This window comes from Enterococcus plantarum, assembly GCF_001730295.1.
GTDB classification, from domain to species: Bacteria; Bacillota; Bacilli; order Lactobacillales; family Enterococcaceae; genus Enterococcus_L; species Enterococcus_L plantarum.
Map to the genome: position 1 here is coordinate 1 of NZ_MIKA01000008.1, position 57,671 is coordinate 57,671.

Consider the following 57,671-nt stretch of genomic DNA (forward strand, 5'->3'; position numbering starts at 1 on the left):
TCATAGATTTTTTGCATAAAGATAGAGGCCTATCCGTGCTGCTTACTTTCTTTGCTTCAATACTAGCTTTTGGGTCAATGGAGTAAAAGCTAACTGTCTTTTAACAAGTGAGTATTTAAGGAGATAGCATATGAAAATAGAGTTTCGATTGTTTGATAAAACTACGAGTAGTTTCAAAATAGTCTACTTTCAAGAATGGAAAATAGATAAAAGACAACCTCTATTTACAAGTAATCCCAAAAAAGCTAGAAACTATTGGCATGATCGTTTGGCTGAAGAGGATGTCAACTTGTTAAAAAGAGCAGACTCATGTACAGCTGTTAAGTTATCAATAAAATTGGTAACTTAACTTAATAAAAAAATGATCTGCTTGCAGAAGTATTGCACTAGGCATGGGAAATAAAAGAAGCTTTTGGATATCAAGAATTTTAATGATAATCAACTAAATATTGCTTTAGATGAGTTGTGGAAATTAAAGATTATACAGCTTAGTCGAAAAAATAGTCAAAGTATATCAATACAGACATATTGAAAAGGAGAGATCAATAATGCCAAAGAAAAAATTGAGTAGTTTTGAATCAAGTATTCATGTGTATCGGGCAATGAGGCGTATGACTCAACAAGAACTTGCTGACAAAGTAGGGGTATCACGACAAACCATTATACAGTTAGAAAGAAATCGATACAATCCGTCATTATTATTAGCCCACGATATAGCGGACGTTTTTGAAGTACCGATTGAACAAATATTTACGTTTAGAAAAATTGAGGAGGAACCAGAAGATGAAATTGTACAGAGTTGAATGTCACAGAGATTCGGATGTAACGGTAACGGATTGACAACAGACCTAACTACCGCAAAAAAAGAGTATAAGGATTTGAAAGATACTTGGCATGATAATGAACAAGCTTATGAAGATGATCAAATTAATTTAGTAGAAATTGATGTTCCAGAGGAAGTATTTGAAGAATTTGAAGACGATTCAACCACTCTGAAAGAAGAAGTCCTATGTATTGATCCAGACGATGAAGACGAAGATGGATATGTTTCTTCCTATTGGTATTTAAAGATAGAAATGGAAGCAGGAAAAAAAGATGAGCTATAACTATTATTATTTTGAGTCACCTTACAAAGCTTGGATCATTGCTACTGAACCAGATGAAGCGGTTGTTGCCTATCAAACAAGAGTTTCAGATATTCAAGACGGTGTCTCATTTGAGGCAGTGAGTGACTTGGAATTTTTAGAATCCTTTGCAGGCACAACGACAGAAGAAATGCCTACGATCGAACGTGGGTTGACAAATGCAGCACTCACTATAAAAGATTGTTTGTTTGATTTAGCTCAAAATAATAAACCTGTCAAAATATTAGCTATAGAAAACACTTGATAAAAAGTGAGTCATAAATTACGCTTGTAGTAACAACTCGACTCTTCCTGTCGTGCAGAAAAGAGGGAGAATATGGATAATCAAGAAGAGAAATTCCGCAATTGGAATCAGTTACTTCTTATGTTGGCCATAGATTCAGAGTGGTTTAAAAAACCTGATACAGAGCTTTACAAGCAGATAACGACGTTAGGCAGACAGATTTTTCAACAAGGAAGTAAAAATAGTGCAGATAGAATTGATGAAGAAAAATATTTGAAATTAGTCCATTACGGCTTTACTTATAATGAGATTGCCAAAGAATTTAATGTAGGGAAATCAACATTACTTAACTGGCGAAAAGAAAAAGGATACATAAAAAAACGAACAACGGAGGAAGTACAATGAAAAAGTTAAGCAAAAAACAATTAGGATTGATTGCTGCTGTTGTTTTTTTAAGTGCAGGTGGCACATACGCTTATGCGCAAAATCAATCGAGTGTGAAGGCTGCAGAAGCCAAACAAGTGGTCAAAGAAACAACCAAAAAATTAGAAGACTTGAACAAAGAAGCCGCTGCCTTGTATGATCCGAAAGATTCTGACTTCTTATTAAAAGGGATCAAAGCCAAACAAGTCACAGACTTACAAGAAAAAGTGACAAAAGTAGCCACAATAAAAAAAGACAAGAAACTTTCAAAAAGTGAGTATACTGCGTATGATCAGGAAGTGAAATCAGTGAATGATAATGTGACTAAAGCAACAGAAAAACTGAATGCTTTAGTTGATATTAATGGTTTATTCCAACAAACACAAACAGCTATGGCAATCAATGGATCTGATGTAAAAAAAGACTTAGCGATTGCAGACGATCTTAAAAAGGAAACAATTGAAAAAGTCAGTAAAGCTTACTTCAAAGAAGGAGCAACAAAAACGTACGATAAGACAATTAATGAGTTGCTCTCTAATGCAGAAACCCAACTCAATCAACTAGATAAAGCCAAGATAGAGGTCTCAAAGGTTTATAAAGACGGAAAAGTAGTATCTACTGACAATAAATTGTATGACACTGCAAAAGCTGAAACAGACAAAATCAAAAATGAAAAAGCAAAAAAAGCATTGATCGATCAACTTGATAAAGTCAAAGCAGATATCGATAAACAAGCTGCTGAAGAAAAAGCGAAAGCAGAAGAAACGACAAAATCTCAATCCGAAGCAGCCAATACGCAAGCGAATAATTCAAATGTTGCACAGCCTTCAGAGAATCAAGGTTCAACAGGAACTGAAGCAGCACCCGTTGAAAATGGTTATACAGGGAATGGCGGTAGTTATGTCGCACCAGAAACACCAACGAATGGTGGTTACACACCACCTGCAAACAATGGCGGTTCAACAGGTGGCGGAAGTACACCTGCGCCACAAGCGCCGTCTCAACCCTCTCCTGGAGGCAATGCAGATGGATCATTAACACAGGAACAAGGTAATCAAGCGGAAAAAGATGCAGCAACTAGTGATTGGTCAGAATTTTTCCCTAAATAATAGATAAAATACCGAAATGAAAAGAAGCAACCAGAAAATATCTGATTGCTTCTTTTCATTTTTAAAAAGGAGAGATTCATATGATTTGTATTCGTTCCCCTTAAAATGAATGAGGATTGAGCATATTCTTCCCCAAATTAACTAGAAGGAGAAAAATTGATGAAGAAAAATAGAACAAAATGTACACTGAAACAGCGAATGAAAAAAGTCGTCAGTTTGTTTGGATTGGCGCTGTTACTACTAAGTGGACTGGCGGGACTTCCTCCCTCTGGTAATGAGGTCGCACAGGCGTTAACGTTACCAGAAGGTGCAACACAAGTTGGAACGATTAACAATGCTCCAGTCATTAAATCACCAACAGACAATATGTCTAGTGAGACCTTCCAAGCTATTTTGGCAGGTTTATTAGAAGGCGCAGGTAGTCCTAAGTATATTATTAATCAAGCGGCTTGGGGATCCTCCACTAGCTTAGCTAACGGGAAACCCTTATCAAGCATTAGTTCTTCGGCAACGACTGTGTTGGGTGCAGATGGGTTCTTACCAACTGACTCCGCAGTAGAAATTCCTGTAGGCGGAAAAGCGTTGATTCGTAACGTCGGAACAGCAATTAAAACAGATGATGGTTCTATCATTCCAATTTCACTAGGGGTGACGGTCAACAGTGCTGCTGAACCAGATGGCACATCATACGATTCAGTGTTGATGGGTGCTAAATCTCAAAACAGTGTAATTACATTTGGCTGGGGATCGATTGTCCGTAATGGATCAAATACTGGTGGCGGACAAACTGAAGGAGGCGGTGTTGGCGGAGAATCTTCTGATGGCACTTTGGTAGGGTATATAAAATTAGTATCATATACGCTTACTTTCATTAACAGTGATACAGGACAACCTCTGCCTGAAAATGATACCTTAATGCCGATCAAAAATTCTGACATTGACGCTAATCAATTAGCTGAAATGGGCGCAAATGGCGCATTGGGTTATGTACTATCCCCTGATACGGCACTCACGCAAGTTGGCAATGGGTTTCGTTCCACGTCCGATGGTGCAATCAATGAAGATTCGTCAGATTTGACGGCAAATAGTTACCTTGTATTGAAAAAGTACAATAGTAATTGGGTTCAGTATAAATATATGGATGATGCAAATGATCATTTAGACATTGTCACTGCTCACTTTGGTGACTATCCTTTTAAAATCAGTGAACTGCTCGGCGGATTTTTGGAGATTAATAAAGCAGTTGCCGGATTTGGAAACAAGCCTTGGAATAGCAACTATTCCTTTGACAAACTGTTATTTGATATTAAAGACAAAGACGGAAAAGTCTTAGACACAATCAAGCTAGATAAAAATGGCTACGGTAAGTCGAAGCGAATCATGAAAGGAAATTATACGGTTGTGGAACGTTCTACTGGATGGTCAGCGACAGGTCAAACGGTTCGTCCGAATGAAAGTACCATAATTAAAACAGGGGAAACGACAACACTGAAGCTAGAAAACAAACCCGTTGTCGGTCAAAATACCCTACAAAAAGTGGATCAAGACACTGGAAAAGCACAAAACGGAAAAGCAGATTTAACGTCTGCGATTTATCAGCTGTTCTACAATGATGATGCGACGGGTGCTTCCCCACACAAAAAAGGTGATCCCGTTAAATGGAGTGACAAACCCGCACCAAAACTACTAACAGGTGAAAAAGTAACGAGTGCTTTAGTCGGTGGGAAAACAGTGAACTTTGGTGATGCAGTCGCATTAAAAGTAGACAAAAAGTCTTTGCAAGTCTCTGTTGGTAACCTAGCCTTAGGCAAATATACCTGGAAAGAAATTGATGCAGGGGAAGGATACACAGTTGATTCAACCACTCATAATTTTGAAATTAAATACAAAGACGAAAAAACAGAAAATGTAGTTGCGCCTGACGTAACGTCAAAAGAGCGTGTGATCGATGCTGCAATCAAACTGAACAAGAAATTCACCTTACCAAATAATGAAGGGTCTTCAGGGTTTAACGATATTGAATTTGTCGCAAATCCATTAGAAGGCACTGTAGCTGAACCCGTTACTATGATCACAGGAGTTGATCCAGTCACAGGTGATGATGGTTATGCATTAGGTAATTTAGTGTACGGAGACTGGGTTTTAGAAGAGAAAAGTGAACCTGAAGGTCGTAAAAAGATTAGACCAATCTATATTCATATGGAAACAGATCAAGAAAAAGATATTTTAACAATCAGTGCTAGCTACAATAAAGATTTCTCTAACCCGTACTCTACCCGTAAATTTGCTTTACAAGACAGCAGTACAGAAAAGAACCCAAATAGCAAGGGAACTGTTGGCAGCGTAACAACTGAAAAACCAACGATTAGTTTATCTACATTACACTTTAACAATAATCCTGATACGCAAGACGTTCCAACACCACCGACACCACCAACAAAAGATGTCACAAAAGAAGACGGTGGGGAATCGATCAATGAAGGGAAGGTCGCTTTAAACTCCGACTTCTTTTATGAATTAAACTCAAGTATCTTGCAACCGAACCGTCAAGATACTAATAGTTGGACGATTAATGACGATTACGACGAAAATTTTGATCGATACAATGGTACATTCAAATTATATGCAACCAAAGACTTTGACTCTTACAAAGCAGGAGACGAATTGCCACAAGATTTCGTCAAAGCTGAAGATAAGAAAGGCAAGGTCTTATTTACTGCCCAAAAAGCGTTCTTAGACGTTGTAAACAAGCATAAGGACAAAGAGGTTGGATTTACTGTCCATGCTTCTTTCTACCGTTTCAAAGACTCTGACAAGGTTGTAAATACATTTGTAGAAACGATCAATGACGTAAAACAAGATTCAAATGAAGTTTACACAAAAACACCGAAACCTGAACCACATAAATTCGATTTATCGAAAGAAAAGTTTGATTTAACAGAAGACAAACTTTTAGACGATGACAGCGAAATGAAAGATCGTTATGAAGATTCCAACAAAGATCCCTATGCAGATAAAACGGATAATAACGAAAAAGAAAACATTAATACAACTGAAGTTAAGCCAGGACAAATGCTTATTTATCAATTGTGGTTAGATACCCGTCCGTTTGACGAAACAAGTAAACTATTGTCATTAAAAATGGTGGATACGTATGACAAAGCCTCATTGACCGCTGATCCTAAAAAGGTCAAAGTCTACAATGCCAAAGGTGAAGACGTGACCCAATCCTTTAAAGTAGAGGACAAAGACGGTGTATTAACGATTGCAGCGAATATTTTCAAAAAAGCGAAAAATTCCAAAGGGGAAGAGGTATCGATCGTGGATACTGAAAAAATTCCTTTAGGGCAGATTTATAAGATCGATGCACCAATGACCGTGAAAAAAGACGTTAAACCAGGAATCGATATACTCAACACTGCCGATCAACAATGGCAAGATTCCGATGGCATAAAAGACCACCACATTACGGAGAAACGTGTGAATAAGACACCTAAAGCCAAAGCAACACCTGCTGAAAAAGCAGTTAAAGAAGTTGCGAAAACTGTATTGCCTAATACAGGTGATAGCCCACAAAAAGCTATCCTAAAAGTATTAGGTTGGGTTCTTGTGATTGGCTCATGTGTTTTCTGGAAAAGAGAACAACTACTACAATTATACAGAAGAAAAAAACGTGAGTTTTTATCAAAAAATTAATGCAAGGCAAGAGAAACGACAAACGGTTGTTTCTCTTTTCTTGTTTCTATTATTAAAAAGAAAGAGGTTTGGCCATGTTAAAGGAGCGTGATTCCTATGTAAGCAATCAAGGTTTGATTACAAATTTACCCTTAACGCTAATTCCGAGAAAATATATCGATACGGACCAACAATTGAATTTAGATGGAGAAACTAAAAAACTAAAACTAGATTTAGTCTATTCAGTAGATCAACGACTCTTTGAAAAAAAATCAGTGTATTTGTCCAATGAAGAGTATAGTCTTTCCTATTTAGGAATCATTCATCCGAATGGACGTGTGAAGTTGTATCGCTTACGAGCTGTTAATCATAATAAAATAGATAAGCGAGTCTTTTTTTACTGCAAGGATGTGTCACGAAGTAGTAAAACGCAATTTCAATTAGACAAATGGGAAAAAAGAATAAATGAATCAGACGAATTAAAAACTATTTTAAGGCAGGTGTAATCGATGTATCAAGATTATTTAGAGGAAGTGAAGAAGGTTCCAGATTTGACATTAGGACAAATCCTTCTACTAGTTGTCGTTATCCTACTGGGTGTTGGCTTAGTGATTTTTATGGATACGCTTGAATTAGTTCCTTTGATTTTTTTAGTTGCAACGGGAATACTTGTTTATTCGCTTGTTAGCCAATCAAGTAAACTAAAGACTGTTGAGGATAAATATAGAGAAGCTGCTCCGTCAGAATGGGTCAAAAAAACGGAAGATAATCTGTATTCAATGAACGTACAAGAGAAAGTTGAACTTCACGGATCAGGCGGCATATTTTTGAATCAAATTTCAAGCAAAGATTTTACAGATTATCGATATGTTGTAAAAACAGAGAATGGTTACCAATTAAGAACCTTATCTAAACAGTATAAAGGCTTATCTGAAGGTGATATTTATATTCAAGAAAAACCTGAAACTGTTTCACCTAAAATTATTCTTGAGCAACACCAATATAAAGAAAAAGAATTCAATAAAGTTTTTGGTTCCAGAGAACAAAGAGTGATCTTTGTTGTTCCAGAAGGGACGGTACAGACCAAATTTGAAGAAGGAGTGATTAAATGAGTCATTCTGGTGTGTTAGAAAAGATTAAAGCGCAAGGATACGACGTTGCAGTGTTAGATTTGGATCGACTTGATCATGTGTCCACGTTTGATCCGATTCAGATTTTTATGGAAAGAAAACGACGAAAAGAACATTCTTATCGTAAATGGAAACACCGTAAACCACGTAAGAGATTATTTGTTGATGAATATCACTTGCTTATGGATAGACCAGTATTTATGAATAAACCGGATTTTTGCTCTGGTTCTGGAATGTCTCATGCTTTAGTATTACCTGAAAAGCTAGACGATAAGTCGGTTTTAATCACAGATCCAAAAAATGACAAAATTTAACGGTTAGTTTGAATGAGGTGAAGCCAAGTGCGTTATTTAGATTACTTTTTACTCTTTGGTGGGCTAGTATCAATGATTTATCTGTGTAGATTGAGCTTTATAGAAAGAAATCAGTTAATAGAAAATATTTTGGATCCTAAAAATAAGGAGTCAGTTTTAAAAGCTTGTTTTTATGATGAATTTGAAAAGAAAAACGTAATCAAACGCTTAAGAATTCTTGAAGATAAAATAGACTTAAGCTTGCGTTCGATGGATATCTCTCTGGAAAACAGATATAAGTTAGAGCAAGAATTACTAAAAGTAAATGAATTGAAAAGTTCCATAGAATCAGGCGACTATGTACGAAAATTAGTAGAATTATCACCTGAAGAACGTCGATTAGATAATTGGGACGATTTTTAACTGTTTGCCCTAAAATTTAAAAGGAGTGATCAGCAGTTGGAAGAAGAAAATGAATACAGAAAGCTTGTTGAGTCATTAGTATTGAATAACAAAATTAAGTATTCTGATATTCCATTTCACTTGCGGAAGGGAAATCTTACTTTATTTTATTATGCAGTCCGTGTGGCTAGGGACTCATTACAAGATGCTGCACAATTTGTGTCCGTCATGGAACAATTTTTACTAGATATTGATGAAATTGAGAAACAAAGTGATGTAAATACACGTTTACGCCGAAGAGCCTTAGATGTAATGGTTGGAGCAGAACCTATTTTTACGGGTATTGAAGTGTTTGAGAAGTTTATTTCACAACAGGATCAACTAGAAACGTCAATTTCACAAGCAATCAAGAATCAGACAGGAAAACCACTTTTACTAGAAAGAAAATGTAATCTGAATAATAACAAAAAATTGTGTATTGAAAAAGAGTGGCTTATTCATGTTGAAGATTGGATACTTTGTGATAAAATTAGGTTATCAGATGTGAGTCAACAAATAAGAATAACCAATCATTCATTATATCTATTCGCTTTTCGCATAAATAGAGACAAAGAAAATGTTAAACGATATGTCGAAGACTTGCGACTCCTAGTAGACGATTTACTAGCTATACAGGAAGAAGAGATAGACTCAAAAAAATTATTAGAAGAAATTCTATGGAGCGGTATGTATTTTGGAGAAGGTTACTTCAAAGGAGAGGAATTGTTCGATGTCTTTGTTTATGAACAAAAGAAAGCTAAAACAAGCTTATTTAGACATGCAGGACTCCCTTTCCCAAATAGATACGCTCTCTGATAAGTTAAGAGAAATACAACAAGAAAATAAACAATTGATTAAACAAAATGAGAGTCTATTAAAAATAGAGATATTCAATGATAGCTTGACGCAAATATTCAAAGTTATTCCATATAAAAAAGAACAGTGGGTAGTAACCGTAACAAAAGAAGTAGATTGGGCACGTCATGGGCAAATAGATAAAATGAGATTTGAATTGTTTAACTTAAATAATCCGAGAACTCCCAATTACCGTTACAGTGAGATATGGGTTCGTATGATCTACCATAATAATGCTGAATATTTGGAGAGGATAATAATTATTGATTGCACAACTCACTATGAACATATAAATAAAGGTTATGGTTCTATTTTAATGAAAGAGTTTTTACATTATGTGAAGCTTCTAAACAGGAAAGAATTGGAGATAACAGGTACGTTATCCCCAGTTGATGAGCAAAAGAAAGAAAATCATGAAAGGCGAGATCATTTTTATAGAAAGTTTGGATTTAAAATTGAAGGTCGTAGACTTTCATTAAAATTGAATAAGTTTTGATTAGTGCGTATTCATTGTTGAATAGGTGCTTTTTTTGTTACAAAAAATTAGTTTAAAGGAGAGAAAACCAATGAAATATCAAAGACCAACAGAGCGTAGAAACGGATTTAAACAGTTTGCAGTAGGAACGCATGCAGCAACGATTACAAAAGTACAGAACAAACAAGCAAAAAGCGGAAGCGATATGTTTATTCTATTTCTTGAAGGGAAAAATGAAGAACAAGGTCGTTTCTCTTTAACGTTCGGAAATGATTTTACACAAGACAATATGAATTTTCTTCTTGCGAGTATTGAAGATAACGGTGTTGAGATTCCAGATTTGACCTTTGGATATAATCCAGATACGTTGAAATTTCTCACAAGAAAAGACGTTTACATTCGAGTAGAAGAAGGGTCATATCAGGGACAGCCACAAGTACAAATAAAAGAATTTTTAACACTAGAAGAGTTTGAAAACAGCGAAGAAGAATCAGGATTTGACGGATTTGGACAAGAGGATAATTTTCACTCCTCAGAATGGCAATAACTAAAAAAATAAGTAGAAAAGAGGAAATAGAAATGGATATCGTTACAAAAATTGTCACAATCATCGGAGCGATCATCGGCGTTTTAGCAGCTGTCGGCATTATGTTAGGAGTAAAGGATGTTCGTTCAGGAATGCAGACGGATGATCCAAGAAAAACAGATAAAGGGATTGAGGCAATTATTGTTGGTGGGGCATTTGCCTTGATTGCAACAGGCGTAGGTGCATACGTAATTGCTCAGCTTAGTTCAATCAAATTCTAAGGAGGGAAAAGAATGAATATTCCAGAATCCACCCTCAATCAGCTGTTTCAAAGTTTAGGAGAATACAATCCAACGACAAATGAAGTGATGGGAAAGATAGCGAAAGTCTTGATTCCTTTGGGACTGGCGATTTTAGGCATTCTTTTCATGGTGGAAATGACCAGTGTAACAAAGAAATTTAAAATGGAAGACGGAGGATTGGGTGTAGAAGTCCTAACAGACTTAGCAATGAAATATATCATTGCGTTTGTGCTGATCATGTCTTCGGGTTATATCGTAGACGGAATTGTATGGTTTGGGATTCAAGCAGCTAAGTGGATCAATTCAGTTGTGACTATTACAGGAACAAGTGATGCAATCCCTCAGATGGGAAAAGTATCCTGGTGGGCAAAACCAATTGTCTTTTTATTTCAAGCATTTGCCTATATTGCACTTTTGTTATCTTCGCTTATCACAAATATTCTCATTTTTTTACGAGGAATTCAACTGTATATTGTCAAAGCAATGGCACCTATCTTGATTGCTTTCTTCGTAAACGATGAGCTTCGCTCAATTGCTGTAGGGTATATCAAGCAAATTATGGCACTTGTTCTGCAAGGTGCTTTATTAGTCTTGATCGTTGGTTTAATTCCAATTCTAATGGCCAACGATTATTTGTCTTTTGCTTCATTTGAAGGTGGAGTTTGGGACAATGCAGGAGCATTAATGATCAATATCATGATTTATGTAGTGCTCATTTTTAAATATGTAGCGGTTATCATCATTTTGATTGGCTCACAAGGAATGGCCAAACGATTTATGGGGGCGATGTAGTATGGCAATTGGCTCACAGTTTTATAAAGATGTGTCTAAAATTGAACGGAAGGTATGGGGGATCAGTATACGACAGCTGAAAGCCTATGTCTTATTGGCAGGTACTGCGCTCATATTAGGAGTAGAAATCTTTTTTCTTCCTGATTGGGCGTTTTTAATTTTCTCTCTACCTACTGCGATCGTTTTAGGGTATTATCCCGTTTTTCTATTGTTGGATACGTGGAAAGAAAAGAAACGGAAGTTTGAACTTTACTTTTATTATGAAGATCGTCCTTATAGATCAGGACAGATAAGGAGATATGGAAAGCATGAATTTACTTCAAAAGAAACCGTCAAAGAAACAGATGAGATCTAAACAAGCAGAAAAGCAAATGAAACAGCGTGTGATGGAAAAAGCCAATCCAACAGCGCAAGACAGTATTAAGTATACACTTCAGTTTGAAGAGGGCTTAATGCACGTTGTAGAAGGTGAATATTCCAAAACCTATCGATTGGGTGAAGTTGATTATGAAGTTTCAATGGAACAGGAACAAGAAGATATCGTGGTTGGCTATGCAGATGGTCTGAATACTTTAGATAAAAATTCAAGATATCAACTATTGGTGCTTAATAAACGAATCGATGACTCTTTATTAGAGTCTATTTTATTATCTTATGCGGCAGATCCGTTGGACAATTATCGCCAAGAAATGAATGAAATCATTGATAAACAGTTCCAACAAGATCAACGAAATTTTACGATTGAAAAATATGCCACGTTTACAACCAAGAGTTCTTCTAGAAAACAGGCGAATAAAAATATTGAAACAATCGCAAAAAACTTTAAAAATCGTTTCGAAGCAAATGAAGTAGACCTGTCTGTGACTCCCCTTAGTGGTGTAGAACGGCTGTCAGTAATGAGTGATCTCTTACGACCAGGTTCTTATTTTAGTACGACATATCAAGACATTGCGGTATCTGGATTAAATAGTAAAGCCTTCATAGTTCCTGGCAAAATTCGATTTGCGAAAGAAAAGAAATACATGCGTTTAGGCGAATATTATGCGGCAGTACTCTATATTCGTCAGTATCCTAAATACTTAGAAGATCGTTTGATACGAGAATTATGTGCAATTGGAACAGAACTTGCAATTAGTATTCATGCAACACCATATGACATGATTCGAGCAAAGAAAAATATTCAAACGATGCAGACACTAAATAATGTAGCGATCAGTAAGCAACAAAAAGACAATTTTCGTCAAGGTGTTGGGGAAGATATGATTGCTGGTGATTTGAAGGACACCAAAGAATCAACTGAGGCCTTAATGGAAGAAATTAAGGAAAACGGACAAAAAATGTTTTCAGGGATTTTTACTACGTTTTTGATTGCGAAAACAGAAGCTGAGTTAGAGGAGTCTATTAAAGCAGTTGAGGACGTTGGCTATACATGGCAAGTGGACTTTGAGGTAGTTGAAGACTACAAAGAAGAAGCGTTGAATACGATTTTACCGATTGGAAAACCATATTTAGATGTAGAAATGAATTACATGCGTGATATGACGAGTACCAACGTAGCTTCACAGGTACCTTTTACCAATGTTGAGTTACAAAGCCCAACAGGTCAGTATTATGGACGGAATCAAATGACCAATAATGTCATTACCTTAGATCGGAAAAAAGATTTGCCAACCCCTAGTGGATTGATATTTGGGACATCGGGTGCAGGTAAGGGGATGGCAACAAAATGGGAAATGATTAGTGCGTTGTTGCGCTATCCTGATGATTTGTTCCGTATCGTTGATCCAGAGAGCGAGTATATCCCTATTGCACGAGCTTTCGGAGCTGAAATTTTAGATATTTCAACAGGTACTCAACACCACTTGAATATTTTAGATATGGTTGATAGCCGTTTATTGGATTCAGAAGATCGAAACGTCGATTTAGTCAAAGAAAAAGCGAATTTGTTGTCTAGCTTATTTGAATCACTACTTAAATCTTATACAGATGAGGATGCCTCTATCGTTGACCGTGTGACAAGGAAAACCTATGAGGCCTTTGAGGGAAATGCTGAAGCGCCAACTTTAGTAGAATGGTATGACATTTTATTGGAACAACCAGAACCAGAAGCGAAAACGTTAGCTACAAAAGTAGAAAAATACTGTATTGGTTCCCAGGATATTTTTGCACATAAAACAAATATTGATTTAAATGCAAAATTTGTCGTTTTCAATATCAAGAAACTAGATGAAACAATGAAGCCTTTTGCCATGAAAGTCATTTTGGATCAGATTTGGAAACAAGTAGTTGCGAATCAAGGCAAAGTCACTACTCGTCTATACTTTGATGAATTACAAGTGAATTTTGAAGAAGAAAGTTCTGCTAATTGGTTCTTAAACTTGTGGGTACGTATCCGTAAGTATGGGGCGGTTACAACAGGAATCACTCAAAATATTTCTACGATGTTGGATAGTTCAGCAGGACGAAAAATGCTATCTAATAGCGAGTTTATGATTCTATTACGTCAAAAACCAGTAGATTTACAACGACTGAAAGAAGCGGTCAATTTGAAACCTAAATTATTGAAATATGTAGGTGAAAAAGTGCCACAAGGAACAGGGTTGATCTATGCCAATGGCACGATTGTTCCATTTGAAAATCCTATTCCAGAGAATACAGAACTCTTTAAAATCATGAACACAGATGCTTAGGAAGTGAGCCTATGACGAAAGAAGAGAAGCCTTCTTGGAAAGAAAAGCAAAAGCTTACGCCAAGAGTGAAGGATGGTGTTAGTAAAAATGCTTTTCGTAACCCACGAGAAGCAACGAAGGTATCTAAGAAAGCATTTAAACAGGCAAAAAAAGACTATAAACTTTCTAGAAAAGGGTATAAGAGTCAACTAAAAAAGCATAGAATCAACGTGAAAAAAGGCGGTCAAGCTCCTTCAATCGATCATATCATCGCAAAGAAAAAATTCATTGAAGACAAGAACGGAAAAAAAGTAGCAAAACGTGTTTATCAAAAAATAAAGGCTAAAGATACAACTAGAATTTCTGTAAAACTTAAAAGTGAAGCAAAAGTTTCTATGAAAGAAGAAACTAAGCAACAATCATTAAAGGTCTTGAGTGAAGATGATACTTTAAAAGAGGGCGTAGAAGCTTATCGAAAACTACGGCGAGCCAATCAGAAAATTCGGGTTGGTTTCAAAATCGGTAAAAATACTGGAAAAGTAGCGTTAAAAACAGGAAAAGGAGCCTATGGTTTAGGAAATCGAACGTTTAATTTTTCGAGAGGGCGTGGGTTCCATCGAACCCCACCAGATTTGACTACACGAAAGCAGTTAATGTACAAACTGCGGAACCACCGTCAACGAATGAAGGCTGCGAAAGCTGCAAAAAAAGCGCAAAAAGGTCTTAGTTTAGTTCGATCTGTTTTAACAGGGAAAAAGTCAACTGCGAAAGCGGCTATGATCCTTCTTAAAAATCCTATTACCTGGATTGTATTGTTAGTGTTAGTTGTCATATTTATTTTGACGGGTGTTGCAGGAGGTACACAGAAGCCGGCAATCGTTCAAGACGACGTGGATTTAACAGATTCATGGGCTTATATGACGAAACTTGATGCAGAGCATACAGACGATACCAATGAATTCTATAGCAACATTGATGATGTCATGTTTTATATGAATTATCGTTTTGAAGAATATAAATTGTCGAATACAGGATTGTTGGGGAAGAACTTTGAGAATTACCTCAGTGATCTGTGGGTAGATTTGAATGGAAAACCGCCTGACTACGAATTAAAGACCATGGAAGAACTTGAAACGGATAAAAAATCTCGTTATTTTCTTTCTGGTGAAGACTATGAACATTATCAGGAAGTAAAAAAAGAATTAGGCTATACTACTTTGGAAGATCCGTTAGCATTTCCCTTTGAAACAGATTCATTAATTGTTTCACGTAGATACGGGTATGAAAAGAAAGAAGGAAAAGAAAGTTTGTTTCAGGGAATTGAGCTTATGACAGAAGTTAACAAAGCGTTCAATTCACCACTTGAAGGAAAGGTAACAACTATTCCGAATGAAACAAGTTTAGTCATTGAAAAAGAAAAAAGTGTACGCTTAACGATTGAAGGGGTAAAGAGTAGTCGATTTAAAGGGGACGAAGAGATACAAATCGGAACCTTTTTAGGGAATAGCCCAAATGAAACAGTCACCCTTCAGTATGAAAAATATGATGTAGAGAAAAAAGCTTGGTTTTCTGTTAACCCAGCTTTTTATTTTCCTAATGTGACCTATACTCAAACCACGTTATTAGGTTCTTCGTCGTTTGATCCAGGGGCAGACGTAGAAAGTCGAGCAAGAGCTGTTTATGACTACTTAACAAAATTGGGATACAAAAAAGAAGGTATTGCTGCTATCTTAGGGAATTTTTCTGTTGAAAGTGGAATCAATCCAAAACGAGCAGAAGGAGATTACTTAAACCCACCTGTAGGAGCGAGTGCTACTTCATGGGATGATCCTGCTTGGCTAGCAATGGGTGGAACGGAAATCTATGGTAAATTCCCTAATATTCTTCATAGAGGGTTAGGATTAGGCCAATGGACAGATACAGCTGACGGAAGTACACGTCATACATTGTTACTTGACTATGCAAAAAGTAAAAAGAAAAAATGGTATGATCTACAATTACAATTAGACTTTATCTTTAATGGTGATTCTCCTGCCTATCGAACAATAGCTGCTAATACAGCAGGAAATAAAGTTGCCGCAACCGTACCAGAATTAACAGTGTATTTCTTAAATAACTGGGAAGGAAATCCAGGAGATAAAACAAGTGAACGGATTCAAGCTGCTCAAAATTGGTTTAACTTCCTATCTAGTTCAGGGAATGAAGTTAATGGATCAAGTAGCGAAGTCTTCCAAAAATACAAAGATAAAATGAAACCTTTACCGACCGATAAAGAAACGAAACAAGGACAAGGTTGGCCTGGTAATGCTTATGCACTCGGAAATTGTACTTGGTATGTGTACAATCGAATGGCGCAACTTGGTAAGTCGATTCACCCAACGATGGGAAATGCGAATCAATGGGTAGTAAATTATATTCTAACGCCAGGTGCTAGTCTTGTTTCAACACCGAGACGAGGAGATGCCGTGATCTTTACGAATGGAGTGGCAGGTTCAAGTTCTGTATACGGGCATGTGGCATTCGTAGAATATGTCAATAGCGATGGAACATTTGTAATCTCTGAAATGAATGTAAGTGGTGAATACTCCATGAGTTGGCGTGTATTGAAGAAAGAAGCAGGCGAATACTTTATGCGTGTGAAATAAGAGGAAGGAGAAGATATTTCTTATGTACAATCATGATAAAATACGAAAATTGAAGAAAGCAGGCTTGTTTCTCGGCCTGTTTTTTCTTGTACTTTTATGTTTTTTTGTTGGATTTAGTGTGGGTAAAAGCAAACAACAAGCGGCTCAAAAGCCCGTGAAACAAGAGGTAGTGGAAAAGAAAAAAGATTTGACCACTGATACTGTCCAAAAATTTCTTATTGCCTATTTTACAAGAAAAGATTTAGGAGAAAATCGCAATCGATACGAACCTTTGGTTACCACGTCTATGTATAACGAATTAACAACAGAGGAAGAACAACCTGTTAATCAAGCGTATAAAGGATATGTGGTCAATCAAGTACTGGATACAGCAGATATTTATATTAATACAGAAAATGATACAGCTATATGTGTTGTAACCTATAAAAATACACAACGAAAGAAAATCGGAAGCGACGAAGGGGCTCTGAAAAACCAATCAAATCAAGAAGCTGTGCAAGTCACCTTTACAAAACAAGGCAAAAGATTCTTGGTAGATAAAATGGAACCTGTAACGTTGACCAATTTATTAAATACAGACAGTAATTCTTACAACACAAATGTAACTACGGAATCTGAATATTTTGAGCCAACGCAATCAACAATGACAAGTTCAACCACACTAGCCACAACGGAGGAATCAAGCCATGAGTAGAATTGAAGAGTTAGAAAAAAAGCAAAAACGGTTAGAAAATGACCTGGAAAAAGCAAAAGAACGATTGAAGAAGCAACAAGAAACCGTCACTAAAAAAGAAAATGAGCTGAAACAACTAGAAGCAGAAGTTGTTTCAACGTTTTTAGTTGAAAATGATTTGACTTTAACTGATTTAAAGTCATTAGTAGCACCTACTCAATCTACGCCCCCTGCTTTAGAAGAAACACCAAAGGATAATGAAGGAGGAACTGAACATGTTTAATTTTCTAAAGGGAACATTCCGATTTGAAGTGATCCATTCAGATAACATTCAAACAGAGTCTATCCTGACTCCAGAATCATTAGTGAACTATGTGATTGGCGTAAATAACCACTTAATTAAAGCAGAAGAGACTGGTTGGGTGTATGCAGAAAAATTTAAGGAGGGTAAAAAAGGCAAAGAGCTACTTTATGCATTTAAAATCGAGCTGCCGTTATACGAAGATAATCCCTATTTTGACCAGTTACTTTCACCATTTTATACAAAAAAGAAACTACCATTTGAAGAGGTTGTTCTTCCAGAGGCGACCAAAGAGACTGAAAGTAAGGCAGGGACACCAGAATTGCCGTCAGAATTACAAGCACTTGCAGAGTCTGGTACAAAACGTCTAGAAGAACAAAAGCCTGAACCTAGTGAAATTGTCGAAGTGACCTCTGAAGAACAAGAACTCGTAGATCCTAACGATGATCAGGCTGAACAGCAACAATTAATTGAACATCTTATGTATCAGCTAGAAATTCAACAAGAAGAGATTCAGAAACTGAAGCAAAAAAATGCTTCCAATCTTAGCCTTAACGCTCCTTTTTCAACTGAAGATATAAAAACCGAATTAGTGGTAAAGAAGGCACAGACTGAAGTAAGTTCAGATAAATCGTATCCTGGTCTTTCTTTAGATTCGATTGAATCAAAAGAAGAAGAACCACCCGTTTTATCTACTCCTGAATCGATTGGGGCTGTAAGTGATGTGTTGGATCTTGTAAAAAATGAATTTTCTTCTCGCCTTTCTAATTTTGTGGAAGAAGAGACAATCAAAATAAATCAAGAAATCAAGGAGCTCGATACTCGTCACTTGATTGAAGAAGAAGTGACAAAACGTGTTCAAGCGGAAAAGCAGCGGACAATTGATGCTGAGATTCTTGTCCTGGATAATGAAGAACAAAAAGAGTTAAAAGAAGAGCAGCAACGACATGAATTAGCTGTTGCGACAATCAAACGAACTTGTGCAGAGAAGAAAGCGACCAAAGAACAAGAATTAGACGTTCACTTTAAAGACAAGTTGGCCAATGATATTGCGGCCGAGTACAAAGTACAAACCGAGCAACTAACACGTATACTGCAAGGAAAGAAAGACGAGCTTGCTTTTAAACAAAAAGAAATGAACGAAGGATTAAAGACTAACTTCGCCCAGGTACTTGCTTCATTTAATGAAACGCACGAAAAGGTGATTGAGCAAGTAGAGCAACAAAAAGTGGCCAATCAACCGATCGATTTTCTAACGCATAAAAAAGTAGTGAGCTGAGTGTAGAAAGGAAGTGGATGTATGAAGTCATATAACGGACAGTGGAAAGTGATTGAAGGTACAAATCTTGCAAAAGCGCCTATCAGAAATAGTCTCCCAGATTGTCTAGAAAAAGATCACTTATTAGAAATTAGTAGTATGTTGAGGGAAGAAGGATTTATGCCGATCGATTTTATTGTCTGTGAATACCCAATCGAAGGGGTATATTGCATTGAAAGGATTGGGAATAAAAAAGGAATTGATTATTTTATGGTGCATGAAGATCACGGTGTATTGACACCATATTATACTACTCTAGAATTGAAAAATGACGTTAATAATTTTCCCTGTAAGACAATAAAAGAATCAATCGAACTAATGGAATGCTAACTAAAAGAAGAGGGATAGCATATGGAACAACGAGAAATCGTCCATCGCTATTACATAATGGGGACTAACACGTTGGAAAAAACACTTCGGGCGTTGTCTCACTTATCAATGGATGGACTAGTAAAAATTAAAGACAGTCGTTTCCCTATGAATGGTGAAACGAATTTGTATAAACTCATGAGCAGAAGTGATCCTTTAACTTCGGCTTTTTTAAATGAAAAAGTCAATTTAACCAAATTGAAAGAATACTTGGAAGAACAAGGACTTCCCTTTGCCTTCAGAGAGACACCAGAAGGCACGAATTTATACTTTCGAGTGAAAGATAAAGAGTTGGCGAAAAAGGCCTTAGAGCGTGTGATAACAGATATTAAGAAAGACCCAAAAAAGATTTTGAAGAAACCAGGAACCATGACATTTGAAGAAAAAATCGCTTATGCTAAATCTCAAACGACTTATAAAGGTTCCGTTCAGCCAACCAATCAAAAAACGAAAGGTCGTGGTCTATAGTGCAGACATACAAAAAGGAACTAAAACCTTATTTAATTCTGGCTTGTATCCTATTTATACTTGGCTTTTCGGTAGGAAACTTTTTTTACTTGTTACCAGGATATGATTATTCGTCCAAACTGAATTATTTGTTTACAAGAGAACTCCTACCATACGTAGAGAGTTCTTTTTTTTCATTCTTTATTACACCTAGCTTTCTAGCCTTCGGCACTGGATTTCTTGGGTTCTTCAGTGGTTTGTTAATGTATGTTTATGATAATGACCGTGGAATTTATCGAAATGGCGAAGAATATGGATCAGCACGATATGCAACCAATGAAGAAATGAAGAAGTATGAAGACGAAATTCCCCAAAATAATAAGATTCTCAGTAAAAATGTAAAAGTTAGCCTTTTTAACAGTCGTTTACCTATAAAGCTTCAAAAAAATAAAAACGATCTGGTTCTAGGAGATTCAGGTGCAGCCAAAACGCTATCTTATATTAAGACCAATATTATGCAGCGTAATTGCTCATTCCTTCTAACCGATCCTGATGGTGGGGTTGTCCATGAAGTCGGTCATTTACTGAAGGAAGATCATTACAACATTAAAATTTTGGATTTAAATACATTAACAAATAGTGATAAATTTAATGTATTTAAGTATATGAAAACAGAATTGGATGTCGATCGAGTGTTGGAAGCTATTACTGAAGCTACCAAAAAAGGTGATCAACAAGATATTGATTTCTGGCCGAAAGCAGAAGCTTTACTGATTCGTTCCTTTATAGCCTATTTGTGGTTTGATGGTCAAGATAATGATTATTTGCCACATTTAGGAATGATTGCGGATATGTTGCGCTTTGTTAAACGAAAAGATCCTAAAGTTCCTAGCCCTGTGGAGGAATGGTTTGAGGAACAAAATGAACGTCACCCAAACAACTATGCTTACAAACAATGGTCACTATTTAATGACCTGTACGAATCTGAAACACGCGCAAGCGTACTGGGGATTGCGGCCGCACGTTACTCTGTCTTTGATCATGAACAGGTTGTTGACTTGATTCGAGAAGATACGATGGATATTGATTCATGGACAGAAGAAAAAACAGCGGTCTTTATTGCCATTCCAGAAACAAATGATGCGTATAATTTCATTTCTGCCCTATTTATGGCAACTGTTGCGGAACAACTACGAGTTAAATCCGATGCAGTTCGCTTAGGCAAACGTTTCCTACGTAAAGGCAAGAAACTACTTCACTTCCGTTTCTTAATTGATGAATTTGCGAATATTGGAAAAATACCTCATTTTGAAAAACTGTTAACGACATTCCGTAAAAGGGAAATGTCATTTGCGATTGTTTTACAATCGATGAAGCAGCTACAAGCAATGTACAAAAATAGTTGGGAAAATATTGTAAATGGTTGTGCTTCCTTGATTTTCCTTGGAGGAGACGAAGAGAAGACGGCAAAATATTTATCAAATCGAATTGGGAAACAAACACTATCGATTAGAAAGCATAATATTAGCAAAGGACGAGGGAGTGGGGGATCTGAAAATCGAGATAAATTGGGTAGATCTTTGTTAGACGAAAGTGAAGTCACAAAAATCGATGGTGATGAATGCCTCGTATTTATCACGAAAGAACATGTATTTAGAGATAAAAAATTCTATGCTTTTGATCATGAACTAGCGTATCTGTTAGGAAATGAACCAGGAGACGAAAACTGGTACACATACAAGCGTTATCGTAACGAGGAAGAAGAATTGCTGGATAAAGTCAGAAAAGAAGATATCGTGGATCACGGAACGATTATGGACGATGTTGCATGAGATAAAAATTGGAACGGTCAAATGTGATAGTTCTTTTCTTTGTTTTAGAAAGGGGGAATGAATGTGGCACAAACACATGAAGAACGAAAAAAATCATTAGAAGCAGCTGAAGAAAAAAATATCGTAGAAGTTGCTCAAAGTTTAGGGATGGATTTAGTTCGGAATGGTCGTAATTATACCTGGTCTGAACACGATAGTTTTGTTTTTAATACTCGAAAGAACTTGTTCTATTGGAATTCTCGTCAAAGAGGTGGGGGCGCTATTCAACTGGTTCAAATCGTAAAGAACTGTAGTTATAAAGAAGCAGTTAATTACTTGAATAACATTGAAGTTGGTACGTTTGATGAAGTCAAACAGGAAAAAAAGCGACCATTTCACTATCACTTAAAAGAACATAGCAAAATGGATGCGACAATAGATTATTTAGTCAACGAACGGAAGCTTTCCAGAGAAACGGTTGATTTTTTTATCGGAAAAGGGCTAATTGCACAAGCTACTTATGAGGATAAAGAATCAGGAAAAACGGAACCGGTCGTTGTATTCAAGCACTTTGGCTTCGATGGAAAGGTAAAGGGAATTGCTCTACAAGGAATGTGGGAAAATCATGAATTATATGGTGACAGAGGCTATTTAAAAAGAACTTGGGGCGATGGCTATTATGGATTAACCGTCCGAATTGGTAATCCTCCAACAGAGGCCACCGCTACAAAAAAAAATCCACTGACGATCATTGTATTTGAAGCGCCAATAGATCTGATGAGTTATTACGAACTAAACAAGGAAACGATAGGTGATGCGGTACTGCTTTGTATGAATGGCTTACGGAAAGAGACCGTTTCAAAGTATATTGCTAATTTTTTAGGCTCCGCTGTTTCTGAAGAAGAAAAAATCAATGTATTAACGAAGCTGCAACAGTCAACATTGAATACAGATAAGGTCAAATTTGTTTTCGCTGTAGATAATGATCAAGCAGGGAGACGTTTTGTTAAAGGCTTTGGACGAGGATTTGGTGCAATGAAAAAGGATTTACCACCACTATTACCAGGGAAAAAGAAGTCCGATTGGAATGATCATGTGAAGAATCAAAAAAACAAACAACTTATCACTGAAGGGGAGCAAAAAAATATGGAAAAAAAACAAGTACAATCAGTAGAGCCAATTTTAGAAGAGCAAAATATAAAGCAAGAAAAAAATGTACCTCAACCAAAGACGTTTACTGTCACAAATGATTACCTAGCAGAGCTAAAAGCAGCGCTAGAAGAATCTGTAAACAAGATGGAAAGCACCAATGACCCAAAACATTACCTCACAGAAGAAGACGTAAAAAAGATTATGGATGAACATTTTGCAAAAGTAGAACAATTAATCGCACACTTTCAGACCTCGCATGATTTATTAAAAGAACCAACAAAAGAAGAAGCCGTACAGCTAAAAGAAGGATTAATCCAAACAGTAGAATCGGCTAATTCAGACGTAAAACGGTCATTAGCTGATGCTTTAGCAGAAACAAAACAGGTGGCTGTATCGAATGTTAAAGAAAAAGCGAATCAATTACGAATCTATGTGAAAAACGCTTTTAATAAGCCAATACTAGCGCTTAACAATAAAATCAGAACTTTTGTGGAGTCCATTGATCGACGTTTTGCTTTGGAAACTGGAGAGAAAAAAGAAGTGGCACTCTCTGAAGAAATAGCTACTGCTTCAGAGGTAAAAAAGGAAGAAGTATCATTAAATCACGATTCTGTTTTAATCAAAGACGTTCAAGAGTACATTGGACTAAACGAAACAAAAGAGGCGCTCTTATCACAGATCCAACAGGAAATACAAGCGAATCCATTAGCGAAAATCGATACACTTCAGAAAGAACTAGAAGAAAATCAACAAGCTATTGCAACAGTAGAAAGCCGTATTGAAGCGACTACACCTAAAATGAATGAAGCCGCAACGAAAGAAGTGAAAGGTGAAACCTTGAATGAGTTGTCAGCTCTTGTGAAGGAAAAAGAGCGCTTGGAACAAGAACGAACACAACTCGTTCAACAACCAGAATTTTTACGTCAAGAAGGCTCAATCGACACATTCAAGAGAGTAGATCAGCAGCTAACCATTGTGAATGACAAACTCACTTCTATCGAAAAAGGAACTCATAGAGAAACAGAACAAACAGAAGCAAAAGAGCTTAGGGTAGATCCATTCGTTGCTGCTTCTGCAGTAGCAGCGAAGCAAGTCGTTGAACCTAAAAAGGATCAAAAGGAATCACTAAATACAGCACTCTCTAGTCAAAATACGGCCGCAATCAATACACAATTAAAGTCAAATATGGCTGAATATTATGATCCAAACAATGTAAAAACGTATCTTGATTCGGCTAGTAAGTTCCATAATTACTCCCCTAAAAACGTTCAATTGATCATGGAACAAGATCCAGGTGCTACGCAAGTAGCAAATGAGAAGAAATGGGAGACGTTAGGATACGAGCTACGAGAGGATGCGAAACCAATCCAAATTTACCAACCTGTATTTGTGCCAATTCAAGATGAAGAAGGACGAGTTAAATATAAAGAAAATAACCAACCAGAAACAACGGTTGATTTTCAATTGAAGCCTGTTTATGATGTCAGCCAAACAACAGCTGGTCAATTAAAAGCGCCGATTACTTATGACTTGTCAAACAAAGAGCAGTTTATGGTGGTCTATCAAAGTGTGGCCGACTTATCGGATGTCACTATTACATTTCAACCACTAGGGAATCTAAACAGTCACTATGATGCCGTAAATAAAACCGTCATTATCAATGAAGGACTAGGAAAAGAAGCAACCATTCAGACTCTTCTCAATGAAGTGATTCCCCTACACAATATGGAAAATGAGAGTCTAAAAAATGATGCTTCACTGAATATCTTTGAACAAGAAGCAACAGCTTACATGGTGGCCAACCATATTGGATTAGACACGAGTTCCTTTACGTTTGCTTCTCTTTCTAAATTAAAAGAGGAAGGGTTTACCGTTGAAGATTTCACGAAGTCACTTACGGACAGTGCAAAAAATGCGACGGGAATTATCAGTACAATAGATAAAAATTATGCCAAATCTAAAGAAGTAAGTAGTGCGAAAAATAAATTTGAAGAACGAGTAGTACAAGCAAAAGTACAAACAAAAGAAGTCGCTGAACACTATCAAAAACAAGAAAAATCGGTAGAGCAAGCCCCTTCATTAAGAAGATAATGAAAGGGAACACAACACTAGAAGGGAGATTCTTCATGGTAGAAAAATCATTTGTGCAAGAGAGCAAATCACCCAAACTCTCTCTTTCAGAAATTATCAAGAAGAAAGATTACAAAGCATTGTCGGAACACTTGGAAGAGGGAATAAAGGACTATTTAGACAGTGATACCTTTCAAAACTATTTAGATTTTGTCTCTAAGTTTCATAAGTATTCTCAAAAAAATGTCCGATTGATCTTGGCTCAGAAACCAACGGCAAGCTATATTGCAGGTTTTCAAGCTTGGAAAAAGAAGGAACGGAATGTCAAAAAAGGAAGTAAGGCAATTTATGTTTATGCGCCTTACTTCAAAGATAAAATAGATAAAGAAGGCAATAAAGTAACCGATGAGAATGGTGAGATTGTAAAAGAAACACGTTACTTCTTAACCCCTGTTTTTGATGTTAGTCAAACAGAGGGGAAAGAAATTCCTAAACCTGTTTACAATCTATCAGAAGATATGGACGATTCAAAAACATTTATGCAAACGTACAAGGCATTGTTGGAACTATCACCAGTGCCTGTTTCTATTCAACCTATTCCAATTGAAGCCAACGGATACTACGATCCTACAAAAAAAGAAATTGTCGTCCGTCAAGGATTAGGGGAGATCATGACATTAAAAGTGTTACTTCATGAACTAACACACGCAACGCTTCATACCGATTCGCAAGCATTCTTTGGTAACCCGACGTATCGCCGTCAAGAATTTGAAGCGGAATCTGTCGCTTATATTGTATCGAATCACCTTGGATTAGATACAAGTGATTACTCATTTGGGTATCTGTCTTCATGGACAGATCAGGGAAATAAATTAGAAGAACTGACCACGTCATTAGAAACCATTACAACACAAGCAAAAGGATTAATTGAACGTGCAGATCAATTGTTGAACAGAGTATATACATTGGATGCACCTAAAAACAAATTTGAAGAACGTCTTGCACGAGCAAGAGGACAAGAACTTCCTGAACCACGAACTCCTTCAAAAGTATATGAGGTAGCTGACCCAAAAGTACACCGTCCCACGAAGACTCTGTGAGTCAGCGGTTCGGGACGAAGCCAAAAGAATTAATGAAAGGAGTCCCAACAAATGGACAATCTAACCGATGAAAGCAAGCTTATTATTGTACAATTTTTCTTGGATGATCCAACGAGTGAAACCCCACGCATTCACTCGAAGAAGAGAGAAAAAAGAAAAGGAACAGTCTTGAAAGAGTTGGACACACTGATTCATGATTTAGAAGAAATTGAGACAGATATTGATCTAGAACCTTACAAAGAAGCAGCAAAAATTCTTCGTAAGATACGTGGAAAAGACGAGTACATGAGTTTTGTGGATGAATTATTGCAGCCTTATGTATCATGATCACTCAAATAGAATAAAAATAGGTCAATAAAAGTCAAAGATAGAAACGGGGATTGGGGGAGACCCCCAAAATTTAAGAGCCACCTACCTGCTTTTTAGGTAGGTGGCTTTTAAAATATCGTAACATGGTACCATGTTGCTCTGCTCGCAAAAAGAAAGTCTACCCCTGGTATTTGGGCGATGTCAACTAAGGAAACTCAACCAAAACATTTAAGGGAGGTGTCCGAATAGTGGAACATAAAAATAAGTTACGACGACCGATACAACGAAAAGTTCGGTTCTCCAAGGAAGAAAATAGATTAATAAAGAAGAAAATTGACGAGAGTTTCTTTCCTAACTTTCAAAACTTTGCGCTACACATGTTAATTCAAGGAGAGGTTCGTCATATCGATTATTCAGAGTTAAAACAATTGACGACAGAGGTTCATAGAATAGGAATTAATATTAATCAAGTGACCCGGCTGGCCAATCAGTTCAACGAAATTTCGAGTACCGATATTCAACAATTGAAAAATGAATTAACAGCTTTAACGGAGACTGTTCAATCCAACCTCACAACGTTGATCAAACTAAAGGAGCGGACGTAAATGGTGTACACAAAACATTTTGTGATCCATACATTTGATAAATTGAATAACGCATGTGGCTATATTGAAAATGCAGAAAAAACAATTGTCACGAATGAAGACACACAAGATCACCTTGCACATTTATTTCAATATATTGCAAACGATGAGAAAACAAACATGAAACAATTAGTATCGGGACACGGTATTATCGATCCAACAAATGCTTATGAGGAATTCAAATTCACAAAATTGAGAACGGCTTTTCAACAAAAAAAAGGCTATACACTTGATCTAAAAAAAAACAAGCTCGTTCCACCTTCACTAACAGAACTTGAGCGAAAAAATGCGGTATTGGCTCACCACTTGATCCAATCATTTTCACCGGACGACAACTTGTCTCCAGAAAAAATACACGAGATAGGGTATAACACTGTCATGGAATTAACAGGTGGTGATTATGAATTTGTGATTGCGACTCATGTAGACAAAGAGCATATTCATAATCATATTTTGTTCAACTCAACGAATTTAAAAACAGGAAAAGCCTTTCGATGGCAGAAAGGAACCAAACGAGTTTATGAACAAATATCCGATAAGATTGCAGCAAAAGAAGGCGCAAAAATAATACAGAAGTCACCAAAAAACACGCATAAAAAATATACTATGTGGCAAACGGAATCGATGTTTAAACAAAAAATAAAATCTAGACTAGATTTTTTATTGGCACATAGTTCTTCAATTGAAGACTTTCTTCAAAAAGCAGATGCGTTAAACTTATCTGTTGATTTTTCAAAAAAATGGGCAACTTATAAATTATTAGATGAAGCTCAGATAAAGAATACAAGAAGTCGTAGTCTGTCAAAAAATAATCCTGATCGATATAACTATGAAGCAATCGGTGAACGATTAAAAGAAAATACAACGTCATTTAGTATTGATGAAGTTGTTTCTCGTTATGAAGAAAAAGTAATGAAACAAGAAAATGATTTTGATTACCAGTTAACAATTGATGCATGGCAAATCTCACACAAGACAGACAAAGGCTATTACTTGAATGTAGATTTTGGTTTTGAGAATCGAGGAAAATTATTTATAGGGGCATATAAAGTTGATCCAATTGAAGAGGATCAATTTAATATCTACGTGAAGAGAAATGATTTTTTCTATTTTATGAATGAGAAAAATTCTGAACGCAATCGATATATGACAGGAGAGACCTTGATCAAACAGTTACGTTTATACAATGGCACAACACCATTAAAGAAAGAACCAATTATGCGGACAATTGATCAGCTTGTGGATGCGATCAATTTCTTGGCTGAGCATAAAATTGAAGGGAAACGTCAACTCACCATGTTGGAAGAAAAATTGATAGCTACTTTTTCAGAAGCTGAAGAAACGTTAGATCACTTAGACGAAAAAATCATTCAGTTAAATAATTTAGGTAAGTTATTACTGGAGAAGGAAACGCAAGGAGGTACAGAAGAGATACAGAAGCAGCTTCATGAAATACTAACAGATGCGACACTTTCAGAGTTCACTTTTGAAGATGTTCAAGGGGAAATAGAATCTATTACATTGAGCCAATCGTTATTAGAAAGTAAGTTAGAAAATACTCGAAATGAGATAGACAAGCTCCATGAAATTCAAGCAATTCAATCTCAAAAGGAAGAACAAGAAAAAAATATGGAACCGAAAATCTAGTGAAAATGTGAGGAAAGAAAATGAAAAATAAATTTACACTGAGGAAGCTGTCTATACTAGCAGCTTTCTTTTTCATGTTGAGTGGTTGTGGTAAACAGGTAGATTCTATCGAACGCATAAGAAACAGACCATTAGGTTCGACAGAAGCGTCTCAATATGAGAATGCGTATTCAAGCGATTTCCCTATAGAGTATGACGGCATGAATCAAGAAGTTGTCCTTAATGGTAACCGGCCGACGTTTACTGAAGCTGATTTAGATTTGTCAAAAGGTGTGTGGCAATCCTTTTCAGATTTAGATCAGTTGAATCGTGTAGGGATCGCAAATGCTCTGATAGGAAAAGAATCATTTCCAACTGAAGCAAGAGAACCGTTAACTGTCAAGCCTACAGGTTGGAAACAAAAGAAGCTACCAGCTGGTCAATGGCTCTATAATAGATCGCACCTGATTGGTTTTCAGTTGACTGGAGAAAATAACAATATGAAAAATCTTATGACGGGTACTAGGCAATTTAACACGCCGCACATGTTGAACTATGAAATTCAAATCATGGATTATATCCGATTAACAGGAAATCATGTTCGTTATCGAGTCATGCCTCATTTCATTAACAATGAGTTAGTAGCTCGTGGTGTACAAATGGAAGCAGCAAGTGTTGAAACAGATGAATTTGCCTACAACGTTTATATTTTCAACGTTCAAGATGGCTACTCTATTGATTATTTAACGGGAAAAGCAATAAAGAATTAGGAAGAAAATTATGCTATAATAGCAAAGTAGAAAAGTTATGACGGTGGCTATCTTTGAGGGGTGGTGGTGCTTATGAATGTAAGTGCTAAAATCTTTAGAAAGGAAATGCCTTTTTGTCTGCATATGAAACAATTCAGACGATTTTTGCATTTGGTATGTTTACCATTGCTTTAATCAGTTTGATTGTGAAGTTGCTAAAAAACGACAAAAAATAAATGACCGCTCATTAACTTTGGCAAGTTAGCGATCATTTAAATATGAAATTAAATTTGCTACCGTCTTAAACGGTTCTACACAAGAGGGATATGTTATCAGCATATCTCTCTTTTCGTTTTCATTATAGCATTTTTTCGCTTTATTTATCAAGTTAATAGAATTTATGCTTTGGAAAGGAAAATAATATGATTAAGTATAGTAAAAGAAAAAAATTTAGAAGTCGAAACTATCTAATAGCTATAAAAAGAGAAAGATACAGCAAATTTGCAGATCCGGATACTTATATTTATCCTGAAAGTGAATATAGACTTTCATGGGATGAATTTTTTTTATTAAGTGGGTTAACAATAGAAAAAGGACAGCTATTTAAAGAGAAGTTCATTCACTATTATTTTCATTCTGGTTATTCTGTGATTAACTTATTAGATAAAAAACATTTTAATCCCTATCAACAGCTAATAATTAGTTATCGTGAATTATCCATACTGAAATTTCATTTCCCAACAAACTATACTAATTTTCTATTAAACTACCAATATCAGTTACTCCTACAAAAATATAATATGTACGAAGCTATTCCGACAAAAGTTAAGAAAAGATTTATCCAATCTGTATATAAAATGACAGATAACTCTGTAGACAGTATAGATAAATTTTATGAAGGTTATGGTAAATCATATAAAGCAGAAAAATTTAGTATGTAAAAATAGGGTATGGGCAAATTTGAATTTAGTTTGAGCTGATATTAATAGATTTTTAACGTTAATTTTGAATGGAAACTAATCCTAGATAGGGTGAATATTATACCTTAGAAGTGTGAGAAGAAGTCATAATGAAGTCATGGTATTTTTGTATGCTATTTAGTTTGTTATTTATGATAATGTTGTCGGGGTATTTACTCACTTCTTTCATACGATAGTTTCTAATCTTATATTATAAAAACTATGACAAACTGTAAAAAAACTTGCAGAAACTGAGGTTTTACATTATAATTTAATTAGTTCTAAATGTGTTTATGATTATAAGGAGATGAGTTTTATGAGAAAGAATAAAAAAAATGATTCTATTCCAACTGGACTCGAAAGTTCACGTAGAACAATTGAAGGTCTTCCAGGTGGAGATCCAAACTCTGGAACAACTTGGAAGGATACAATAGTTTTAGCAATAGTTGTGATAGTAGCTTTTATACTCTATGTAATATTCACTTAAATGCATTTGAACAAAAAATAGCAAAGGGGAATTTTATGAAAAAGAAAAGTACAATTTTAATTGCTTTACTTGTTTTTTTGTTTAGTGTTTTTGGCTTTGGTAAAAGTGGTTCAGCTGAAGAAGTAGATGAATCAGTTGTTAATGCGTATCTAATTGATGAAACCACAGGAGAAATAGAAGATTTACAAGTCAAGCAAGTTACTCCAAACAGTTTAAATAGAAGTGCTAGAGGTATTACTACAAATCAAACAGAATCTTATGAAGTTTATGCACCTATTGAAATTCCAAATAGTCCTTTAGCTAGAACTACATCTGGAGGAAATAAAACCAGTGGTGGCGTTACTGCAAGAATCAGTGTGAATTATGATGTTAATAGTAAAGGTGACCAGATTAGAGTCAATAGCATAACAGGTTCTTGGTCTCCCACAAAAAATATATACAATATTTCTGGTCGACAAGCAGGAGTTCATTCTGGATTTGTGGCGGGAGCGAAAAGTATGACGAAATATCCAGGTGGAAATAGTTTTAATTACAGGACAGGTTGGGGGTACAATACATTGTTACGTGGCGGCAATTCTCCACGGGCATGGATGGATTGCACAATAAAAGTTAGTGGAATGGGTGGCTCTCATAAATTAGTGTTAGAGCATACATTCAATTAATACAATCACTATAAGATATAAAAATCAAATAGATTATTGGAATCAAGTACAAAAGTTTATACACTGTTGTTATGTTGCTATAGTCTTAAGATATTTGGATTTAGAAAGCTGAAAAGACACTATGAATTGATCATGGTGTTTTTTTGGGTACATAAAAAATTTAATTAGTGAAAAGTTCAATAGAGTATAGGCAATTGATCATTTTGTGAACGCTGCTGTTACAAGATTTTTGAGTGTTTAATAGAGTTGCTCAAAATATAAATTTAGGATAGAGACTCTCTCTATCCTATTTTGTTCTACAGAAATCACTAATTAAGTGAATATGTAGAATTTGACACAAGCACGTTGAGTCTGATTCTCTTAAATATGTTATTTCCAAAACACTAGTTTTCAAGACATTAAAGCTTAGGAAATAAGTTCGTAGCTTTTTAGGAAATTTTACAGTCAAAAAGGTATTAAGAAAATACACTTTTTATTAAAATTGAAACAAGAAGGTTTTTCTCACATAACTCTCTTTAAAATAATATTTCGGTATTATAAAAAATCAAATTGATCAGTAATTGAATTTCATTTTTTGTTTGATATACATATGAATTAATATAGCAGCCACTAAGGCATATAATATAACTCCTATCACAGAAGTTTCAATTCCGTAATCTCCACCTGTTATAAAAAGAGAAGGATCATAAAATTTATATCCAATAATGCTATTTCCTGTTAAAGGATTATCTTGAAGTGATATTAAAGTATTTTGTTGGTTAAAGCACAATAAATCCCAAAGTATATGCATAATAATTCCACACCAAATATTCCCCGTAACAACTCGAATCATAGAAAACATAACTCCAACAACTGTTCCAGCTACTAACAGCATAATCGTGCCTATTAAATTTAATTCACCATTTAAAATATGAACAAGTGCGAAGATGAAGGATGGAAGAACACAGGCAGTTGTTAATCCAAACTTTTTTTTTACAAAATCGAACATAAATCCTCTAAAAATTAATTCTTCACATACTCCGGCAGGAATCGCTATCCCAAAAATAGCGAAAGATACTAACATTCCAGTACTAGTAGTGTTGTTCTGTATCCACTCTCCTTTTGTTAAAAATATAACTAATAAATCAAGTAATAACGGTAGAAAAACTCCTAAGCAAACCCATTTTGACATACTACTTATATCTGGAATCTTTCCTAAATTTAATTTTTCTTTGATTATAAATTTGTAGAACAAGTTAATTGCAAGAGTGACAAGAAATATATAAATAAAACATGAAACCATAAATGAGAATTCCTTAGAGAATGGAATCAAATTAGCTATCATATTAGCTCCCAGTTGTGATAACACCAAAAAAACAAAACCTAAAATACATACTCCAATTGTTTTAAATATATCTATTACTTTTATCATTTTTTGTATCTCCTAATCGCTATTAAATTCTGCTAAGGGGTAGTTTAATTTTTGATTTTGCAGTAAATCAGATAAGTTATAGTGCCATGTAATTTTTGTTAATGATAGATATATTAATTAAAAAGACAAAAAAATTGTTAAAATTAACAAAAAAGTGTTCTGTAATTATTCAGTTAAAATCATTAATCACTCTCCTTCTCAAATGAATGTCTATATTTACAGCAAATTTATTGTAAGGCAATACAGAACTAAAAGAAATCAGACTTAAGAATGAGTTTGTTATAATTTTTATAGTTATCATTTTTTGTTTTTCAAGAAATAGACTTAAATTGAAGTTAATATGAAAATATATTGTTATTTAAACGGCAGAAGTAACCATCATAATTTTGTGAAAAGTGAGAAATGACAGAAATATTTTGTTATTTTCTTTTAAATATTAATGGTCAAAAATAGATATTTGAGCAATTAATTTGTTAAAGAAGTAACTCTTATTCATTCTTCATAAAAACAAAAAAGTATTATCTCTACTGTACCACTGATGTCGAAGGTATCACACTAGGTACATGATTACTAGAAAAGTGAAAGCGAACAATTTGCGCTTTTTTAACGATGAGGATGTAGTATAGAAAATTCAAGGTCGCGTGAGGGTTAATGCGCCATCAATTGGAAGTGCTTTTAAGGATTACAAATTAATTATCTGAATAGTGAAAGGTATCTTTAAATTGTTAAGTATCTCAACAATAAAAAAATAATATCAAAGTTTTCGAACTATATAAGCCATAAGTTCCAATTTAACATATAAAAGGCTTTGAACATTGGTCACAACGTAGAATCTAGATAGTAATAATATAGATTTGAATCTGAAATATTTTATTGTACAAAGATAAGAACACCTTTGCTGAAAAAAGCAAGTACTTAAATAGACTAGTGAGGTCATGTTAAGAAGCCATATCGCAAATCAAGTCAATCTTGCTCTATATTTTAGTTTTCAGTTAGAAAAGAAGTGATGTTATATTTGCCATAGATCATATAGTTGAAAGAATTTTGGAAGAATGAATTATTCCTTTTTACCATCAAACGGACTCTTACTTTTATACTTGAAAATTGAGCATGGGAGTAATTTTATATTCATATACGCAATCTGTATTTTTGGTCGCAGAATTGAAGTGTTGACGATAGACAGTATTTGCATGATGTGACTAACTCACAGTTATCAATCTTTTATAGAATCTTCAAGTGTTTGTGAGAAAATACTTTAGTGAATGTACTCCCTCGATAGTGATTTACCAACAAAGTCAAACTATGATTAGAGGAATTGATCAATTGAGCTAGCTATTTTGCATTCAGTATTCTCATTAATATAATAATTGGTATAGATGTATTTAATAGTTTTTTTGTGAAAAAATCATATAAAACATTTAATAACCAAATATTTACGACATAATTAAAATTTATTTATCATGTAGATAATTTATTTTAAAACAAAAAAAATCTTTTTTGTTTTCCGTTGAATATTGTAGTTCTGTATGATATTGTTAAAAAATATAGATGATGTGAGCAGTATTATCGTATTTACTATTTCTTAAAACAAATTATTTTGATGTTATTCTCAAAGTATAACATTACTGATTAATAATATTTGTATATCGCTGGTATTCTGAAATTAGGTAATTGGTATATATGACATTTAAACTACTCGTTTTATACTTTATCTGTCGCTTTATTTATTTTTCTGTGGTATTTTTGCTCAGAAGTTTGTATATAGATATTGAGATAGAAGTATGAATATTGGAATTACTTTGATGATCAAAATATGAAGTTTTAAATATATCAAACTTTTCGTAACCTTTAGATTTGTAATAGGATAATATGTGTGTTCTAATTAATTAACATCTAAGTTTATCAAAGAAGAGAAAATGAATTTTTCTTGTTTTACTTTAAAACAAGAAAAATTCATTTTTTTTTCACTTTTTATACTAAAATTTTGATTAAATATAATCGATTTAAACTGATATGTCAAACGATTTGATATATCAGTTGACTTCAACCTTTAATTAAAAGATTCAAATATCTCAATTACTGACTCAGACGGGTTTTTTTTGAGCCGTCATTAAGCCGTCAGTGGAAAGAAGGATCTTATGTCTAAACCAGGAGAAAACATATACAAACGAAAAGATGGCCGTTGGGAGGGAAGATACATAAAACATCGAAAAGAAGATGGAACTATTCAATACGGTTATATTTACCAACGCACTTACAATGCCGTAAAAAAACAATTAACACTCATGAAATCCCTCTATTATCATCAATATCATAACCTTAACTCAAACTATACAGGAACTTTACAACAATGGGGTGTATTTTGGCTTTCTAATGTAAAAGAAAAAGTTAAATTAAGTACTTATACGAGCTACAGAAACAAACTTCATCAACATATATTTCCCGAAATTGGACAGATTCAACTCAGAAATATTTCAGCTCAACATATTGAATATCTTGTAATACAGCTAGAAGCTAATTTGTCCAAGTCTTCCATTCGAGTTACATTACAAGTATTGAAAACTTGTTTAAAAGAAGCAGTGAAACAAGGTATATTATTTGAAAATCCGTTTAATAAGGTAAAAATACCTGCACCAACGAGTAAAAAAGTTCGTTCTCTATCAATTGACGAAGAAAATAGACTTCAACGATATTGTCGTAATCATCCAAAAGGACTTCCAATACTTTTAGCCCTTCAAACAGGCTTGCGTATTGGTGAGATTTGCGGCCTGAAATGGGAAGATATCGATTTTTGCGATAACGTACTTCATATTAGTCGAACTGTTCAACGTTTGCAAACAATTGAACCAAATGAAGGGAAAAAAACTAAGGTTGTAGTGCAATCTCCTAAAAGTAACAGTTCTGTGAGAGTTATTCCTATATCTAGTACAATCAGAGAAGAGTTAAAAAAATTAGAAGAATTGTCTGAGAGTCCATATGTATTCGGAACAATAGTACCTATAGAACCAAGGCTTATAACTTATTGGTTTAAAAAAATAATTGCTGAATTAGATATTCATGATGTAACCTTTCATTCACTCAGGCATACATTTGCTACTCGTTGTTTAGAAAAAGGAGTGACAATTGCTACGATCAGTGAACTTTTAGGTCACCATTCTATAAAGTTGACACTAGATACTTACATCAATACCTTTCTATCGGAGAAAAGGGAAGCCATTAAACTTATAGATTATAATTTAAATAATTAAATAAGGATACTCCAAAACCATCTTGATTTTTTTTGTCAATGATGGTTTTTTTTATTTTCAACCGTCAGATAAATCGTCAAATAAAATTTAATTATTGATTTACTTGATGGTACGAGGATTTTTCTTGTTTTAAAGTAAAACAAGAGAATGGAGTGAAAAAAATGACAGAAATTGGTTTACTAGATTTTACTAACAATGAAGAAATCTTTTTGACTGAAATTATTCAAGTTTCCGAATATAAGATTATAAAAGTACCTAACAAGAAAGATGAATTTAAACTTTCAAACGGTCTAGATATCATTGTTATAAATGGTACTGGTTCAAGTGATTTTCAAACTATTTGTGAATGGTTAGCATTTTTAAAATCACAGACTAATGCTTATTTTATTGTTACTTTGGGGAAAGAAGATAAAAATGAACGATTAGTTTATTTACAATTAGGTGCTATGCAAGTCATAAATCTGAATACTCAAAGTTCAGAAATACCAATTTTATTAAAAAATTATCATGAAAAGTTATCTAGCCGAAAAATTTCTCACAAGAGCTTAGAGCTAAACAGCGCAAATAGAACACTTTTAGTAGGCAGAGACAAAGAGATAGAGCTTACACGCTTGGAATATAAAATAATGAATTGTTTATCGGAAAATATTGGGACTACGGTCAGTCACAAAGAATTAATTTCCTGTGTTTGGGGACGAGATTCATCGGCTTCCAAAATCCAATTATCAAATTTAATATTCAACCTTCGTGGAAAGTTAGACGCAAAAGATAGATTTTTGGTTAAAACAATCCGTTCTAAAGGTTATATGCTGGTAGAAAGGCGAAAAGATGATTCGGAAAAATCTTGAATAACTCAATAGAAAGGGGGAAAAATTTTGAAAAAAATCAATATAATCTACTTTGTATTTATTATCGTGAGTTCTGTATTATTTTCAAGCACAAATGTTCTAGCAGAAAATGTTGAGGTATCTACCATTGAATCTACTCAACAAGCTAAAAGCGAAGCGGGAATTCATTTTACTGAAAAAGAGCCTAGAAGCACAACTCCACCAAGTACAGAAAATACAGATTCAATGATTAGAGGAGGTGGTGACAGTGACTCTGGTTATACAAAACCAGTAGGTCGCACTGATTTACCAAATGCAGGTGAAACCGCGACTGGGATATTAATGTATATTGGAATGTTCATGGTTAACGTGATCATTGTATATATAATTTATATTAATTATAAAAAAAATAGAAAGAAGGAAAAAAAATGAAAAAAATATTTGTATTTTCAAGTTTTATCGCAACCGGAGTCATTCTTCTAGGAGGTTCTCAAATAAGCTTTGCTGAAGAAACAGTAAGTGGTAGTGCTAATGGGCAAGGTGCAACATCTTATGGTTCTATCGAACTAACGCCAGATTCAGATTCTGGTACAGATCCTCTAGTACCGACCACACCAAGTGGTAAAACAGGAAACGTAGGCGAGTTGACCATTGACAATGTTTCTCCTTTTGTTTTTGGAACACAAAGATTGACTGGTAAGAAAGCAATATACTATTCTACTACAACGGATGGAAATGTTCAAGTTACCGATAAAAGAGGAACAGGTGTCGGTTGGACATTGCAAGTAAGAAGTTCAGATTTTATTGATTCACAAAATAAGTCAAATATTCTTAAAGGAGCACAAGTAACAATTCCTGTTGGAACGGTTTCAAGTGACACTGATAATAGTTCAACTGCCCCAACTTCAAGTGAAGTAGCTTTAAACGCTACAGACGCAACGATCTTTAAAGCTGCTGCACAAAGTGGACTAGGCTCATGGGTTGATAAATTTGATGGAGCAGATAATGAGTCAAAAGTCTCAATTGAAATTCCATCTGGTAGTATGAAAGGAAGCTACGTGTCAACTATTACATGGACATTAGCTGATGCACCGAAATAACTTAGGAGGAAAATAAATGAAAAAAAATTTTTTAACATGTGGATTACTATTAAGTTCAATTCTTTTGTATAGTTACGGAACAACTGCTTATGCAGATGATGCCACAAGTAATGCCAATACGACGGTTACTGCGGGTGATGGAACAGGGGATTTGATTGATCAAAATGTTAAACCGCCGACAAACAGTTCTGGCCCTCTGACTATAGATGCTGTATCATCCTTTAATTTCGGGACAATCAAAGTTGGGACCAAGAGTAAAGCAGCTGACACGTCAAATGGTGAAAAATTAGGCGTACAAGTTCGTGATGTACGTGGAACAGGAGCCGGTTGGGCTCTCAATGTAAAAGTAGGAACCTTTACAAATACGACAGATTCTACAAAAACTTTGTCAGCTTCTGTTTCTATTCCTAAAGGAACTGTTTCAAACGGTGTTGATAGTACGCAAGGTGTTGTTGCTAAAGCGGTAGTTTTAAATCAATCTTATGCAAACATTATGAATGCACCAAAAGATACAGGTATGGGTAGATGGCTCGATACTTTTGAATCAACAACTGATAAAGTTACCCTTCAAGATATCGCTCAAAATGCTTATGCAGGAAGTTATACAGCCACAATGAATTGGCAATTAGTAGATGCGCCATCGTAAGAGAGGAGAGGAAAGTAAATGAAAAAAATCGTTCCATTATTAGCAATAGGCGTTCTTTATAGCGCATTTGCCATTCAAAGCAATACTGCAGATGCAGAAAGTAATGCAAACTCAGATGCAACATTCTCATTAGAAGCACAGGATCAAGACGGAGGTGGAACAGACCCAATTTTACCAATTCCGCCAACGGGTAACACAGGTCCGTTAACAATTGATGCAGTTTCAAGTTTTGTATTTCCAAATGCGAAAATATCTGGAGAAGCTCTGACAGTTGTCGGTGAATCTGCCGAAGTAAATGGAAATAAAGGTATCATGGGAGCTCAAGTAACAGATAGTAGAGGATCTGGAGCTGGTTGGACCTTGAAAGCAAAAATCACTGATTTTACTGGAACAGACTCTGATAACACAGTACGTACATTAAAAGGAGCGGTCTTGACATTACCACAAGGTCAGGTGAAGACATCTGATACTGCAACAGCAGTTGCAGATGCGAATAAACCTGTCTCCAATTCAGTATCATTAAACGATACAGATCAGAAATTATTAACCGCTGCAAAAGGAAATGGATTAGGTGTGTGGTATGTCAACTTTGAAAATGATTCTCAAGGAACAGCACAAAAAGAAGTAAAACTATATGTCCCTACGGGTAATTTTAAAGCAAATTATAAAGCAACGATTTCATGGACGCTGTCAGAAGCGCCAGAATAAGGAGGAAAAAAATGAAAAAACAACTTTTTGTATTCTCAGCAGTAGTACTTGCAAATGTATTAATCGCAACACAAGTACAGGCTGAAACAGTGAGTAACGGTAGTATCAGTTTGACAGATGGGTCAGGACAAGTGACACCACCGTTGGATCCAACAGATCCAACGAATCCTAATCCAGAAAGCCCAACAGATCCTGAAGATCCAAATAACAATGGAACTGGGAATGTTGGTCCATTATCAATCGACTACGTTTCAAACTTTACGTTTGGGGAACATAAAATCTCAGGGTCAGACATGACATTTTATGCAAAAAATGCTAATCCATATGTACAAGTAACAGATACTCGTGGAACAGGTGCTGGTTGGACCGTGCAAGCAAGTATTTCAGATTTTACATCGGCAAGCAAAACTTCAACATTAAAAGGAGCACAATTAACGCTTAAAAATCCAGAAGCAAAATCTGCCAGTCAAGCAACAACATCAGAAGCACCGAACGGAACATCAAAACTTGATTTTAATACAAGTAAACAAACAGTTGTAGTTTCTAAAAAAAGTGCGGGTAAAGGAACGTGGTTGAATGTTTATTCAGCTGAAAGTGGAAAAACAGAAAATACAAACGTTGTTTTAAGTGTTCCAGCGGGATCACCTGAAGCAAATACAACTTATACAGCAACAATTAATTGGGAATTATTAGACGCCCCTAAATAAAGCAACGATAGTTTGATAGCAGACAAGTGAAGAAACTGCCTACTAGTTAATTGCGAATTCATTTTAAGAAAGTTGGTACACGAATGAGAGTAAACAAATTAATAATGACTATATGTATAGTAGGTGGGTTTCTTGGCTTTTTTGCCAAGAACTCTGCCGCAGAAGGCATTAACTATTCCGTAAAAGCAACAATTCCAGAAAATCAGATTGATGCATCAAAATCTTATTTTGATTTAAAAATGATGCCTGATCAAGAACAAAATTTAGCCATGACTTTAAAGAATACGAGTAAAGAATCAATCACAGTCAATGTGACACCGACGACAGCAACAACAAATCAAAATGGTGTTATTGATTATAGTGTTAGAGATGCTAAAGACGATTCATCCTTAGCGTATCCCTTTACATCATTAGTCGACAAGGAACAAAAGGTCACACTTAAAGCAGATGAAAGTAAAGAAGTTATCTTTAAATTACATATGCCAAAGGATTCCTTTGATGGAACTATTTTAGGAGGATTCTCAATTGCAGAAGATACAACTTCTGACAAAAATGAGAAGAGCAGTGAGGGAGTTCAAATCAAAAATGAGTACTCCTTTATTATTGGAGTATCGTTAAAGGAAACGGAGGCAACGATCGTTCCAGAATTAGTGTTGAACGATGTGAAACCAACCTTATTAAATTATAGAACCGCTGTAACCTTGAATTTGCAAAATACGAAAGCAACGATCGTCAACGGACTAAAAGTGGATGCGTCGATTTCGAAAAAAGGATCAAGCGAGGTCCTATATAAAGAAACAAAAGAAGGCTTATCCATGGCGCCTAATTCCAATTTTGACTACCCTATATCCTGGGCAAACCAAGCATTAAAAGCTGGTGAATACGAAGTCTCTGTAAAGGCTTCTGCTGGAGAGAAAAATTGGACATTTAAGAAAGCTTTTACCATTTCAGCAGATGAAAGTAAAAAATTAAATGACGAAGCAGTCGAAGTGAAAAAAGAAACTAATTATTTTTGGTTGATTATTGGGGTTGTTGTAGGGATTATCTTCTTAATTATCGCTATAGTAGTGTTCTTCATGCATAAAAAACAAAAAGAAAGAAAGCGAAAAGAAGAAGTAGCAAAGTTAAAAGCGAAACGAAAAAAAAGAAAGAAGAAGAAAAAGAATATTAGTAACGATACAGAATAAAAAGTAAAAAAGGAGTTGATAAAGTGATTAAAATTATGCGTAATATAATATGTTTGTTTGTTCTAATCATGAGTTTTACTGGTGTTTTGTTATTAAATAGCTCTGAAAGAGCAGAGGCTGCTATTCTTGAAAGTAAAATTACAGTTCCTTTATATGGAAATGGTTCGGTTAAGAACAGTGTATTGTCATTGAAGTTTGATACCGTTGAAAATACGGGAAAGTTATATTTTACTCCAGGAGATTCTTCTGCTGTTTTTCACAAAGGATTTGCAAATAATGCTTACTATTCAGTTGCTGTTTTTCCTCAACCAGTTAATGTGAATGACGTAGTTACTTCTAGATATAATGAGGTAATGAACGGTAATGATGTGCAATCTAAATTAGCTACAGCATTTGACGGGAAAATAATAAAATATGGGAATGTACTTAGATTAATTCTTGCAGAACCAGAAAAACAAAAGGTGTCAAATGCGAGTGGGACTTCATTTGAAGGTATAACTACTAATTTTAAGATTATGTATTATTTGTTGACACCTGGTGGGTTTGTCCCAGTAAATGATGCAATTATTTTTAGAACTTTTGATGGAGTTACTGGAGTGCTGTCAAATAAGTATCCTATTGGGTTTCAAATCACCAGTATTATAGCAAATCAAGCCATAAGCAGTTCAGCAGCTTCTAGCCAAAATCAGCTAAGAACGGATGGATTCGCATCGGATTTTGGTCCAACAGTATCAGCGGATAATTGGAAATTTCAAAGTATGTTGACTGACAGTTCAGATGAGTACGCTAGTTTGTCAAAATATGACGTTTCTTCTGACCATAAATTAGTTAATTTGTCGGTATCATCTTCAGCAAAAGCGCAGCCTTCAACTACTATAAAAGACTTTAATACACAAATAATGCCAAGTGCGACAAGTGGTAGCGGACCATTGAGTGGTCTATATGGACAAATATATAGAGTGTACTCGAAAGATCCAAAGAGAGCAATCAGATTCAATGCGTTAGGTTGGTCTGAATTACCTCAATCCGAAGTCTATTATGAATACACTTCGGAAACTTCAGTACGTAATAAACCTGCCTTAAACGAGTTAGATTTCAACAAGGTAACCGCAAAAAATATCACATTGGAGTTAGGCAGTGATACAAGTAAAAAGGCAGTGACAGATTTCACTACAGTTTCAAGTTATTCTAAATTGAGTTCATCCTTTGGAGAAACACTCAAATCAGATACTTTAGGTAGTTACGATTTACCGATAACCATTAATCAACCGTTGATTACGAACAATAACTATCTTAGAAGTAGTGTAATTTCTAAAGTGACGGTAGTAGATACAACGAAACCAACCGGAACCGTAAAATCAAACTTAACAGTAGCAATAAATGGAACGCTGGAATTAAAAGATATATTTTCTGCTGTTACTGACAACAGCGGGACGACCAATTTAAAATATTCATACGTAGGTAACGAGTTGGATACATCAACATTAGGAAAACAAACAGTAACTGTTCGTATCGCTGATTCTTCAGGAAACTATTCAGACTATAGTGTTACTATTGAAGTAAAATCTGGTAACTTTGGGATATTGTCTTCAGATACACTAAATTTTGGAATGATTAAGGCTGGAGTTACAACTAAAAATGTAGTTCTTGGAACAAATGAAACTGTAGGTATTTCAATGGAAGACCAGCGTGGAACCAAAACAGGCTGGCGTATTCAAGCGAAGACCTCAGCATTTACACCCAAAAGTACTACAACAGGAAAAGCATTCACGGCAGGAATCAAAATGCCGAAAGGATCAGTTAAATCAAATGGGACAACCACAACAGATCTCAATACATTTGATGTTACATTGAATAGTTCATTGCAAAATGTAATCAGTGCTCCTTCAGGTAAAGGGATGAATAGCTGGACCTATACGTTAGGAACTACATCAAATCCTGTAAGCTTGGTGAATATTCCAACGACCGTTTATGTGGGGGACTATCAAGCAACTCTAACATGGTCTATGATCAATGCGCCAAGTTAATTATAAGAACGAATATAAAAGGAGTTTGTTATGGGAAGATTTAAGAAATTCGTTTGGTTTCTGATAAGTATCGTGCTACTTTTACAATTATTTACGGTGATAATTGTTTATCAAGATGTAGCTAATTTAAAGATCATCTTTTTGTCATTAGAAGAGTACCCGCTAATTGGACCGTTTATGCCAATATTCTTGTTTTACAGCGGGTGCACGTTTTTCCTAATTGCAGTATTTGGATTGTTAATTGTACTCTTCTTTCCAGTTAATCAAAAATATCTGTTGCTCAAAAAAGAGCATAGTAAAATAACAATCGAACAAAAAGCATTTGAGTCAATAATTCTAACTGAAGTGCAAAAATTAACGTTTATCACAAAAGCTACTGTTAATGTAAAAGTTTTTAAAAGACACAAACGACTAATTGGTGTAATCAAGGGACAAATTAGTTCGGATGATGAGGCAGCTGCTTCACTTGATGAGTTAATAAACTCAATTGAATGTACGTTTGAGCAGATGTTTTCTTTACCGAAGGAATCGGTACGATTAAAAGTAAGACTTAAACCATACAAAGGTGAGGTAAAAAAGGCGGATAATCGAAAACGTGTTGCTTAAAATTGGAGGTAAACTATGGAATCATTAAAAGAATATAAAATTCCTCTAATGGGATTTGTTATTGGCATCATTCTAGCGATTTTATTTATCTATGTAGGTTTTTTTAAAATGATAGCTATTCTTGCACTAGGGCTTTTAGGTTCAGTCGCAGGGTACTATATAAATCAGCGTTATCTAACAAAATGAAGGGTGAGGTGCATACATGGCACAAGCAGAGAAAAAAGAAACAACAGAAATAAAAGCAACAGAAATCAAAAAGGAACTAACTTTTGATGATAAAGTGCTGGAAAAAATCATTGGCTTTTCAGTTGAAAAAGTGGATGGACTCTTAACAGTAGATGGAGGTTTTTTCTCTAATTTAACTGGAAAGATTTTAAACAATGATGATGTAACAACAGGTATCACGGTTGAAGTCGGGAAAACCCAAGTCGCAATTGATTTATCGATTGTAGTTGAGTTCGGAAAAAACATTCCGGAGTTAGTGGATCAACTTGTTAAAATCGTTTCTGAAAACATAAAAAAAATGACAGGATTAGAATTAATCGAAGTTAACATTAAAGTTGCAGATATCAAAACAAAAGAGCAATATGAAGAAGATTCTGTTACATTGCAAGACAAGTTATCAAAGGTTACGGATCAAGCAACAGATGCCATTAACGATCAAACAGAGAAAGCGAAAAATTCTGTAAGTAAAGCAGCAAGTAATGTAAAAGAACAAGTCGCAAATGGACGAGTTCAATAAATCAAAAAACCAATCTTCCCCTAGATTAGTTAATCAAATATTAAAATCTATGCTATTGCTCATAGACATATAAACAAAAAATTGTATAAAAGACTATTCAAGAACGAGTAGAAGTAAAAGCATGAAGATCACTTTAGCATTCAAGAAGTGAATCGTCATGCTTTTTATTATCAACAGAACATTTAACGGGTGAGGAGAGATTAAGAATGGATTATATTGTTGTTTTTCAAAAATTATTTATTGGTTATATTGCAATCGTATTTTATTTTCATATTGTTGGAAGGGCTGCTATGGCTCCAGTGACCCCTTCAGATCAAATACAGAATTTCTTTCTTGGAGGAATGGCTGGTGCCGTTATATTGAATTTTAAAATCCAACCGATCCAGTTCATATTCATTATTTTCATTTGGTTTAGCATCATTGTTTCAGTCAATTTTCTGAAGTTGCGATTAACATGGCTACGTGACCTAGTGGAAGGGAATTCTATCGAACTGTTTTCAAGCAATCAACCAAATAAAAAAGGATTTTCCAAGGCCAAATTGACAGCAGGTGATTTTGTTGCATTACTTCGTAACAACGGCGTAACGAGTATAGATCATTTAAAAAATGTTCGAATAGAATCAAATGGACAATTAGCAATTTCTTTAAGAGGGGATGACTCTTTTAGTAAATATTTAATTATTGATGGACAAATAAATCAAACTGAGTTAAATGAAGTAGGTAAAAATATTGATTGGTTACTTGACTACGTTGAAAGAAAAAATTTAGTAATAGAAGAGATATTCCTATTAGAGTATAATAAAAAATCAGAAGATATTCTGATCATCATGATGGAAGAGTCAGAGGTGACAAGTATCAATTCATATAGGTGATATTTATTACCCGTATTAAGTGTCATCTATAATTGTTGGTCGTAGTGGAAGTTAAAAACAAAAGTTAGTTCAATTTTTTTTCACTCATATCTATTATTAACATATTTTTGAGGTGATGAAAATGGCAAATAGATCGGAAAAAAGAGTGTGGCGAAAAGAAATGCTGGAATTAATAAATGCGGATGATAATTGGGTTGAAGACACGGAGTCTGATAGGTACAAGAGGATTTTAGAGTTAGGAAAAAAATTGGGTGGTAAAATGCAGCATTGTACTCAAATCAGCTTGATAAATGAAGAAGAATTCCGTAAAAATAAAGCTGAAGGACGTACATACAAAGAAATTGCAGAGTATTTTGGAGTAAATCAAAAGACTTTACAGATATGGCGGGAAAAAAATGGATATACTATAAAAAAAACAAAACCTAAAAGTCATAATACTTGAAATTTTTGGTTTGCTTTTTCTGAACATATACATTCGCTTGTTACTAACTATTCTCGTAAAAAAATGGAGGAAACCTAATGGCAAATCATACTATAATCGATACAACAATTCACGTATATAGAGCTAAAAAAAGAATGACACAAAAAGAGTTAGCAGATAGAGTAGGTGTCTCTAGAATAACAATAATAAATTTAGAACGGCTAAAAAATACACCATCATTGCTATTGGTTTACGATATTGCCAATATTTTTGAGGTCAGCGTAGAAGATCTGTTTATATTCGGCCAAAGATAAATCTGCACAGATTATCGAGCATTGATTGTTGTGTAAGAAGACAAATCAATTGACTTGTATGCTGCTTTTTAAGAAGTATATATGTAAGCAATCAGGAAAGAGCTACTTTTTTAAATTTTATCATCGGAAAAACAACCATAAATCTGATGAGTGTTTATTCGAAAGAAGTAACAAGTATCAAAAAGAAGTATCTCTTGGTATACTTTATGGGACTTGAAACTACTTTAATAATAATTTGTATCGTGCACGTAGAAAAGCTTAAAAATCAGAGATTAAAAAGGTTTAACTATTGTCATATCGAGAATAGTGAAAAATACTTAATGAAGTTATTTGGAGGAATGTATGAAAAAGAATATTAGAAAAAGATCTGTGGTACTACGTTTTGGTCTTTTAGGTTGGCTACTATACAGAAAAAGAGTAAAGAAGTTTGAAGCTACAAAGTATGTCTTTGAACTGTATTCAGTGGCATTCTTCTTGGTATTTTCTTTAGTAGCAAGTGTGCTAGGTTTTGTATCAGTAAAAATGTGGGTTTACTGTGAACTATTGTTAATATTATTGTCTTGTTTGTACGGATATTGGGCGTCAAGATTTTTTTTAAAGAAGTAAAAATAGAGGAGAGAAATTTTATGCATTAAGAATCAAAAGAATTAATAACTAATCTTTATAATAGCTTAAAAGAAAATCAAAAACTAAATTATTCAGAACTAAAAAGTGTATTATTGAATGTTTTCAAAAAAATAAATAAAACACTAAACGAAGAAGCTTTAGTATCCAGGTTAGTCAATTTTATCTATTTTAAAAGTCTTACTGAGAAATGGAAATTTACTGAAGAACAGAATTAAATTATAAACCAACTAAGCGATATAGCTAAATATACCGGTGTGAATAATTATAGAGGAGATTTAGGAAGTTAGTCTCAATTTGATTAAATTGAGACTATTAAATACTAATAAAGGATTTATGGTAGTATGAATGAAAACCACATCGACAGTTATTCGAAAATAGGTATATTCTAAAAATAAAGGCTCTTTGTCAACTAGTAATGGTGAAGAAATCCAAAGAATTAAATCATTAATGATACTTAGAGGGAAATTCCTCTAGGGTTTTCTATTTGATTGAAAAAGAACAATGCTAAAGCATAAAGTGATTTTCAATTTAAAATTATAGAAGTTATGGAAGCCATAGGCGTTTTTCTTTAGTACTTTTATATGGTTATACAAGCATTTTAATGGTCCTTTGAAATAAGGCAAATCCAACTCATTTTGATGCCCGCTTGAACTTTTTTAAAGGTATTAATTGTCGTTTGATAATAAGCTGGAAGCCTAGAATAATCTTGTTCTAATAACGCATGAAACCGTGCGTAATCTCTTGTATGTATGGCATAGAGAGAATCCTGATAACAGACTATAGCCAGCTTTCAATTCTTCAACATAAGCAAGTAACCGATCTACGATTTCAGTTTCTGTTAAATAGGCACGGAAAGAAGGACGCCAATGGCATTTTTCAAAATTGAGCTTTGATTGATTCTTTTGAAGAACTTTCCAATATTTCTTTAAATGACAATATTTTTTTCCCTCTCCATTTCCCTTATGGAGAAAAGTATTCATTCGTTGAATGCGGTGTTTTAAGAACGTTCACCCAATGTGTTGCACAATAAGAAAGTGGTCAAGAACAATCTAAGCAATGGGAAATAGTTTCTTAATTAAAGAAAAATAAGACGCATACATATCGCAAACAATGTATTTTACACCTTCACGAATAGATGAAGAAAATCTTGAGAAATAGCGTTCTAAAAAGTGAGCTGATTGATTTTTTTTGGTTCGTAAAATTGTTTCAATACGCGTTAAATAGAAGAAACAGGGATTTTCTTTTGATGTGCAATTTCACTTATCGAAGTGGTGTTTCTTCAACCGCAAGTATGTTTGATAATCAGAAGCATCATACACTAAAATCTGACACGCTGTAAAGCTCCAACGAATAATTGATCCGTCTTCTTTGATGCTTATTTTTAAAAAGAATTCTCGGTAAAAGTAATATTTAAGTCTAGAATATCCAAGGTATTTATGAATAGATTTGTATAGGACGTCTTAATTTCCCCTTTTGATTGGTTTTAGTCGACATAATTCTAAAAGATATTAGGGTGTTTTTTCTAGTATTTTGCATTAAAAAAGATGCCAGTGATTGTTTGCCAACACCAAAAAGTATAGCGTCCAAAAAAGAATAGAAACCTAGTCCTAAGTTAGACTGAATAACCGAAAAGATCATATACATTTATTTAGTTGACAAGAGCTTGGACTTACGTACCAAGCTCTGTAATGATTTATTTATTCAGTTTTTTTGACTTTAGCTACTATAGTGTTTGAACGAGGACAGTTTGGTATAAATCTAGCTTTCCAACACTTGAAGTATAAGGAGAATGTCTAAAGACCTCAATGATTTTACTGTCATGTAATTCTAGTATTCCATAGTCCTCAGAAATTTCTGGACCTATTTCTTCTATTATATCAGAAGGAATCACAATCCATAAATAATTCATATGCTGCTGGTATTGTCTACTATTGAAAGACCGGTTAAGATCTTCTTCAGTTAAAATAACTTCAATAGAGTGCAAGTTCAATTGATGGGGTTTGCTAGTATAGTTTTCGACGACTAAAAAGTCTATAGTATGTAATCGATCATTTAAAGAAGAGTAAAACGAAAATTTAGGCAACAACTTATAAACTTTTTTTTGTGAATGGGTTGTTGAAGTATTCGTGTTAACATCAGAAAAATAGTCTAGCCAAGAACTATACGTTAAGGAGATAGCGATGTCTGAAACAGACAACGCCATCTCTTTTTCTTTTTCAGAACTGCCGACTTCAGAGTGTCTGTTCTTTTTGATTATGCTGCCTTGGTCATCCTGTCTAATCGTCTTAACTGATTTCCATGCACTTACTAAATCAGAACGCTTTAATTCTCGATGCAATACTTTATCCATTAAATCGTCTTTAATGTCTTTATTACCTTGACTGATCTTTTCGACCAGTTCAAAGTTATCTGGACTGACATCAATGTCTTCAATTCTTGGAACGGTTATTCCTTTCCTTTTTGCCCTCTTTTGATATTCGGAATAAATTTCGCCAGCTTTCTTTCGTTTCCAGATTAATGACTCCGTTACACCAGATTCATAAGCTAAGTGTCTGATCCAACGAGTAAACGATTTATATTCTGGTTTCCATAAAGCACCCAATTCGACTTCTCTGATCAATTCAAATAATCGTACCCAGGAGCGTTTATCTTTAATTAAAATTTTTTCAATTTCTTCCTCGATGAGTTTGATGTTCTTCATAAAAACTCCTTTCTCAATAGTTACTATAACGTGTTATAGTAACTATTGCAAATAAATATAATTCATTCTAAATGGGTTAATTATACGAATGTGACACAACTGTGTTGTGTCACATTCGGCAAGATAAGGAAAAGCTAGATGGCTCTAAGGGTTATTCATTGTTTGAGTAACTCTTTATATTTATAGATTATTTGAATAAGACATAAAATGTAGTATAATAGGATTAAGTCATATTTATAGAATGAGGAATTTTTTCATGAAAATTGTCCAACCAATCAGAGAAAAAAAGCAAATCGATGCAATGAAGGCCATGTTGTCTTCCGGAAAAATGGGGCCAAGAAATATGTTACTATTTTCGATTGGAATAAATACCGCTTATCGCATTTCAGATTTACGTCGATTAAAATTATCAGACGTGCTAATTATTTCTCGTGGTCGGGTGATCGCGAAAGAACGATTAGAAATGAAAGAACAAAAGACCGGAAAACACAATTCCATTATTATTTCGAATAAATTGAGAAAACAGATTTTAGAGTATGCGAATGACTCTTTTCCAACTCAGGTAGCAAATCATGAATTTGATCATTTTTTATTTCCAAGCCGAAAAGGAAATGATCAGCCATTAAGCCGGCAAGCACTTTGGGATGTTTTAAGTAAAGCAGCTAAAAGTATGGGGATGAAAAATATCGGCAGCCACTCAATGAGAAAGACGTTTGGTTATTTTCTTTACAAGAATGGAACCCATATTGAGATCATTCAAGAATTATTAAATCATTCATCGCAGCGTGAGACATTACGCTATATTGGGATAACACAAGAAGATAAAGATACTGCCGTAATGAGTTTAGATTTATAGGTTGTGATTATTTACTATATAATAGAAGAAACACGTCATTTTTTCGAAAATTTTTCGGTTTTATAGATAGAATACGGTAGAGACTTTGATTATTGGTTTGAAAATTAAGAATGGGCTAGGAGAGGAAATATGTTAGAAAATAAGTTAGGCATTACAAACCAAGTTGAATTAGCAAAAGTAGAAGAAAAGATTAGTAAATCGAATGCAAAGAAATTATACGATAGTGGTGATATTAACAAACTAGAAGTAGGAACGTTCAAAGGGCTAGCAACTATTCATCGAACCCTTTTTTCAGATATTTATGATTTCGCTGGTGAAATGAGGACGGTGAATATAGCTAAAGGGAATTTTCGATTTGCGCCGGTGATGTATTTGAACGTTTCTTTAGATCATATTGATCAAATGCCACAATCTACTATTGATGAAATTGTAGCAAAATATGTGGAGATGAATATTGCACACCCGTTTCGTGAGGGAAATGGTCGTAGTACAAGAATATGGCTAGACTTGATTCTTAAACAAGAAATAAAAAAAGTAATCGATTGGAACCTGATTAACAAAGAAGATTATCTTTCTGCAATGGAGCGTAGTCCTGTAAAGGATTTGGAAATTGCTCATTTAATCAAGCAAGCTTTAATTACTTTGGTAAATGATCGCGAGACATATATGAAAGGAATCGACGTTAGTTACTACTATGAGGGGTATACTGAGTACAGTACTGGAGATTTATGAGTCAGTTGACGTGATTAATTATCAAAAAAGACTGTCTTACTATTTCATCAAAATCAGTTAGTACAGAAATATTTAGTTATCCAATTAAGAAATAAGGGTCAAGCAGGAGTTGAACCTGCAAAATCTCCCAAATGAGTTCATGACCCAAAAAAGTAAAGTGACTTACAAGAACAGTATACATTATTTTGGGATCCGTTGAAAATAATTAACATTATTGAATAAAGGACAACTACGAGTATTTAGATGCAAAAGGATAATATTAGATCCCTTTATAAATGTATTTACGGGAATGTATGTTCATTTTTCGGATAGAATATTTCTAGTGTTATTAAACAGTGAACACTATCTGTTTATAAACGTTTGTGTTCATGATGTAATTTAAGATACTAATGAAGAAAGAGGTGCCTGAATATGGTAACTATTAATGTTCGTGGTTCCCATGAGAAAAAGGAATTTTTGATGAAATGACAAAATTTGAAAGCAAAAGTTTATCAGATTTGTTAAAGACGTCTACTTTAGAGAGGTTATTTGTTAGTTTTATATAAACGAAAATTCATTCCTATAGAGGTTAAATAAACAACCTTAAGAAAAACATTTATTTACTAATGTAAAAATTTGTTGTATACTAGAATATATATTAATTAAAGGAGTAGATGAGTTATGAAAAAAAAAATGTTCTCTATAGTTATTTTTGCTTTTTTTGGATTTTTATTCGTACTGTTGCCAACTAAGGCTGAAGCTATGACAGCACCATTTTTAGGTTCGTGGGTTGATCCAGGTACTATCTCTTCAAGTGAAGGAACCCAATTTAATTTTCATATTGTAGCTAGAAATATGAGACTTCAGGGGTATGAGCAGCCAACAGAAGCATGGGAACAACCTGAAATTTATGTACTATTGCCTGATGAGATTAATTTAGTGAATATGAACTATGATAGAGCTAACATATTAGCAAAACTAGAGAGAACTCAACATGGTAAATTAGTAAAATTCATATTTAAAAACTCACTAAAAGTAAATGCTGATTGGTCTTCAGCACCAAGGATTGATTTAGTTTTATCAGTAGACATGTTTGCGAATCCGAACACATATACTATAACAAAATTTGGAAGTTCATCTGTGAAGAATCAGAATTATCCATCAAATCAATTTTTTAATCAAAAGGACTATTCTAACTTAACTAATTTAAATGATCCCACAAGAGATATTATTTTTAGGGAATACCAAACATTGACTGTAACACCATAGACTAGATAAAGAGTGTCCGAAATGCTAGTAAAAATTGACTCTATAATTTATTGTGTTGGTAGAAAATCAAAAAAGATTTTCTACCAACATTTTTTTAAGCATTCAAAGATAAAAAGAACAATTGTATCTTTTTATTTAAATACATAATTTTTTTAACTTATTTGACATGATAGATAGATGAACTTAATTAAAAAAATGATTCTTCTCAACATATTAGAAGTTTGTGGCTATATTGTAAATAATCAGAATCTTAAATAAGCACGTTGAGTCAGATTTATAGCATGAAAATTGTTGTAAATACATGTAATTACATGGTATAATTAAGAGGACAAGGGGGCGATAGCATGGAAACAGTAAAAGCAAGAAAACAAGGCAATGCAATCATGGTTACTTTAGCAAGCAAGTTAGCAGTGAAAGAAGGTCAAGAATTTTACTACTATAAAGATGAAGAAGGAATCATTTCATTAATTCCCAAAGCTGAAGACTTTTTTCAAAATGCGATTAAAGGCGAGTTCGTAGATAGTGAAGATAAATTAGCAATGAATTTTTCGCCAGAAGGTACTGAACTAGATGATTAGACAAGGCGATATTGTAACTATAAACTTTGATCCTTCTAGAGGTAGTGAAATAAAAAAAAGACGACCAGCAATAGTTATGAGTCGCAATGAATACAATCTTTCTTCTAATCTAATTATTGTCTGTCCAATAACTTCTACGACAAAGAAACGCCCTTACTTTCTACCAATAAGTAGTGAAGCTTTACAAAAGGACAGTAAGGTAAACACTAAACAAGTATATTCGTTAGATTGTACGTCTGAAGGAAATCGAAATGTTAAAGTTATTGGAAAAGTTGATATGAAGGAATTTTTAAATATTGCGCAGCATTTCATGTTAAATTTCAATTTTCCATTTTTCTAGATGAAAAAGATTTTCTCTGTAAATCAAACACAAACGGATTGTGGCTGATATTCTCAAATTCAGCTATACCAAAAACATTCGTTTTTGATATATGTATAAAAGTTAGCTATTTCATAATATGTATATATTAAGCTTGAGTCTAAACGTGTTGTAAGATATAATTATATTACCAAATATAATAAGAGGTGTATAAAATGAATAAAAAGATGTTTTCGATGTTATTGTTACTTGTTTTTGTTGGTGTGTACTTTACTTCTGAAGAAGCTAGTGCGAATGTTACGGTATATGACAAGGAGAACAGACCAGTTGTTTTTCCGGTAGGGAAATATACAAATGAACATGTAGGGTCTGGTTTAACTTGGTCAAGTGGGACTTTTTTAGTAAATCCGAATGGGCAAAGTATTTTTAATGATTCTATAAATAGAATCGATGTACCTAAAGGCTATAGAGTTATTGCGACGGATGATCATAATTTTAAAGATACTTCCGCATGGTTTGAACACTCAATTTTTGATTTTGGACCTCTTGGGCTAAAAAATAAAATATCGTCATTAATTGTAGAAAACATAGCTAATGATCCTAAATTACCAGTTGTTTATGAAGATCATGGTTTTGGTGGAAGACAACAGACATTAAATGTAGGTGACTATCGAAAGAAAAATTTGTCATTTGGAAATGATAGAATATCAGCAATTAGAGTACCAGCAGGGTATACAGTAAGAATGTGGGATGATGATAAGTATAAGGACAGAAACTACACCTATTTTGGTCCGACATATATACCGTTTTTAAATGGTTTTAATGATAAAGTATCTTCTTTAAAAGTTAGACTAACTGGGCAACCAATTTAAATAACTATTAATTTAATGACAACAAAAAGATACAGTGTATACATTGTATCTTTTTTCTTATTTCTTATCACTATCAAAACTTAAAAGTATCGATTGAAGAAATTTGAGCAATTAGAATCAGAATACCAGGCTGTCAAAAGTTATGATCATAAATTCTTTACTACTAAACTAAGAGCAGGTGCAAAGAAGTGCATTCGTTTCTTTTAATTATGCGATTCCAAAAAACATTCGGGTTAGGTTCGTTAAATAAAAATAGGTACTAAATAAAATATATTGTGTACTTTAAGTGTAATTGTGTTATACTTTAAGAGTAAAAAAAAAGAAAGAAGGTACTTACCTATGTTTAAGAAAAAAAATATTTTGTATCCAATATTTGTTGCATTATGTTTGCTACTGCTACCTCTGAAAACTTTCGCTGCTGAGCCAAATGTAGTCCCAGATCCTGGTCTAAAAGCAAGAATTAATCAAATTTTGAAAAGAAATCCACAATCTGATATTTCGCCAAATGAACTGAATAACCCTAATTTACAATACATGAATTTAGAGCGTGCGAATATAAAAAATTTAGAAGGATTACAGTATGCTTATCAAACAACATCATTAGATTTAAGTTATAATTCATTTCCCAATCTAAATCCTCTTATTGGAAAAAATTTGGGCTATCTCGCTGTTAATCATAACCCATATTTAAATGATATCTCAGGTATTAGGTACGCTGTTAATTTAGGTAATTTAGGAATAAGATTTAACCCAAATCTAAAGAATTCAGAATTCAATATAATCAGCAACTTCCGTAACTTAAATCGTTTAGATTTAGGCGGGGCCAATATATCATCAATTGATTTCTTAAAAAACACGGCTTATCCTAATCTTACGTATATAAATTTAGGTCAAAATAAATTAACAGATATAAATGGACTAACACATATTAAAACGTTAACTTATTTAAATATTGATTACAACAAGGTAACTGATTTAAGTCCAGCTAAAAAACTACCAAATTTAAAAACGTTCGTAACAACTGGAAACCCTAGATGATATTTAGTTCTAGATGGTCCTATTTAGAAGAATAAAAGTGTATTAGTAGAGTTGGAATTATTTCGGTTCTTTGTCAACTAATGTTGGTGAAGAAAATCCAAAGAATTAAATCACTAATGAAGCCTAGAGGGAAATTCCTCTAGGTTTTTCTAATTGGTTGAAAAAGAACAGTGCCAAAAAATAAAGTAATTCTCAATTTAAAATGATAGAAGTTACGGATTCTTCTTCAATCGTTTTGATGTTCATCATAAAAAACTCCCTTTTTATAGTTACTATAACGTATTATAGTAACTAATGTAAATTAGAAAATATCCGTATGAATTATCGAACTATTTTGACTATGACACAAGCACGTTGTGTCATAGTCTCTTGAATGTACCTATACCAAAAACATTCGTTTTAGGTATAGGTAAATTCTTATAGTAAGGTAAAAATGACAGGAGCGGATACTAGTAGTTTTTTTATCGTTAATTTTGAATGGAAATTAATTATAAAGTATAGAGCCTCCTTTTCTTGATGGTTTTAATAGAGAAATCAGTGCCTATCAATTTCAGCAAAAAGCAACGTTGGATTGCGTATTGATTCCTTTAAAAACAGCCATTAAAGAAAGTAAAGAGACCAACTTTCGAACAACAATCCTTTCCGATCAAGGGTGGCATTACCAAAATCAACAGTATGTCAGACAATTGGAGCAAGCAAAGTTATACCAGAGTATGTCACGAAAAGAAAATTGTTTGGACAATGCATTAATGGAAAATTTCTTTGGTCTGATAAAACAAGAAATGTATTATGGTCGTAGTTTTTCTAGCTTTGAGGAATTAAAACGAGCAGTTACAAATTATATTGATTATTACAATCATTATCGGATAAAAGCAAAATTGACTGGTATGAGTCCGGTTCAATACCGAATTCATACCAGTCGAATGACAAGTTAATTTACGTACAACTTTTAGGGCGCACATCAAACTCCTATGAATATGTTTTCTTTTCAATATAAAGTAAAATTTATTGACAAAATTAATATGACAGTACTTCATTAAATTTAATGTCATTTTCCAATCACGTTTGGAGATAACAAACTAAATGCCAATACTTTGTAGCCAGTTTCGATTTAAGCTTGAATAAATACGACGAATTCAAGGAAAAAATAAATTTGTATTAACTTTATAAATGCAAGCTTTAAGTTTTTTATCTTTATTTTATTCATATTATTTGCATTATATACAAGAAAAATATATACTTGATTAAACTTGTTAATTATTTAAAAACAAAAACCTGAAATAAATGATGATGTAATGCTGAAAATTACTAAAAATAAATTTTTTTGTATATCCTTAATTAGTTTATTGCAATGTAGCTTAATCATAATAAGTGATATGTTAGTCGGACTAACTTTACAATAATGTTTAAATAATATTTAATAATATTATTTATTGAGAAAAAAAGTAAAAATTGTGGGAGAATAATAATGAACAAAAAGTTTTTTCTTTATGTATGTTTACTTTCGATTGGACTATTACAATTTTTATTTCCAAAGTTTTCCTCTGCTCAAACAGGAACAGAAACAATCCTCGAAGCAAACTTTTCAGATAAGGAACAAACGTCTAGAGAATTTAAAGAAAAATTAAATACATCATTAGAACCAAATAGAGTTGCTGTATCTTCAGATGACCGGGTGAAATTAAAAAATCTAGAAAGCAATGCGGTAAATATTCCGAATGAAACAACAACCGAACGGACAGAGATATTCACAGAATCAAAAGATTCAAAAGAAATCAAGGCTAATGCACTGTCAACAACGACCGAAGGAACATGGGGAAATGTTAAATGGACGTTTGATAGTATCTCCGGGGCGCTTACTTTTACAAGCGGAGGTACGTTTGAACAATATATTAGTGCTCCGTGGAATAAAACTGATGGAACAGGTGTGGATAAAAGCAGTGTCAAGAGTATTATATTATCTCAATATGTAAATGCTCCTCCTAACTCGAATAATCTGTTTCAAGGATTATCGAATGTCACAGAGTTTCAGGGATTGGCATATCTTGATACATCATCAACAACAAAGATGTCAGGAATGTTCCAGAATATGAGTAGTATAGAGTTCTTAGACTTATCGAGTTTTGATACATCAAAAGTGACAGAATTCTACTTGACTTTTGCTAATATGCTATCATTAAAATCAATCGATCTTGCTAAATTTAACACATCATCAGCAACACGGATGAGTAATATGTTTCAAAATGATACGTCTTTGAATGATATAGATGTATCTAATTTTAATACTTCAAACGTAACAGACATGTACGCAATGTTTTCAGGGTTGACAGGTGTCACTAAATTGAATTTGGGTAATTTTGATTTTTCTAAAACGACAAATTATGCTAATATGTTTCGGAATGTTCCAATAGAAGAAATTACTTTAAGTAGTACGTTTTCAAATAAAAATGCAGATGCAAATTTACAATCTATTACAAAAACAAGTACTTATAATGGGCAGTGGA

The 57,671-nt window shown here is 34.1% G+C and carries 61 protein-coding genes and 3 pseudogenes (1 of these 64 running past the window's edge); 61 read left to right on the forward strand and 3 right to left on the reverse strand.

Features of this window, described 5'->3' with window-relative positions; genetic code table 11:
* Positions 1-130: 130 nt before the first annotated feature.
* From BCR22_RS04180 to BCR22_RS04345, 35 genes and pseudogenes are all read left to right on the forward strand, one after another.
* Positions 131-349, forward strand: a complete 219-nt coding sequence (locus tag BCR22_RS04180) for a hypothetical protein (RefSeq protein WP_069653730.1) — start codon at positions 131-133, stop codon at positions 347-349.
* Positions 350-548: 199 nt separating this feature from the next.
* A complete protein-coding gene (locus BCR22_RS04185) occupies positions 549-803 on the forward strand; it encodes a helix-turn-helix transcriptional regulator (RefSeq protein ID WP_069653731.1) in 255 nt (84 codons plus the stop codon).
* Positions 804-1,106: a hypothetical protein gene (locus BCR22_RS04190; RefSeq protein ID WP_069653732.1), complete on the forward strand. Its 303-nt coding sequence runs from the start codon at positions 804-806 to the stop codon at positions 1,104-1,106.
* Positions 1,096-1,389 carry a hypothetical protein gene (locus tag BCR22_RS04195; RefSeq protein WP_069653733.1) on the forward strand — a complete coding sequence of 98 codons (294 nt, stop codon included), beginning with the start codon at positions 1,096-1,098 and terminating at the stop codon, positions 1,387-1,389. The genes BCR22_RS04190 and BCR22_RS04195 overlap by 11 nt, the downstream gene beginning before the upstream one ends.
* Positions 1,390-1,461: 72 nt before the next feature.
* The gene (locus tag BCR22_RS04200) at positions 1,462-1,773 is read left to right on the forward strand and encodes a hypothetical protein (protein WP_069653734.1); all 312 of its coding nucleotides are present in this window, start codon (positions 1,462-1,464) and stop codon (positions 1,771-1,773) included.
* Entirely contained in the window at positions 1,770-2,900 is a 1,131-nt protein-coding gene (locus BCR22_RS04205; protein ID WP_069653735.1) for a hypothetical protein, read from the forward strand. The genes BCR22_RS04200 and BCR22_RS04205 overlap by 4 nt, the downstream gene beginning before the upstream one ends.
* 159 nt (positions 2,901-3,059) lie before the next feature.
* Positions 3,060-6,596 carry an LPXTG cell wall anchor domain-containing protein gene (locus BCR22_RS04210; protein ID WP_069653736.1) on the forward strand — a complete coding sequence of 1,179 codons (3,537 nt, stop codon included), beginning with the start codon at positions 3,060-3,062 and terminating at the stop codon, positions 6,594-6,596.
* A 74-nt stretch (positions 6,597-6,670) separates the two neighbouring features.
* Positions 6,671-7,081 carry a hypothetical protein gene (locus tag BCR22_RS04215; protein WP_069653737.1) on the forward strand — a complete coding sequence of 137 codons (411 nt, stop codon included), beginning with the start codon at positions 6,671-6,673 and terminating at the stop codon, positions 7,079-7,081.
* 3 nt (positions 7,082-7,084) lie between these two features.
* Positions 7,085-7,687 carry a hypothetical protein gene (locus BCR22_RS04220; protein WP_069653738.1) on the forward strand — a complete coding sequence of 201 codons (603 nt, stop codon included), beginning with the start codon at positions 7,085-7,087 and terminating at the stop codon, positions 7,685-7,687.
* Positions 7,684-8,019, forward strand: a complete 336-nt coding sequence (locus BCR22_RS04225; protein ID WP_069653739.1) for a hypothetical protein — start codon at positions 7,684-7,686, stop codon at positions 8,017-8,019. Before BCR22_RS04220 ends, BCR22_RS04225 begins: the two co-directional genes overlap by 4 nt.
* Before the next feature lie 27 nt (positions 8,020-8,046).
* The gene (locus BCR22_RS04230) at positions 8,047-8,421 is read left to right on the forward strand and encodes a hypothetical protein (protein WP_069653740.1); all 375 of its coding nucleotides are present in this window, start codon (positions 8,047-8,049) and stop codon (positions 8,419-8,421) included.
* A gap of 36 nt (positions 8,422-8,457) precedes the next feature.
* Positions 8,458-9,255, forward strand: a complete 798-nt coding sequence (locus BCR22_RS04235) for a hypothetical protein (protein ID WP_069653741.1) — start codon at positions 8,458-8,460, stop codon at positions 9,253-9,255.
* Positions 9,182-9,790 carry an N-acetyltransferase gene (locus BCR22_RS04240; RefSeq protein ID WP_069653742.1) on the forward strand — a complete coding sequence of 203 codons (609 nt, stop codon included), beginning with the start codon at positions 9,182-9,184 and terminating at the stop codon, positions 9,788-9,790. Before BCR22_RS04235 ends, BCR22_RS04240 begins: the two co-directional genes overlap by 74 nt.
* 70 nt (positions 9,791-9,860) lie before the next feature.
* On the forward strand, positions 9,861-10,316 hold the full coding sequence (locus BCR22_RS04245) for a type III secretion system protein PrgE (protein WP_069653743.1): 456 nt from the start codon (positions 9,861-9,863) through the stop codon (positions 10,314-10,316).
* Positions 10,317-10,348: 32 nt separating this feature from the next.
* Positions 10,349-10,576: a type III secretion system protein PrgF gene (locus tag BCR22_RS04250; RefSeq protein WP_069653744.1), complete on the forward strand. Its 228-nt coding sequence runs from the start codon at positions 10,349-10,351 to the stop codon at positions 10,574-10,576.
* A gap of 12 nt (positions 10,577-10,588) precedes the next feature.
* Positions 10,589-11,389, forward strand: a complete 801-nt coding sequence (locus tag BCR22_RS04255) for a TrbL/VirB6 family protein (protein ID WP_069653745.1) — start codon at positions 10,589-10,591, stop codon at positions 11,387-11,389.
* 1 nt (position 11,390) lies between these two features.
* Positions 11,391-11,744, forward strand: a complete 354-nt coding sequence (locus tag BCR22_RS04260; RefSeq protein ID WP_069653746.1) for a PrgI family mobile element protein — start codon at positions 11,391-11,393, stop codon at positions 11,742-11,744.
* Positions 11,698-14,079 (forward strand): VirB4-like conjugal transfer ATPase, CD1110 family, encoded by a 2,382-nt coding sequence (locus BCR22_RS04265; RefSeq protein WP_069653747.1) that lies wholly within the window; start codon positions 11,698-11,700, stop codon positions 14,077-14,079. The genes BCR22_RS04260 and BCR22_RS04265 overlap by 47 nt, the downstream gene beginning before the upstream one ends.
* A gap of 11 nt (positions 14,080-14,090) precedes the next feature.
* Positions 14,091-16,703, forward strand: coding sequence for a phage tail tip lysozyme (locus tag BCR22_RS04270; RefSeq protein WP_069653748.1), 2,613 nt, complete (start codon positions 14,091-14,093; stop codon positions 16,701-16,703).
* Positions 16,704-16,821: 118 nt separating this feature from the next.
* The gene (locus BCR22_RS04275; protein WP_240485850.1) at positions 16,822-17,397 is read left to right on the forward strand and encodes a hypothetical protein; all 576 of its coding nucleotides are present in this window, start codon (positions 16,822-16,824) and stop codon (positions 17,395-17,397) included.
* Positions 17,390-17,659, forward strand: a complete 270-nt coding sequence (locus BCR22_RS04280) for a hypothetical protein (protein ID WP_069653750.1) — start codon at positions 17,390-17,392, stop codon at positions 17,657-17,659. Before BCR22_RS04275 ends, BCR22_RS04280 begins: the two co-directional genes overlap by 8 nt.
* Positions 17,652-18,956: a hypothetical protein gene (locus tag BCR22_RS04285; RefSeq protein ID WP_069653751.1), complete on the forward strand. Its 1,305-nt coding sequence runs from the start codon at positions 17,652-17,654 to the stop codon at positions 18,954-18,956. Before BCR22_RS04280 ends, BCR22_RS04285 begins: the two co-directional genes overlap by 8 nt.
* A gap of 21 nt (positions 18,957-18,977) precedes the next feature.
* On the forward strand, positions 18,978-19,325 hold the full coding sequence (locus tag BCR22_RS04290) for a hypothetical protein (RefSeq protein ID WP_069653752.1): 348 nt from the start codon (positions 18,978-18,980) through the stop codon (positions 19,323-19,325).
* 21 nt (positions 19,326-19,346) lie between these two features.
* Entirely contained in the window at positions 19,347-19,832 is a 486-nt protein-coding gene (locus BCR22_RS04295; RefSeq protein WP_069653753.1) for a DUF3801 domain-containing protein, read from the forward strand.
* The gene (locus BCR22_RS04300; RefSeq protein WP_069653754.1) at positions 19,832-21,643 is read left to right on the forward strand and encodes a VirD4-like conjugal transfer protein, CD1115 family; all 1,812 of its coding nucleotides are present in this window, start codon (positions 19,832-19,834) and stop codon (positions 21,641-21,643) included. Before BCR22_RS04295 ends, BCR22_RS04300 begins: the two co-directional genes overlap by 1 nt.
* Before the next feature lie 63 nt (positions 21,644-21,706).
* Positions 21,707-24,865: a toprim domain-containing protein gene (locus BCR22_RS04305; RefSeq protein ID WP_069653755.1), complete on the forward strand. Its 3,159-nt coding sequence runs from the start codon at positions 21,707-21,709 to the stop codon at positions 24,863-24,865.
* Positions 24,866-24,900: 35 nt separating this feature from the next.
* Positions 24,901-25,944, forward strand: a pseudogene (locus tag BCR22_RS04310) (ArdC-like ssDNA-binding domain-containing protein); the annotation flags it as partial.
* A 51-nt stretch (positions 25,945-25,995) separates the two neighbouring features.
* Positions 25,996-26,271, forward strand: coding sequence for an LtrD (locus BCR22_RS04315; RefSeq protein ID WP_069653757.1), 276 nt, complete (start codon positions 25,996-25,998; stop codon positions 26,269-26,271).
* Positions 26,272-26,501: 230 nt separating this feature from the next.
* The gene (locus tag BCR22_RS04320) at positions 26,502-26,858 is read left to right on the forward strand and encodes a plasmid mobilization protein (protein ID WP_069653758.1); all 357 of its coding nucleotides are present in this window, start codon (positions 26,502-26,504) and stop codon (positions 26,856-26,858) included.
* Positions 26,859-28,544, forward strand: a complete 1,686-nt coding sequence (locus tag BCR22_RS04325) for a relaxase/mobilization nuclease domain-containing protein (protein WP_069653759.1) — start codon at positions 26,859-26,861, stop codon at positions 28,542-28,544.
* 20 nt (positions 28,545-28,564) lie between these two features.
* Positions 28,565-29,293 carry a DNA/RNA non-specific endonuclease gene (locus BCR22_RS04330; protein ID WP_083241745.1) on the forward strand — a complete coding sequence of 243 codons (729 nt, stop codon included), beginning with the start codon at positions 28,565-28,567 and terminating at the stop codon, positions 29,291-29,293.
* 113 nt (positions 29,294-29,406) lie between these two features.
* A complete protein-coding gene (locus tag BCR22_RS04335) occupies positions 29,407-29,508 on the forward strand; it encodes a putative holin-like toxin (RefSeq protein WP_069653760.1) in 102 nt (33 codons plus the stop codon).
* Positions 29,509-29,694: 186 nt separating this feature from the next.
* Complete coding sequence (locus BCR22_RS04340; RefSeq protein ID WP_069653761.1) at positions 29,695-30,213, forward strand: hypothetical protein; 519 nt, start codon at positions 29,695-29,697, stop codon at positions 30,211-30,213.
* Positions 30,214-30,547: 334 nt separating this feature from the next.
* Positions 30,548-30,718: a hypothetical protein gene (locus BCR22_RS15360; protein WP_167351502.1), complete on the forward strand. Its 171-nt coding sequence runs from the start codon at positions 30,548-30,550 to the stop codon at positions 30,716-30,718.
* 35 nt (positions 30,719-30,753) lie between these two features.
* Positions 30,754-31,380 (forward strand): hypothetical protein, encoded by a 627-nt coding sequence (locus tag BCR22_RS04345; RefSeq protein ID WP_069653762.1) that lies wholly within the window; start codon positions 30,754-30,756, stop codon positions 31,378-31,380.
* A 553-nt stretch (positions 31,381-31,933) separates the two neighbouring features.
* Here the strand turns inward: BCR22_RS04345 and BCR22_RS04350 are convergent.
* A complete protein-coding gene (locus BCR22_RS04350) occupies positions 31,934-32,791 on the reverse strand; it encodes a type II CAAX endopeptidase family protein (protein ID WP_069653763.1) in 858 nt (285 codons plus the stop codon).
* Positions 32,792-34,929: 2,138 nt separating this feature from the next.
* Between BCR22_RS04350 and BCR22_RS04355 the strand changes: the two genes are divergently transcribed.
* The 17 genes and pseudogenes from BCR22_RS04355 to BCR22_RS15990 form a co-directional block, all read left to right on the forward strand.
* On the forward strand, positions 34,930-36,039 hold the full coding sequence (locus BCR22_RS04355) for a tyrosine-type recombinase/integrase (protein ID WP_069653764.1): 1,110 nt from the start codon (positions 34,930-34,932) through the stop codon (positions 36,037-36,039).
* A gap of 161 nt (positions 36,040-36,200) precedes the next feature.
* Positions 36,201-36,887, forward strand: coding sequence for a winged helix-turn-helix domain-containing protein (locus BCR22_RS04360; protein ID WP_069653765.1), 687 nt, complete (start codon positions 36,201-36,203; stop codon positions 36,885-36,887).
* Between the two features lie 27 nt (positions 36,888-36,914).
* Entirely contained in the window at positions 36,915-37,298 is a 384-nt protein-coding gene (locus BCR22_RS04365) for a hypothetical protein (RefSeq protein ID WP_069653766.1), read from the forward strand.
* Positions 37,295-37,966 carry a WxL domain-containing protein gene (locus tag BCR22_RS04370; protein ID WP_069653767.1) on the forward strand — a complete coding sequence of 224 codons (672 nt, stop codon included), beginning with the start codon at positions 37,295-37,297 and terminating at the stop codon, positions 37,964-37,966. The genes BCR22_RS04365 and BCR22_RS04370 overlap by 4 nt, the downstream gene beginning before the upstream one ends.
* Positions 37,967-37,982: 16 nt before the next feature.
* Entirely contained in the window at positions 37,983-38,612 is a 630-nt protein-coding gene (locus tag BCR22_RS04375; RefSeq protein WP_069653768.1) for a WxL domain-containing protein, read from the forward strand.
* 18 nt (positions 38,613-38,630) lie between these two features.
* Positions 38,631-39,320, forward strand: coding sequence for a WxL domain-containing protein (locus tag BCR22_RS04380; protein WP_069653769.1), 690 nt, complete (start codon positions 38,631-38,633; stop codon positions 39,318-39,320).
* An 11-nt stretch (positions 39,321-39,331) separates the two neighbouring features.
* Positions 39,332-40,027: a WxL domain-containing protein gene (locus BCR22_RS04385; protein ID WP_069653770.1), complete on the forward strand. Its 696-nt coding sequence runs from the start codon at positions 39,332-39,334 to the stop codon at positions 40,025-40,027.
* A gap of 104 nt (positions 40,028-40,131) precedes the next feature.
* On the forward strand, positions 40,132-41,214 hold the full coding sequence (locus BCR22_RS04390) for a WxLIP family cell surface protein (protein ID WP_141706531.1): 1,083 nt from the start codon (positions 40,132-40,134) through the stop codon (positions 41,212-41,214).
* Positions 41,215-41,237: 23 nt separating this feature from the next.
* The gene (locus BCR22_RS04395) at positions 41,238-43,241 is read left to right on the forward strand and encodes a WxL domain-containing protein (RefSeq protein WP_069653772.1); all 2,004 of its coding nucleotides are present in this window, start codon (positions 41,238-41,240) and stop codon (positions 43,239-43,241) included.
* Positions 43,242-43,271: 30 nt separating this feature from the next.
* Positions 43,272-43,847: an alkaline shock response membrane anchor protein AmaP gene (gene amaP, locus BCR22_RS04400; protein WP_069653773.1), complete on the forward strand. Its 576-nt coding sequence runs from the start codon at positions 43,272-43,274 to the stop codon at positions 43,845-43,847.
* A 15-nt stretch (positions 43,848-43,862) separates the two neighbouring features.
* The gene (locus BCR22_RS14860; protein ID WP_083241746.1) at positions 43,863-44,033 is read left to right on the forward strand and encodes a DUF2273 domain-containing protein; all 171 of its coding nucleotides are present in this window, start codon (positions 43,863-43,865) and stop codon (positions 44,031-44,033) included.
* Between the two features lie 16 nt (positions 44,034-44,049).
* Positions 44,050-44,589: an Asp23/Gls24 family envelope stress response protein gene (locus BCR22_RS04405; RefSeq protein ID WP_069653774.1), complete on the forward strand. Its 540-nt coding sequence runs from the start codon at positions 44,050-44,052 to the stop codon at positions 44,587-44,589.
* 206 nt (positions 44,590-44,795) lie between these two features.
* Positions 44,796-45,461 carry a YetF domain-containing protein gene (locus tag BCR22_RS04410; RefSeq protein WP_069653775.1) on the forward strand — a complete coding sequence of 222 codons (666 nt, stop codon included), beginning with the start codon at positions 44,796-44,798 and terminating at the stop codon, positions 45,459-45,461.
* A 121-nt stretch (positions 45,462-45,582) separates the two neighbouring features.
* Positions 45,583-45,903: a hypothetical protein gene (locus tag BCR22_RS04415; protein ID WP_069653776.1), complete on the forward strand. Its 321-nt coding sequence runs from the start codon at positions 45,583-45,585 to the stop codon at positions 45,901-45,903.
* A 77-nt stretch (positions 45,904-45,980) separates the two neighbouring features.
* Positions 45,981-46,196: a helix-turn-helix transcriptional regulator gene (locus tag BCR22_RS04420; protein ID WP_069653777.1), complete on the forward strand. Its 216-nt coding sequence runs from the start codon at positions 45,981-45,983 to the stop codon at positions 46,194-46,196.
* A gap of 342 nt (positions 46,197-46,538) precedes the next feature.
* Entirely contained in the window at positions 46,539-46,802 is a 264-nt protein-coding gene (locus BCR22_RS04425) for a hypothetical protein (protein WP_069653778.1), read from the forward strand.
* 41 nt (positions 46,803-46,843) lie between these two features.
* Positions 46,844-47,038 (forward strand): annotated as a pseudogene (locus BCR22_RS15990) (bacteriocin immunity family protein); the annotation flags it as partial.
* 255 nt (positions 47,039-47,293) lie between these two features.
* Here BCR22_RS15990 and BCR22_RS14870 read toward each other — a convergent pair.
* Positions 47,294-48,288 (reverse strand): annotated as a pseudogene (locus tag BCR22_RS14870) (transposase).
* Between the two features lie 258 nt (positions 48,289-48,546).
* The gene (locus BCR22_RS04430) at positions 48,547-49,524 is read right to left on the reverse strand and encodes a hypothetical protein (RefSeq protein ID WP_069653779.1); all 978 of its coding nucleotides are present in this window, start codon (positions 49,522-49,524) and stop codon (positions 48,547-48,549) included.
* A 256-nt stretch (positions 49,525-49,780) separates the two neighbouring features.
* Between BCR22_RS04430 and BCR22_RS04435 the strand changes: the two genes are divergently transcribed.
* The 9 genes from BCR22_RS04435 to BCR22_RS04475 all read left to right on the forward strand — a co-directional run.
* Positions 49,781-50,380 (forward strand): site-specific integrase, encoded by a 600-nt coding sequence (locus BCR22_RS04435; protein WP_069653780.1) that lies wholly within the window; start codon positions 49,781-49,783, stop codon positions 50,378-50,380.
* A 129-nt stretch (positions 50,381-50,509) separates the two neighbouring features.
* Positions 50,510-51,112 carry a protein adenylyltransferase Fic gene (fic, locus tag BCR22_RS04440; protein WP_069653781.1) on the forward strand — a complete coding sequence of 201 codons (603 nt, stop codon included), beginning with the start codon at positions 50,510-50,512 and terminating at the stop codon, positions 51,110-51,112.
* Positions 51,113-51,772: 660 nt separating this feature from the next.
* Entirely contained in the window at positions 51,773-52,360 is a 588-nt protein-coding gene (locus BCR22_RS04445; RefSeq protein WP_069653782.1) for a hypothetical protein, read from the forward strand.
* Between the two features lie 344 nt (positions 52,361-52,704).
* Entirely contained in the window at positions 52,705-52,938 is a 234-nt protein-coding gene (gene mazE / locus BCR22_RS04450) for a type II toxin-antitoxin system PemI/MazE family antitoxin (RefSeq protein ID WP_069640075.1), read from the forward strand.
* Positions 52,931-53,278, forward strand: a complete 348-nt coding sequence (locus BCR22_RS04455) for a type II toxin-antitoxin system PemK/MazF family toxin (RefSeq protein ID WP_069640074.1) — start codon at positions 52,931-52,933, stop codon at positions 53,276-53,278. The genes mazE and BCR22_RS04455 overlap by 8 nt, the downstream gene beginning before the upstream one ends.
* A gap of 194 nt (positions 53,279-53,472) precedes the next feature.
* Complete coding sequence (locus tag BCR22_RS04460; RefSeq protein ID WP_069653783.1) at positions 53,473-54,129, forward strand: hypothetical protein; 657 nt, start codon at positions 53,473-53,475, stop codon at positions 54,127-54,129.
* Positions 54,130-54,468: 339 nt separating this feature from the next.
* Positions 54,469-55,167 (forward strand): leucine-rich repeat domain-containing protein, encoded by a 699-nt coding sequence (locus BCR22_RS04465; protein WP_069653784.1) that lies wholly within the window; start codon positions 54,469-54,471, stop codon positions 55,165-55,167.
* 497 nt (positions 55,168-55,664) lie between these two features.
* Positions 55,665-56,102, forward strand: coding sequence for an IS3 family transposase (locus tag BCR22_RS04470; RefSeq protein ID WP_083241748.1), 438 nt, complete (start codon positions 55,665-55,667; stop codon positions 56,100-56,102).
* Positions 56,103-56,635: 533 nt separating this feature from the next.
* A protein-coding gene (locus tag BCR22_RS04475) for a BspA family leucine-rich repeat surface protein (protein ID WP_069653786.1) crosses the window boundary here: on the forward strand, positions 56,636-57,671 show its beginning. Its footprint extends 2,096 nt past the window's final position; only the first 1,036 of its 3,132 coding nucleotides appear in the window; the start codon lies at positions 56,636-56,638; its stop codon lies off the right edge, out of view.

What these genes read in the sequence shown, in the direction of transcription:
- BCR22_RS04270 (WP_069653748.1), top strand. Translation starts at nt 14,091, where the DNA reads ATGACGAAAGAAGAGAAGCCTTCTTGGAAAGAAAAGCAAAAGCTTACG.
- BCR22_RS04315 (WP_069653757.1), top strand. Translation starts at nt 25,996, where the DNA reads ATGGACAATCTAACCGATGAAAGCAAGCTTATTATTGTACAATTTTTC.
- BCR22_RS04380 (WP_069653769.1), top strand. Translation starts at nt 38,631, where the DNA reads ATGAAAAAAATCGTTCCATTATTAGCAATAGGCGTTCTTTATAGCGCA.
- BCR22_RS04210 (WP_069653736.1), top strand. Translation starts at nt 3,060, where the DNA reads ATGAAGAAAAATAGAACAAAATGTACACTGAAACAGCGAATGAAAAAA.
- BCR22_RS04465 (WP_069653784.1), top strand. Translation starts at nt 54,469, where the DNA reads ATGTTTAAGAAAAAAAATATTTTGTATCCAATATTTGTTGCATTATGT.
- BCR22_RS04190 (WP_069653732.1), top strand. Translation starts at nt 804, where the DNA reads ATGTCACAGAGATTCGGATGTAACGGTAACGGATTGACAACAGACCTA.
- BCR22_RS04370 (WP_069653767.1), top strand. Translation starts at nt 37,295, where the DNA reads ATGAAAAAAATATTTGTATTTTCAAGTTTTATCGCAACCGGAGTCATT.
- BCR22_RS04195 (WP_069653733.1), top strand. Translation starts at nt 1,096, where the DNA reads ATGAGCTATAACTATTATTATTTTGAGTCACCTTACAAAGCTTGGATC.
- BCR22_RS04405 (WP_069653774.1), top strand. Translation starts at nt 44,050, where the DNA reads ATGGCACAAGCAGAGAAAAAAGAAACAACAGAAATAAAAGCAACAGAA.
- BCR22_RS04460 (WP_069653783.1), top strand. Translation starts at nt 53,473, where the DNA reads ATGAATAAAAAGATGTTTTCGATGTTATTGTTACTTGTTTTTGTTGGT.
- BCR22_RS04325 (WP_069653759.1), top strand. Translation starts at nt 26,859, where the DNA reads ATGGTGTACACAAAACATTTTGTGATCCATACATTTGATAAATTGAAT.
- BCR22_RS04340 (WP_069653761.1), top strand. Translation starts at nt 29,695, where the DNA reads ATGATTAAGTATAGTAAAAGAAAAAAATTTAGAAGTCGAAACTATCTA.
- BCR22_RS04280 (WP_069653750.1), top strand. Translation starts at nt 17,390, where the DNA reads ATGAGTAGAATTGAAGAGTTAGAAAAAAAGCAAAAACGGTTAGAAAAT.
- BCR22_RS04350 (WP_069653763.1), bottom strand. Translation starts at nt 32,791, where the DNA reads ATGATAAAAGTAATAGATATATTTAAAACAATTGGAGTATGTATTTTA.
- BCR22_RS04295 (WP_069653753.1), top strand. Translation starts at nt 19,347, where the DNA reads ATGGAACAACGAGAAATCGTCCATCGCTATTACATAATGGGGACTAAC.
- BCR22_RS04290 (WP_069653752.1), top strand. Translation starts at nt 18,978, where the DNA reads ATGAAGTCATATAACGGACAGTGGAAAGTGATTGAAGGTACAAATCTT.
- BCR22_RS04435 (WP_069653780.1), top strand. Translation starts at nt 49,781, where the DNA reads ATGAAAATTGTCCAACCAATCAGAGAAAAAAAGCAAATCGATGCAATG.
- BCR22_RS04420 (WP_069653777.1), top strand. Translation starts at nt 45,981, where the DNA reads ATGGCAAATCATACTATAATCGATACAACAATTCACGTATATAGAGCT.
- BCR22_RS04425 (WP_069653778.1), top strand. Translation starts at nt 46,539, where the DNA reads ATGAAAAAGAATATTAGAAAAAGATCTGTGGTACTACGTTTTGGTCTT.
- BCR22_RS04245 (WP_069653743.1), top strand. Translation starts at nt 9,861, where the DNA reads ATGAAATATCAAAGACCAACAGAGCGTAGAAACGGATTTAAACAGTTT.
- BCR22_RS04220 (WP_069653738.1), top strand. Translation starts at nt 7,085, where the DNA reads ATGTATCAAGATTATTTAGAGGAAGTGAAGAAGGTTCCAGATTTGACA.
- BCR22_RS04390 (WP_141706531.1), top strand. Translation starts at nt 40,132, where the DNA reads ATGACTATATGTATAGTAGGTGGGTTTCTTGGCTTTTTTGCCAAGAAC.
- BCR22_RS04445 (WP_069653782.1), top strand. Translation starts at nt 51,773, where the DNA reads ATGAAAAAAAAAATGTTCTCTATAGTTATTTTTGCTTTTTTTGGATTT.
- BCR22_RS04345 (WP_069653762.1), top strand. Translation starts at nt 30,754, where the DNA reads ATGAAAAAGAAAAGTACAATTTTAATTGCTTTACTTGTTTTTTTGTTT.
- BCR22_RS04200 (WP_069653734.1), top strand. Translation starts at nt 1,462, where the DNA reads ATGGATAATCAAGAAGAGAAATTCCGCAATTGGAATCAGTTACTTCTT.
- BCR22_RS04240 (WP_069653742.1), top strand. Translation starts at nt 9,182, where the DNA reads ATGAACAAAAGAAAGCTAAAACAAGCTTATTTAGACATGCAGGACTCC.
- BCR22_RS14860 (WP_083241746.1), top strand. Translation starts at nt 43,863, where the DNA reads ATGGAATCATTAAAAGAATATAAAATTCCTCTAATGGGATTTGTTATT.
- fic (WP_069653781.1), top strand. Translation starts at nt 50,510, where the DNA reads ATGTTAGAAAATAAGTTAGGCATTACAAACCAAGTTGAATTAGCAAAA.
- amaP (WP_069653773.1), top strand. Translation starts at nt 43,272, where the DNA reads ATGGGAAGATTTAAGAAATTCGTTTGGTTTCTGATAAGTATCGTGCTA.
- BCR22_RS04255 (WP_069653745.1), top strand. Translation starts at nt 10,589, where the DNA reads ATGAATATTCCAGAATCCACCCTCAATCAGCTGTTTCAAAGTTTAGGA.
- BCR22_RS04415 (WP_069653776.1), top strand. Translation starts at nt 45,583, where the DNA reads ATGGCAAATAGATCGGAAAAAAGAGTGTGGCGAAAAGAAATGCTGGAA.
- BCR22_RS04410 (WP_069653775.1), top strand. Translation starts at nt 44,796, where the DNA reads ATGGATTATATTGTTGTTTTTCAAAAATTATTTATTGGTTATATTGCA.
- BCR22_RS04360 (WP_069653765.1), top strand. Translation starts at nt 36,201, where the DNA reads ATGACAGAAATTGGTTTACTAGATTTTACTAACAATGAAGAAATCTTT.
- BCR22_RS04265 (WP_069653747.1), top strand. Translation starts at nt 11,698, where the DNA reads ATGAATTTACTTCAAAAGAAACCGTCAAAGAAACAGATGAGATCTAAA.
- mazE (WP_069640075.1), top strand. Translation starts at nt 52,705, where the DNA reads ATGGAAACAGTAAAAGCAAGAAAACAAGGCAATGCAATCATGGTTACT.
- BCR22_RS15360 (WP_167351502.1), top strand. Translation starts at nt 30,548, where the DNA reads ATGAGAAAGAATAAAAAAAATGATTCTATTCCAACTGGACTCGAAAGT.
- BCR22_RS04225 (WP_069653739.1), top strand. Translation starts at nt 7,684, where the DNA reads ATGAGTCATTCTGGTGTGTTAGAAAAGATTAAAGCGCAAGGATACGAC.
- BCR22_RS04385 (WP_069653770.1), top strand. Translation starts at nt 39,332, where the DNA reads ATGAAAAAACAACTTTTTGTATTCTCAGCAGTAGTACTTGCAAATGTA.
- BCR22_RS04285 (WP_069653751.1), top strand. Translation starts at nt 17,652, where the DNA reads ATGTTTAATTTTCTAAAGGGAACATTCCGATTTGAAGTGATCCATTCA.
- BCR22_RS04185 (WP_069653731.1), top strand. Translation starts at nt 549, where the DNA reads ATGCCAAAGAAAAAATTGAGTAGTTTTGAATCAAGTATTCATGTGTAT.
- BCR22_RS04375 (WP_069653768.1), top strand. Translation starts at nt 37,983, where the DNA reads ATGAAAAAAAATTTTTTAACATGTGGATTACTATTAAGTTCAATTCTT.
- BCR22_RS04330 (WP_083241745.1), top strand. Translation starts at nt 28,565, where the DNA reads ATGAAAAATAAATTTACACTGAGGAAGCTGTCTATACTAGCAGCTTTC.
- BCR22_RS04355 (WP_069653764.1), top strand. Translation starts at nt 34,930, where the DNA reads ATGTCTAAACCAGGAGAAAACATATACAAACGAAAAGATGGCCGTTGG.
- BCR22_RS04180 (WP_069653730.1), top strand. Translation starts at nt 131, where the DNA reads ATGAAAATAGAGTTTCGATTGTTTGATAAAACTACGAGTAGTTTCAAA.
- BCR22_RS04430 (WP_069653779.1), bottom strand. Translation starts at nt 49,524, where the DNA reads ATGAAGAACATCAAACTCATCGAGGAAGAAATTGAAAAAATTTTAATT.
- BCR22_RS04205 (WP_069653735.1), top strand. Translation starts at nt 1,770, where the DNA reads ATGAAAAAGTTAAGCAAAAAACAATTAGGATTGATTGCTGCTGTTGTT.
- BCR22_RS04260 (WP_069653746.1), top strand. Translation starts at nt 11,391, where the DNA reads ATGGCAATTGGCTCACAGTTTTATAAAGATGTGTCTAAAATTGAACGG.
- BCR22_RS04215 (WP_069653737.1), top strand. Translation starts at nt 6,671, where the DNA reads ATGTTAAAGGAGCGTGATTCCTATGTAAGCAATCAAGGTTTGATTACA.
- BCR22_RS04455 (WP_069640074.1), top strand. Translation starts at nt 52,931, where the DNA reads ATGATTAGACAAGGCGATATTGTAACTATAAACTTTGATCCTTCTAGA.
- BCR22_RS04250 (WP_069653744.1), top strand. Translation starts at nt 10,349, where the DNA reads ATGGATATCGTTACAAAAATTGTCACAATCATCGGAGCGATCATCGGC.